General features: G+C 44.2%; 60 protein-coding genes (2 of these 60 running past the window's edge). 32 read left to right on the forward strand and 28 right to left on the reverse strand.

Translation table 11 applies throughout. The features are described 5' to 3' along the window. Both QGN29_RS01560 and QGN29_RS01565 read left to right on the forward strand, forming a co-directional pair. Positions 1-1,118 carry the 3' portion of an MmgE/PrpD family protein gene (locus QGN29_RS01560; protein ID WP_310798899.1) on the forward strand. It extends 283 nt beyond the left edge of the window, so 1,118 of the gene's 1,401 nt are visible here — the last part of the coding sequence; the start codon falls outside the window, past its left edge; it ends in the stop codon at positions 1,116-1,118. Positions 1,119-1,194: 76 nt separating this feature from the next. Continuing rightward, the gene (locus tag QGN29_RS01565; RefSeq protein ID WP_310798900.1) at positions 1,195-2,058 is read left to right on the forward strand and encodes a MipA/OmpV family protein; all 864 of its coding nucleotides are present in this window, start codon (positions 1,195-1,197) and stop codon (positions 2,056-2,058) included. Here QGN29_RS01565 and QGN29_RS01570 read toward each other — a convergent pair. Beyond that, entirely contained in the window at positions 2,055-2,735 is a 681-nt protein-coding gene (locus tag QGN29_RS01570; protein WP_310798901.1) for a nitroreductase family protein, read from the reverse strand. The genes QGN29_RS01565 and QGN29_RS01570 overlap by 4 nt on opposite strands. Positions 2,736-2,798: 63 nt before the next feature. On the opposite strand from QGN29_RS01570, the gene QGN29_RS01575 reads away from it, so the two are divergent. From QGN29_RS01575 to QGN29_RS01585, 3 genes are read left to right on the forward strand one after another with little or no spacing between them, the layout of a single operon-like run. Next, positions 2,799-4,583 carry a serine hydrolase gene (locus QGN29_RS01575; RefSeq protein WP_310798902.1) on the forward strand — a complete coding sequence of 595 codons (1,785 nt, stop codon included), beginning with the start codon at positions 2,799-2,801 and terminating at the stop codon, positions 4,581-4,583. Beyond that, positions 4,580-5,209 carry a DNA-3-methyladenine glycosylase family protein gene (locus QGN29_RS01580; RefSeq protein ID WP_310798903.1) on the forward strand — a complete coding sequence of 210 codons (630 nt, stop codon included), beginning with the start codon at positions 4,580-4,582 and terminating at the stop codon, positions 5,207-5,209. Before QGN29_RS01575 ends, QGN29_RS01580 begins: the two co-directional genes overlap by 4 nt. A 33-nt stretch (positions 5,210-5,242) precedes the next feature. Beyond that, a complete protein-coding gene (locus QGN29_RS01585; protein WP_310798904.1) occupies positions 5,243-5,677 on the forward strand; it encodes a protein tyrosine phosphatase family protein in 435 nt (144 codons plus the stop codon). A 22-nt stretch (positions 5,678-5,699) separates the two neighbouring features. Here QGN29_RS01585 and QGN29_RS01590 read toward each other — a convergent pair whose 3' ends face one another. The 3 genes from QGN29_RS01590 to QGN29_RS01600 are packed head-to-tail and all read right to left on the reverse strand — an operon-like array spanning position 5,700 to position 8,533. Continuing rightward, positions 5,700-5,882 (reverse strand): hypothetical protein, encoded by a 183-nt coding sequence (locus tag QGN29_RS01590; protein WP_310798905.1) that lies wholly within the window; start codon positions 5,880-5,882, stop codon positions 5,700-5,702. After that, a complete protein-coding gene (locus QGN29_RS01595) occupies positions 5,879-6,457 on the reverse strand; it encodes a GNAT family N-acetyltransferase (protein ID WP_310798906.1) in 579 nt (192 codons plus the stop codon). The genes QGN29_RS01590 and QGN29_RS01595 overlap by 4 nt, the downstream gene beginning before the upstream one ends. Further along, on the reverse strand, positions 6,458-8,533 hold the full coding sequence (locus QGN29_RS01600) for a S9 family peptidase (RefSeq protein WP_310798907.1): 2,076 nt from the start codon (positions 8,531-8,533) through the stop codon (positions 6,458-6,460). It lies immediately after the preceding gene. A 107-nt stretch (positions 8,534-8,640) separates the two neighbouring features. Between QGN29_RS01600 and QGN29_RS01605 the strand changes: the two genes are divergently transcribed. Continuing rightward, entirely contained in the window at positions 8,641-10,419 is a 1,779-nt protein-coding gene (locus QGN29_RS01605) for an aminopeptidase P family protein (protein ID WP_310798908.1), read from the forward strand. Between the two features lie 44 nt (positions 10,420-10,463). Here the strand turns inward: QGN29_RS01605 and QGN29_RS01610 are convergent, their stop codons facing one another. The 3 genes from QGN29_RS01610 to QGN29_RS01620 form a co-directional block, all read right to left on the reverse strand. Then, a complete protein-coding gene (locus QGN29_RS01610) occupies positions 10,464-11,186 on the reverse strand; it encodes a hypothetical protein (RefSeq protein ID WP_310798909.1) in 723 nt (240 codons plus the stop codon). Beyond that, entirely contained in the window at positions 11,183-11,599 is a 417-nt protein-coding gene (locus QGN29_RS01615) for an antitoxin Xre/MbcA/ParS toxin-binding domain-containing protein (RefSeq protein ID WP_310798910.1), read from the reverse strand. Before QGN29_RS01615 ends, QGN29_RS01610 begins: the two co-directional genes overlap by 4 nt. A gap of 88 nt (positions 11,600-11,687) precedes the next feature. Then, positions 11,688-12,095, reverse strand: a complete 408-nt coding sequence (locus QGN29_RS01620) for an OsmC family protein (protein ID WP_310798911.1) — start codon at positions 12,093-12,095, stop codon at positions 11,688-11,690. A 90-nt stretch (positions 12,096-12,185) separates the two neighbouring features. Between QGN29_RS01620 and QGN29_RS01625 the strand changes: the two genes are divergently transcribed. After that, positions 12,186-12,605 carry a BLUF domain-containing protein gene (locus QGN29_RS01625; protein WP_310798912.1) on the forward strand — a complete coding sequence of 140 codons (420 nt, stop codon included), beginning with the start codon at positions 12,186-12,188 and terminating at the stop codon, positions 12,603-12,605. Here the strand turns inward: QGN29_RS01625 and cls are convergent, their stop codons facing one another. Then, entirely contained in the window at positions 12,606-14,066 is a 1,461-nt protein-coding gene (cls, locus tag QGN29_RS01630) for a cardiolipin synthase (RefSeq protein ID WP_310798913.1), read from the reverse strand. It lies immediately after the preceding gene. A 108-nt stretch (positions 14,067-14,174) separates the two neighbouring features. On the opposite strand from cls, the gene ccmA reads away from it, so the two are divergent. The 13 genes from ccmA (at position 14,175) to QGN29_RS01695 (ending at position 23,178) form a co-directional block, all read left to right on the forward strand. Next, positions 14,175-14,858: a heme ABC exporter ATP-binding protein CcmA gene (gene ccmA, locus QGN29_RS01635; protein WP_310798914.1), complete on the forward strand. Its 684-nt coding sequence runs from the start codon at positions 14,175-14,177 to the stop codon at positions 14,856-14,858. Then, a complete protein-coding gene (gene ccmB, locus QGN29_RS01640) occupies positions 14,855-15,538 on the forward strand; it encodes a heme exporter protein CcmB (RefSeq protein ID WP_310798915.1) in 684 nt (227 codons plus the stop codon). Before ccmA ends, ccmB begins: the two co-directional genes overlap by 4 nt. A 15-nt stretch (positions 15,539-15,553) precedes the next feature. Further along, positions 15,554-16,282: a heme ABC transporter permease gene (locus QGN29_RS01645; protein ID WP_310798916.1), complete on the forward strand. Its 729-nt coding sequence runs from the start codon at positions 15,554-15,556 to the stop codon at positions 16,280-16,282. Between the two features lie 5 nt (positions 16,283-16,287). Further along, positions 16,288-16,473, forward strand: a complete 186-nt coding sequence (locus tag QGN29_RS01650) for a hypothetical protein (RefSeq protein WP_310798917.1) — start codon at positions 16,288-16,290, stop codon at positions 16,471-16,473. Further along, on the forward strand, positions 16,470-16,940 hold the full coding sequence (locus tag QGN29_RS01655) for a cytochrome c maturation protein CcmE (RefSeq protein ID WP_310798918.1): 471 nt from the start codon (positions 16,470-16,472) through the stop codon (positions 16,938-16,940). Before QGN29_RS01650 ends, QGN29_RS01655 begins: the two co-directional genes overlap by 4 nt. An 11-nt stretch (positions 16,941-16,951) precedes the next feature. Continuing rightward, a complete protein-coding gene (locus QGN29_RS01660) occupies positions 16,952-18,952 on the forward strand; it encodes a heme lyase CcmF/NrfE family subunit (RefSeq protein ID WP_310798919.1) in 2,001 nt (666 codons plus the stop codon). Next, the gene (locus QGN29_RS01665; RefSeq protein ID WP_310798920.1) at positions 18,949-19,497 is read left to right on the forward strand and encodes a DsbE family thiol:disulfide interchange protein; all 549 of its coding nucleotides are present in this window, start codon (positions 18,949-18,951) and stop codon (positions 19,495-19,497) included. The genes QGN29_RS01660 and QGN29_RS01665 overlap by 4 nt, the downstream gene beginning before the upstream one ends. After that, positions 19,494-19,979: a cytochrome c-type biogenesis protein gene (locus QGN29_RS01670; RefSeq protein ID WP_310798921.1), complete on the forward strand. Its 486-nt coding sequence runs from the start codon at positions 19,494-19,496 to the stop codon at positions 19,977-19,979. The genes QGN29_RS01665 and QGN29_RS01670 overlap by 4 nt, the downstream gene beginning before the upstream one ends. Continuing rightward, the gene (gene ccmI / locus QGN29_RS01675; protein WP_310798922.1) at positions 19,976-21,088 is read left to right on the forward strand and encodes a c-type cytochrome biogenesis protein CcmI; all 1,113 of its coding nucleotides are present in this window, start codon (positions 19,976-19,978) and stop codon (positions 21,086-21,088) included. The genes QGN29_RS01670 and ccmI overlap by 4 nt, the downstream gene beginning before the upstream one ends. Before the next feature lie 92 nt (positions 21,089-21,180). Next, on the forward strand, positions 21,181-21,525 hold the full coding sequence (locus QGN29_RS01680; RefSeq protein WP_310798923.1) for a hypothetical protein: 345 nt from the start codon (positions 21,181-21,183) through the stop codon (positions 21,523-21,525). Between the two features lie 17 nt (positions 21,526-21,542). Further along, the gene (locus QGN29_RS01685; RefSeq protein ID WP_310798924.1) at positions 21,543-22,085 is read left to right on the forward strand and encodes an NUDIX hydrolase; all 543 of its coding nucleotides are present in this window, start codon (positions 21,543-21,545) and stop codon (positions 22,083-22,085) included. Positions 22,086-22,226: 141 nt separating this feature from the next. After that, the gene (locus QGN29_RS01690) at positions 22,227-22,733 is read left to right on the forward strand and encodes a fasciclin domain-containing protein (protein ID WP_310798925.1); all 507 of its coding nucleotides are present in this window, start codon (positions 22,227-22,229) and stop codon (positions 22,731-22,733) included. 208 nt (positions 22,734-22,941) lie between these two features. Then, complete coding sequence (locus tag QGN29_RS01695; RefSeq protein WP_310798926.1) at positions 22,942-23,178, forward strand: hypothetical protein; 237 nt, start codon at positions 22,942-22,944, stop codon at positions 23,176-23,178. On the opposite strand, the gene QGN29_RS01700 is transcribed toward QGN29_RS01695, so the two are convergent. Further along, positions 23,175-23,831 carry an inner membrane-spanning protein YciB gene (locus tag QGN29_RS01700; RefSeq protein ID WP_310798927.1) on the reverse strand — a complete coding sequence of 219 codons (657 nt, stop codon included), beginning with the start codon at positions 23,829-23,831 and terminating at the stop codon, positions 23,175-23,177. The two genes, QGN29_RS01695 and QGN29_RS01700, sit on opposite strands and share 4 nt — an antisense overlap. A 171-nt stretch (positions 23,832-24,002) precedes the next feature. Between QGN29_RS01700 and QGN29_RS01705 the strand changes: the two genes are divergently transcribed. From QGN29_RS01705 to QGN29_RS01715, 3 genes are read left to right on the forward strand one after another with little or no spacing between them, the layout of a single operon-like run. After that, positions 24,003-25,271, forward strand: a complete 1,269-nt coding sequence (locus tag QGN29_RS01705; protein WP_310798928.1) for an MFS transporter — start codon at positions 24,003-24,005, stop codon at positions 25,269-25,271. Positions 25,272-25,307: 36 nt separating this feature from the next. Then, the gene (locus QGN29_RS01710) at positions 25,308-25,874 is read left to right on the forward strand and encodes an RNA methyltransferase (RefSeq protein WP_310798929.1); all 567 of its coding nucleotides are present in this window, start codon (positions 25,308-25,310) and stop codon (positions 25,872-25,874) included. Next, positions 25,874-26,401, forward strand: a complete 528-nt coding sequence (locus QGN29_RS01715) for an invasion associated locus B family protein (RefSeq protein WP_310798930.1) — start codon at positions 25,874-25,876, stop codon at positions 26,399-26,401. Before QGN29_RS01710 ends, QGN29_RS01715 begins: the two co-directional genes overlap by 1 nt. Before the next feature lie 26 nt (positions 26,402-26,427). On the opposite strand, the gene QGN29_RS01720 is transcribed toward QGN29_RS01715, so the two are convergent. Next, positions 26,428-27,600 (reverse strand): nucleotide sugar dehydrogenase, encoded by a 1,173-nt coding sequence (locus QGN29_RS01720; protein WP_310798931.1) that lies wholly within the window; start codon positions 27,598-27,600, stop codon positions 26,428-26,430. Positions 27,601-27,826: 226 nt separating this feature from the next. Between QGN29_RS01720 and QGN29_RS01725 the strand changes: the two genes are divergently transcribed. Continuing rightward, complete coding sequence (locus QGN29_RS01725; protein ID WP_310798932.1) at positions 27,827-28,675, forward strand: isopenicillin N synthase family dioxygenase; 849 nt, start codon at positions 27,827-27,829, stop codon at positions 28,673-28,675. A gap of 45 nt (positions 28,676-28,720) precedes the next feature. Here the strand turns inward: QGN29_RS01725 and QGN29_RS01730 are convergent, their stop codons facing one another. The 8 genes from QGN29_RS01730 to QGN29_RS01765 form a co-directional block, all read right to left on the reverse strand. Next, complete coding sequence (locus tag QGN29_RS01730; RefSeq protein ID WP_310798933.1) at positions 28,721-29,824, reverse strand: NADH:flavin oxidoreductase; 1,104 nt, start codon at positions 29,822-29,824, stop codon at positions 28,721-28,723. A 73-nt stretch (positions 29,825-29,897) separates the two neighbouring features. After that, positions 29,898-30,998: an amidohydrolase family protein gene (locus QGN29_RS01735; RefSeq protein WP_310798934.1), complete on the reverse strand. Its 1,101-nt coding sequence runs from the start codon at positions 30,996-30,998 to the stop codon at positions 29,898-29,900. Positions 30,999-31,105: 107 nt separating this feature from the next. Further along, complete coding sequence (locus QGN29_RS01740; protein ID WP_310798935.1) at positions 31,106-31,822, reverse strand: hypothetical protein; 717 nt, start codon at positions 31,820-31,822, stop codon at positions 31,106-31,108. A gap of 151 nt (positions 31,823-31,973) precedes the next feature. Then, positions 31,974-33,074 (reverse strand): redox-regulated ATPase YchF, encoded by a 1,101-nt coding sequence (gene ychF, locus QGN29_RS01745; protein ID WP_310798936.1) that lies wholly within the window; start codon positions 33,072-33,074, stop codon positions 31,974-31,976. Between the two features lie 17 nt (positions 33,075-33,091). Then, complete coding sequence (gene pth, locus QGN29_RS01750; RefSeq protein ID WP_310798937.1) at positions 33,092-33,799, reverse strand: aminoacyl-tRNA hydrolase; 708 nt, start codon at positions 33,797-33,799, stop codon at positions 33,092-33,094. 36 nt (positions 33,800-33,835) lie between these two features. Then, positions 33,836-34,486, reverse strand: a complete 651-nt coding sequence (locus tag QGN29_RS01755; RefSeq protein ID WP_310798938.1) for a 50S ribosomal protein L25/general stress protein Ctc — start codon at positions 34,484-34,486, stop codon at positions 33,836-33,838. Positions 34,487-34,744: 258 nt separating this feature from the next. Further along, positions 34,745-34,912, reverse strand: coding sequence for a YdcH family protein (locus tag QGN29_RS01760; RefSeq protein WP_310798939.1), 168 nt, complete (start codon positions 34,910-34,912; stop codon positions 34,745-34,747). Between the two features lie 175 nt (positions 34,913-35,087). Continuing rightward, a complete protein-coding gene (locus QGN29_RS01765) occupies positions 35,088-35,564 on the reverse strand; it encodes a DUF2390 domain-containing protein (RefSeq protein WP_310798940.1) in 477 nt (158 codons plus the stop codon). Between the two features lie 81 nt (positions 35,565-35,645). On the opposite strand from QGN29_RS01765, the gene QGN29_RS01770 reads away from it, so the two are divergent. Continuing rightward, positions 35,646-35,846 (forward strand): YdcH family protein, encoded by a 201-nt coding sequence (locus tag QGN29_RS01770; RefSeq protein ID WP_310798941.1) that lies wholly within the window; start codon positions 35,646-35,648, stop codon positions 35,844-35,846. A 12-nt stretch (positions 35,847-35,858) separates the two neighbouring features. On the opposite strand, the gene QGN29_RS01775 is transcribed toward QGN29_RS01770, so the two are convergent. Next, positions 35,859-36,617 carry a GGDEF domain-containing protein gene (locus QGN29_RS01775; RefSeq protein ID WP_310798942.1) on the reverse strand — a complete coding sequence of 253 codons (759 nt, stop codon included), beginning with the start codon at positions 36,615-36,617 and terminating at the stop codon, positions 35,859-35,861. Positions 36,618-36,938: 321 nt separating this feature from the next. Here QGN29_RS01775 and purE point away from each other — a divergent pair, with 321 nt between their 5' ends. Both purE and QGN29_RS01785 read left to right on the forward strand, forming a co-directional pair. Next, a complete protein-coding gene (purE, locus tag QGN29_RS01780; RefSeq protein ID WP_310798943.1) occupies positions 36,939-37,427 on the forward strand; it encodes a 5-(carboxyamino)imidazole ribonucleotide mutase in 489 nt (162 codons plus the stop codon). A 23-nt stretch (positions 37,428-37,450) separates the two neighbouring features. After that, positions 37,451-38,518, forward strand: a complete 1,068-nt coding sequence (locus QGN29_RS01785; RefSeq protein ID WP_310798944.1) for a 5-(carboxyamino)imidazole ribonucleotide synthase — start codon at positions 37,451-37,453, stop codon at positions 38,516-38,518. A gap of 28 nt (positions 38,519-38,546) precedes the next feature. Here the strand turns inward: QGN29_RS01785 and def are convergent, their stop codons facing one another. Beyond that, positions 38,547-39,098 (reverse strand): peptide deformylase, encoded by a 552-nt coding sequence (gene def / locus QGN29_RS01790; protein WP_310798945.1) that lies wholly within the window; start codon positions 39,096-39,098, stop codon positions 38,547-38,549. A gap of 1 nt (position 39,099) precedes the next feature. Continuing rightward, positions 39,100-39,903 carry a histidinol-phosphatase gene (hisN, locus tag QGN29_RS01795; RefSeq protein ID WP_310798946.1) on the reverse strand — a complete coding sequence of 268 codons (804 nt, stop codon included), beginning with the start codon at positions 39,901-39,903 and terminating at the stop codon, positions 39,100-39,102. 102 nt (positions 39,904-40,005) lie between these two features. Between hisN and QGN29_RS01800 the strand changes: the two genes are divergently transcribed. After that, on the forward strand, positions 40,006-41,127 hold the full coding sequence (locus QGN29_RS01800; RefSeq protein WP_310798947.1) for an NAD(P)/FAD-dependent oxidoreductase: 1,122 nt from the start codon (positions 40,006-40,008) through the stop codon (positions 41,125-41,127). Here the strand turns inward: QGN29_RS01800 and QGN29_RS01805 are convergent, their stop codons facing one another. After that, entirely contained in the window at positions 41,128-41,337 is a 210-nt protein-coding gene (locus QGN29_RS01805) for a YqaE/Pmp3 family membrane protein (protein ID WP_310798948.1), read from the reverse strand. Between the two features lie 205 nt (positions 41,338-41,542). Here QGN29_RS01805 and QGN29_RS01810 point away from each other — a divergent pair, with 205 nt between their 5' ends. Together QGN29_RS01810 and QGN29_RS01815 are read left to right on the forward strand one after the other, a co-directional pair. Further along, positions 41,543-42,292 carry a hypothetical protein gene (locus tag QGN29_RS01810; RefSeq protein ID WP_310798949.1) on the forward strand — a complete coding sequence of 250 codons (750 nt, stop codon included), beginning with the start codon at positions 41,543-41,545 and terminating at the stop codon, positions 42,290-42,292. A gap of 74 nt (positions 42,293-42,366) precedes the next feature. Then, the gene (locus QGN29_RS01815; protein WP_310798950.1) at positions 42,367-44,016 is read left to right on the forward strand and encodes an FAD-binding protein; all 1,650 of its coding nucleotides are present in this window, start codon (positions 42,367-42,369) and stop codon (positions 44,014-44,016) included. A 58-nt stretch (positions 44,017-44,074) separates the two neighbouring features. On the opposite strand, the gene QGN29_RS01820 is transcribed toward QGN29_RS01815, so the two are convergent. The 4 genes from QGN29_RS01820 to glk all read right to left on the reverse strand — a co-directional run bounded on the left by QGN29_RS01820 (position 44,075) and on the right by glk (position 51,415). Further along, a complete protein-coding gene (locus QGN29_RS01820) occupies positions 44,075-45,355 on the reverse strand; it encodes a metal-dependent hydrolase family protein (RefSeq protein ID WP_310798951.1) in 1,281 nt (426 codons plus the stop codon). A 348-nt stretch (positions 45,356-45,703) separates the two neighbouring features. Continuing rightward, positions 45,704-47,197 carry a tryptophan halogenase family protein gene (locus QGN29_RS01825; protein WP_310798952.1) on the reverse strand — a complete coding sequence of 498 codons (1,494 nt, stop codon included), beginning with the start codon at positions 47,195-47,197 and terminating at the stop codon, positions 45,704-45,706. 98 nt (positions 47,198-47,295) lie between these two features. After that, the gene (locus QGN29_RS01830) at positions 47,296-50,043 is read right to left on the reverse strand and encodes a TonB-dependent receptor (protein ID WP_310798953.1); all 2,748 of its coding nucleotides are present in this window, start codon (positions 50,041-50,043) and stop codon (positions 47,296-47,298) included. A gap of 412 nt (positions 50,044-50,455) precedes the next feature. After that, positions 50,456-51,415 carry a glucokinase gene (gene glk / locus QGN29_RS01835; protein ID WP_310798954.1) on the reverse strand — a complete coding sequence of 320 codons (960 nt, stop codon included), beginning with the start codon at positions 51,413-51,415 and terminating at the stop codon, positions 50,456-50,458. A 228-nt stretch (positions 51,416-51,643) separates the two neighbouring features. Between glk and QGN29_RS01840 the strand changes: the two genes are divergently transcribed. Then, positions 51,644-52,657, forward strand: a complete 1,014-nt coding sequence (locus tag QGN29_RS01840; RefSeq protein WP_310798955.1) for a LacI family DNA-binding transcriptional regulator — start codon at positions 51,644-51,646, stop codon at positions 52,655-52,657. A gap of 36 nt (positions 52,658-52,693) precedes the next feature. On the opposite strand, the gene QGN29_RS01845 is transcribed toward QGN29_RS01840, so the two are convergent. Continuing rightward, positions 52,694-54,160, reverse strand: coding sequence for an MFS transporter (locus QGN29_RS01845; protein ID WP_310798956.1), 1,467 nt, complete (start codon positions 54,158-54,160; stop codon positions 52,694-52,696). A gap of 523 nt (positions 54,161-54,683) precedes the next feature. On the opposite strand from QGN29_RS01845, the gene QGN29_RS01850 reads away from it, so the two are divergent. Beyond that, positions 54,684-55,862 (forward strand): acyl-CoA dehydrogenase, encoded by a 1,179-nt coding sequence (locus tag QGN29_RS01850; protein ID WP_310798957.1) that lies wholly within the window; start codon positions 54,684-54,686, stop codon positions 55,860-55,862. Between the two features lie 37 nt (positions 55,863-55,899). Here QGN29_RS01850 and QGN29_RS01855 read toward each other — a convergent pair whose 3' ends face one another. Continuing rightward, positions 55,900-56,163: the 3' portion of a glycine zipper domain-containing protein gene (locus tag QGN29_RS01855; protein ID WP_310798958.1), read on the reverse strand. Its footprint extends 231 nt past the window's final position; only the last 264 of its 495 coding nucleotides appear in the window; its start codon lies beyond the right edge, outside the window — the gene reads right to left on this strand; it ends in the stop codon at positions 55,900-55,902.

Consider the following 56,163-nt stretch of genomic DNA (forward strand, 5'->3'; position numbering starts at 1 on the left):
ACGATTTCGACCCTGGCAAATGCCACCCTTCTGCTGCGATCATTCCTGCTCTTCTCGCAAAAGCTGAAGAAATGGATAAAACCGGTTTAGATCTTCTTGACGCTTACATCGTTGCCCTTGAGGTCACAGGGCGTGTGGGCCAAGCACTGAATCCCTTCCATAGAAGGCGCGGATGGCATGCGACAGCGACTATAGGCACTATTGGCGCCACCGCCGGTCTGTGCCGCTTAATGGAACTCAATAGTGAAGCAACGCGACATGCACTTTCAGCATGTACAAGCATGGCCGCTGGCTTTATGAGCCAATTTGGATCCATGATCAAACCGATGCATGCAGGATTAGCTGCGATGCGGGCAGTCATGGCTGCTGAACTAGCAGAAGCTGGTATTACAGCAGGAGCTCATAGCTTTGATGGCCCTTATAGCCTGAGAACTCTGATGGTAGGTCTAGATGTTGACGAGTTAGCAGAAGAGATGAAGTCGAAGGACGAATACGGACAAAAGAGCATGTTCCTCCTAGACGACCTTGGCGCTCCGCTTATCATTGATGAGTTCGGCGTAAAGGTGAAAAGATTTCCAAATTGTGGCAGTGTGCACCGTGCTTTAGATAACCTCCTAGATCTTATGAAGGCCCATAATTTCTCTGCTCAATCGGTAGAAAACATTCATGTTAGAGCCCCTGTCGCCCATCTAAAAAACATCCCTTACGACACTCCCAAAACACCATTAGAGGCGAAATTTAGCCTTCCTTACGGACTGGCTGTCGGGTTAAATTCGGGTCACATTGGACTTGATGACTTTAAGGAAACTGCCCTTAACAGGCCCGAAATTTTGAAGCTATATTCTCTAATATCCTATGAAGGAGTGAATGAGCTTGAAAGTGATTTCCCGACAGAAACATCTGTTAAGCTTAAAGATGGTCGCGAACTGGTAAAGAGTCGCTATCATGCGGTTGGTAGCAAGGCTTATCCTTTGAAGACTGAGGAAATCTGGAAGAAATTTTATAGTAATACTAATTCATTTCGGATTCATAATGATATAACAACTTTCTTAAGCAAGATGACAACCGGACCTTCTTGCCGCCGTTTCATGCATGCATTAAAAAATATTTCTTCCTAATTCTTTCTTATTTCCATCAAAGTTTTGACTCTATTGCTGAATAGCTTTTAAGCTAAGGGTAGGAGAATCGAAAACCATGAAAAATCACTTTTGTATTTTTGTCTTTTTACTATCTGGGATGGCTTTCCCTCTAAAAGCTCAGGACTTTGATATTGTTGAACAGTTCAATAATACAATTGCCATTGTTCAAGGCGGTATTGACGACCTCATGGATACAAAGCTGATGAAGGGGACGCGCATGAAAGTCGGGTTTGCGATCGGCACAACCCCTGATTATCAAGGATCAAACAATTACAGCTTTCGCTTCCTCCCAATGATCAACATTCAATATAAAGATAAATGGGCCATGGAAAATGGCCATTTCCATTATAATTTATGGCGACAAGGTCATTGGACTGCTGGTCCCCTTGCTTCTCTCAACTTTGGGAGAGAGGAAAGGCAAAATAAAGTTCTAGCTGGAATCGGCAATGTGGGTGACACCCTCGACTTAGGACTTTTTCTAAAATATAGCCGCCGAGAGACTGGCTCTGTCGCAGAAGTAAAAGTTAGGCACGGTCTCTCTAATGGGCAAGGGATGCGGGCTGAACTCACCGTTGGTCAAGCCTTTTATAAAAAAGGCAATTTACTTCTCATCGGCGGCCTTCGTGCCAAATATATGGCCAAGAAAACCATGCAAACTAATTTTGGCATTTCCCCAGAGCAAGCCAGCACCTCTATCTACGGCCTAGAGGCCTTTGAAGCTAAAGGGGGGCTAAGTCAAATTATGTCTGCGATTATAGCCGTGAGAGAATTTCCAAAAAAGAGATTTCGTATTATGGGCGTTCTCAGTTACGGCCATATGTTAAGCAGCGCAGCGAATAGCCCCCTCGTCTCTGGAGGTAAATCAGTAGGTGACAGCAGTCAGTTTGTTTTTGGAACAGCTATCACCTATAATTTCTAGCTAATGAAGGTCGAGATTTGATCTAACGGCTTCTTGTTAATGACCGGCACCTCTGCGTCCTTAGTTGGATGTCCTGCAACCACAAGCATAATCGGCTTTTCATGTTTAGGCCGCCCACAAATCATATTCAAAAAGCCCATTGGCGAAGGTGTGTGAGTCAGAGTAGCAAGCCCTGAGTTATGTAGGGATGTTATGAGCATGCCCGCAGCTAACCCTACACTTTCATGCACATAATAATGTGTTTCTTTCTCACCTGTGTCTTCATCAAGACCATAGGACTGGCGGAAAACCGCAATCAACCACGGAGCTGTCTCAAGGAAAGGTTTATGCTCGTCAGTGCCAAAAGGCACCAAATCATCCAACCACTCTTCACTGGCACGACCACCATAAAATTCACGTTCTTCTTCTTCGGCCGCTTCGCGCAGTTTTGCCTTAATATCCGCTTTAGAGATTGCAACAAAATGCCAAGGCTGCTTGTTGGCCCCACTCGGTGCTCGTCCTGCAGCCAATATTGCATTTTCGATGATCTCTTTCGGCACTGGCTGGTCCGTAAAGTCCCTGACTGTCCGGCGTGAGGCCATCAACTGAAAAAACTCTTTTGAGCGTTCAATCCTTTCTTCATCTGTATAAGATGGCAGAGGAGATAAGGGGGCAAATGGTGCATCTTTTCTTTGCATATTTTTGATCCGATTTACAAAAGTTACAGACTATGATTAAACTGGACCATAACGGGAGGTCCTATGATAAGTCTAGTCCGAAATCTAATCATTATTATCAGTGTCTTAATGATCATTGGCGCGCCTGCCTATTCACAGGTTATCTCTCTTAGTCAGGACCGCATGACACAGCTCATAGAAACCGCTCATAAAAATGGCCTTAGCCTCACGTTTAGTAATGGATTTTTTGTAACAGACAAAACTGGCCGCCATCCTATCAAAGACGCCAGCACTTGGGTTCAAAGTCGTGAGATCACTCATTATGTCTACGGCCTCCTAGCTTTCAGACTGGCTGATAAAGGAAAAGTCAGCCTTGACGCTCCTCTTTATGAAGTTTTCCCTGATTATGATCTTGGAGAGTTTTTTTCAGTGCCAGTTACCATCCGTCACTTAATGGCTCAAACAGCTGGATTTTCAACGCCGCCTTTTTATGCTTACCCTTCAGGTCAACAGCCTATGAGTCTCGACTTGGGATCATATATTAAATCCATCCGTCCCGCAGGGCAAAAAACCCATGATGACATCGTTTCTACCCTCCTTCTGATCAAAGCACTTGAGACGATAACCGGCGAAGAACTGAGCTTACTTATCGAACAAGAACTATTGAAGCCCCATGGCCTGTCCAGTATAGATATGAGGCAATCCACAGATCAAAACCGTCTCTATCCTGAGATTTTCGCCCCTGCTTTTGAATTATCACTTACGAAAAGAGCTTTGTTCTCTCTATCCCCCTACCTCAATCGAAATCGAGGCATGGATCCAGCATTTTTAAGTGAGAGCAGCTTCAGAGATATAACCACTATCGTGACCTATGCTCACCATCCCCTTGATCACACGAGAACAACCTTGCAAAGTCAATTTGCAGTCGGCAAACATATGATGCGGACTACAGCCCTTTACTGCCATCCTTCAATTCGAGATCAAGCGTCAGTTTTTGTCCTGAACGATAGTCGCCTGTCAGTTCTATTAGAAAGAAAGAGCAATGGGGCATGCCTTTTCTCTTCCGCACGAAATATTGCAGCAGACATTATCGAAAAGGATGTTCCGAGCAATCTCATCTATAGTGAAATCAGACAACGTCGTGACATCTTTGAGAAAATGGGAGACCCGGATGACCCCATCCAAGGATTGTTCATGGAAGACAATACGCCGTCTCACTGGCTCACTGATCGCCTTAACCGAATTATGCATAGAACCTTACAAATTGATCCTGTCGCTGGCACAAAAAACCTCTTACTAAAGCGAGAAAAGGACCCTCAATCAATGGAGTTTATCTATGAGGGCCCCTATCTCTATAAAAGCCGTGATGGACGGCAGCTCTCCTTTTCTCAGCGAATGAGGGGTGGATATGCGAATTTAGACGGCGAGACCTATAGATTTACGGGCCCTATTGGTAGTAAAGGGCTGCTAATCGATCCATATTATCTGATAATCCTTCTGAATCTGACAGTCTTAATTTATCTCAAGAAAGCTCCCTCTCCGGCTTGGCGAACCATGGCAAAGGTTGTTGGGATCTCTACACTCATCTTTGCTATAAGCATAGAGCTCGAAAAACATTACGGCGTTTACTTCACCCATTATAAAGGATTGGCCTACCTTGTGATTTTGTGGCGTATCTTTTTGAACATAGCCATGATGGGCTTATTCACCATGCCATTCTTTGCAATGACCTTTTCAAAACAGCATATGATCCCTAAAGGTGTGCCTATGATTTTGACCAGTGTGCACCTTACAGTTTTAACTGCATCATCCTTAGCAATATTTTTGTGGGCAATGACTGTAAACATTTCAGGAAACTTCATCCCATGACATCGTCTTATGCTCTAACGACTGAAGCTGTAAAATCCATGCTGGATCACTTGGCAACAACATGTCCACATATTAAATCTGCCCTTGAATTAGTGGATTACCCGAAAGAACGACGTGCGGATGTGGGTTACCCCTATTTAATGAGAATAATTTCAGGGCAGCAGCTTTCTGTGAAGGCTGCTGCCAGCATCTGGCAGAGGGTAGAGCTTCTCCTAGACGGTGATGTGACGCCAGAAAATTATCTAAGCAAGAGTGATGAAAGTCTGAGAGCAGCTGGGTTTTCTTTTCAAAAAATAAAATATGGTCGCTCCCTTTCAGAAGCTGTCAGAAGAGGTGACCTGGACCCCCATGGCATGGATAGTATGAGAGACGATGAAATATTAAAATCTATCACTGCGGTAAAAGGCTTTGGCCGATGGTCTGCCGAAATGTATATGATGTTTTCGCTTGGCAGAGAAAATGTATGGCCCGTGGGCGATCTTGCCGTACGGAAAGGGGTGGGACGTATTTTAGGCATTGATGAACCAACTGAAAAAGAAATGGATAAATTAGGAGAGCGATGGCAGCCCTATAGAAGCGCAGTAGCCTTGCTCTGTTGGCACTATTACTCAAATGCCCCTTTTTAAGAGTTTTACGATAATCAATACGGAGTATACCAGATGAGCTTTAACAAAATAGAAGAAACGACCTTTGCTAGCCCGCAGATCACGACTGCGGATATTGATAGGGCGATTGCTCAAGGGGTCAAAGTTATTATTAACAATCGGCCTGATTATGAAGAAGGCGGCCAACCCTTGAATGCTGATTTACAGTCTTATGCAGAAGAAAAAGGACTAACTTGGCATCATATTCCTCTAGTGGGAGGTAATTTAAGTGAAGAACATATCACACTGTCTGTTGCCGCTTTTAAAGAAAGCGCGCCCACGCTAGCTTTCTGCCGGTCAGGAACACGGTCCACAATGCTTTGGGGCCTAGCGATGGCAGCCACTCATGCGCTATCCACAGATGAAATCTTAGAAAAAGCTTCGGGAGCTGGCTATGACTTTGCCATGCAACGGGGCCTATTTGAACAAGTCAGAAATTTGCACCCTTAATACTCAAAGGGGTTTATGGCATCTAACCGTCGTCGACCCCTTTAACATTTTCTCTGACTTTCTGAACACATGCGTCAGGCATCTTGCCAGATTCGACCATGGCCTGCGTAGCCTCTTTCCCTTTTTCCTCATAAAAACCGGCACAGGTTGGATACCCGTCAGGCACCTGTTGGCCACACCAGTCACAGGCTGTCGCTTTTTTCATCGAGTAGTCTCCTCTTTCCAATTTAGCCACCAAACATCGACGCTTTTTCCGTTCGGCACATCCATCGAGCTTGACCTCGTCACTTCAAGCCCCACTTTTTCTAACACGCGGCGACTGGCTCCATTACCTGCCATGACATGGGCAGAAATGTCTATAAGAGGAAAATCCATTGCCTCCGCACAAGCCTGACAGACTGCACTCGCTGCTTCTGTTGCATAGCCCTTCCCCCAATAGGGGGGCATGAGCCAATACCCTACTTCCATGGTGTCACCCTCAGGCATCGGCCTCATAATTACTAAGCCTATCATGGTCTGGTCTTCTTCTTTTGGAAAAATGGAATAGAAGAATTTAAAGTCCTGATTAGTGTTTTTCTTCTGAGCCTCAGTTCGACATTCAGCTAATGTTTTCACAGGGGGCATGCCAATAAATTGCATCACTTGAGGATCCATTCGCATTTTCACAAAGGCATCCATATCGCGCTCAAAAAGCATCTTCCTTAAAATCAAACGGTCAGTTCTTATGGCTAACGGCTTTAAGGACATTGCCTCTCTGCTATATGTATCATGTGCTGCCATTTACACTCTCCCAAAGGACATCAGCAGAAATGTATATTCTTCGGCTACTTCCTTAAGGCGTTCGAACCGTCCAGATTTTCCTGCATGGCCCGCCCCCATGTTCATTTTCATCATCACTAAATTCTTATCCGTTTTCATCGCTCGCATTTTAGCTGTCCACTTTGCAGGCTCCCAGTATGTCACTCGCGGGTCATTGAGCCCCCCTGTCACCAATTGAGGGGGATAGTCTTTGGCCCCGATATTTGAATAAGGACAGTAAGAGGCAATGGTCTCATAATCTTCTGCGCTTTTGATAGGGTTGCCCCACTCTGGCCATTCAATTGGCGTCAAAGGAAGACTATCATCAAGCATGGTGTTCAAAACATCCACAAAAGGAACATGCAGTACTGCTGCTTTAAACAAGTCAGGTGCCTGGTTTAAGACAGCGCCCATCAATTCGCCGCCCGCAGATCCACCGGAGATAGAGATTGAGCCCTTTGTTGTAAGCCCCCTGTCTATCAGAGACTGAGCACAGTCTACGAAATCATTAAAACTATTTGTGCGGGACTTTAATTTTCCAGCCGTATACCAATCATATCCCATTTCATCCCCCCCGCGAATATGGGCAATGGCATAAGCAAAACCGCGATCCAACAACGAGAGTCGTGCACTTGAAAAACTAGGGCTCATCCCAAGACCATAAGCTCCATAACCGTAGAGGTGAACAGGCGCGTCAGCCCCCTTTTTCCAGTCTTTTCTGTGAACAATGGAGATAGGGATATGTTCACCGTCCCTTGCTTCAATTAACACGCGCGATGTGGTATAATCATCTTTTGAATACCCGCTGGGGATTGCTTGTTCTTTCATCAAGGTTAGAGATTGCTGAGTCACGTGGTAGTCATATACACTCAGAGGTGAAATCATGCTTGTATAAGCAACCCTAATGACCTCAGTCTCATACCTATAATTTGATCCTAAGCTACATTCACAAACATCCTCTGGAAATTGCACTGCATGCTCTTCTCCGCCTCTTAGAATAATCGTTATTTTATCAAGGCCATTTAGCCGTTCTTGTACGACAATGAACTCTTTAAAGAGCTGATGCCCTCTAATATATCGAGTCTTATCGCCCGAGAGAAACAATGTCCACTCCGTCGGCGTCGAGGTTTCTTCTGCAGAACATAGATACAAGTCAAAATTACTTTGCCGTCGATTGCTTCTAATGACAAATTGATTGTCCCACCCATGATCCACCGTATAATCGTGTCCGGCAGATCGCGGTGCAAGGCAAATAGGATCCGCTAGAGGAGTCGCAAGTGGAACCATGTGATTCTCTGCCGTGACATGGTCTGCACTTCTTATCTCAAGCCATTGTTTGCTGCTGGTACTTGATATGTGGACGAAGAAACTGGTCTCTTTTTCTTCGTATATAACAGAGTCCTCTGCCTTTCCAAGGGCGTGATATTGAACCAAATAAGGGCGCCATTCCTGGCTAACAATCACATAGCAGAACCCTAGGCTATCAGATGACCAGACCACTTCTCCAGAGGTGTTTTCAATTGCGTCAGAAAGAGTCTCTCCGGTCATCAAGTCTTTAACGTTGATGGTAAACCGTTCACTGCCATTTGTGTCAGTAGACCATGCTAGATAGCGACCGTCAGGACTGACGGCTAGATCATGCAGTTTAAAAAAGTCTAATCCTTCGGCTTCTTTAACTTCATCAAAGTAAAGATCCCATGAGGCTTGTGTCCCAGACTTTCTTCTATACCAACTTCTATATTGAGCCCCCTTTTCGAAGACCCAACGATATTCATAAGCGCCGTCAACGAAGGGGACACCTTCATCATCCTCTTTGATCCGACCTTTAAGCTCTGAAAAAATTTCATCTGTTATCGCCTTATGGTCTCCCATAATATTTTCAAAATAGCTATTTTCCTGCTTCAAATATGAAAGGACAGACTCGTCCGTCACTTCAGGATAGCCTTGATCTTTCAACCAGAAATAATCATCTTTCAAAATCTTTCCATGGAACGACCGCTCAGTCGGCTGAATAGAGGCTCGCGGCGGATTGCTCGTTGTTGGAGCTGTTAGGCGCATTTTTATCTCTCACATTTCTTATTTTATTTGCAGACAAGACTTGCATTAGACGACTGAAACTGTCAAAGACTTTGAAAAGAAATATGAATGATTGAGGGATATTCAATATGTCTGTAGCTACTAATTTAGAGGCCCTACGCGGCGAACTCAAAGCCCAAGGCTTAAGCGCTTTTTTAATTCCAATCACGGATGAACATATGAGTGAATATGTGGGTGACTATGCCCAACGCATCACCTGGGCAACTGGCTTTGCCGGCTCTGCTGGCAATGCAGCAATCGGGCTTGATGCTGCCGCTGTGTTCATTGATGGTCGGTATACAATTCAAGTAAAACAAGAAGTAGACGGCACTTTGTTTGGTCGCCACCATTTTCAAGAATATCCAATGCTCAAGTGGCTTCAAGACCATGTGACGTCTGGTGAAAAAGTTGGATACGATCCTGAACTTGCAACAATTGAATTTGTCGAAAGCCTTCAGCTCGCCCTTGATAAAGTTGGGGCGGTTGCTGTAGCCGTTGATCAAAATCCTGTTGATATAGTCTGGGAGAGCCAGCCTGCTGAACCTCTTTCTCCTGTTGTAATGCACGACGCAAAATATGCGGGTAAAACAGCCGCAGAAAAGCGGACTGATATCGCAGCAGAACTTGAGAAAAAAGGTGCTGATAGTGCTGTCATCACGATGCTCGACAGCGTAGCTTGGGCGTTCAATATTCGGGGTAAAGATGTATTGAACACCCCTGTTGTCCATGCTTTTGCTTTGATGCATAAAGATGAAACTGCTGATCTGTTTGTAGAGCAAAGTAAAGTATCAGACGATGTTCGCACCGCCCTTGGCAATGCCGTTCGCATTAGACCGCGCGAAGAATTCTATTCTGCGCTTCAGGATTTGGGCCGTCAGAACAGCACAGTCCTCGTCGATGCAACCACGAATAACAGCAAGGTTTTCAAAAGCCTTGAAAAGGCTGGTGCCACTCTCGTTAAGGGACAAGACCCTTGCATTCTGCCAAAAGCAGTGAAAAACCCTGTTGAACAACAAGGGACACGAGATGCGCATATTCGCGATGGTGCAGCAATTTCAAAGATGCTTCACTGGCTTTCTATCGAGGCTCCTAAAGGGGAAATTGATGAATTGGATTGTGTGGATAAACTCTGGTCTTTTAGAAAAGAACTTTCCATGATCAATGACCGTAGTTTTGATACCATTTCAGGCGCAGGGCCTAACGGGGCGTTATGCCACTACCGCGTATCTGAAGAGACAAATAGAAAACTTGATCAGAATAGCCTGTATCTATTTGACAGCGGCGGACAGTTTAACGACGGAACAACAGACATCACACGTACGATAGCCGTTGGAACCCCCACTGCTGAAATGATTGAAAATTACACCAGAGTCCTCAAGGGCCACATTCAGCTGACTTTGATGAAATTCCCCCAAGGCACATCAGGGGCTGCTCTAGATACCATTGCCCGCAAACCATTATGGGATGTTGGTTTAGACTATGACCACGGGACTGGTCACGGCGTTGGAAGTTATCTGGCTGTGCATGAAGGTCCCCAACGTATTGCAAAAGGGAATAATGAAATTCCTCTTCAAGCTGGAATGATTTTATCAAACGAACCCGGCTATTATAAAGCAGAAGAATATGGAATTCGTATTGAAAACCTTGTTCTTGTTAAAGAATTGGAAGGGACTTATGAACGTCCAATGCTTGGCTTTGAAAATCTCACTTGGGCACCGCTTGACCCGACACTTATAGACCGTGCTCTTCTAACTGAGGAAGAAAAGCAATGGGTAAATGACTATCATGCCACGGTTCTTGAAATGATCTCCCCTCAAATTGACGGCGAGGCAGCAGACTGGCTTAAGAAGGTTTGCGCACCTATCTAAAAAAAGAGTGACGGAAAATGAGGGCCAATAGGTCCTCATTATTTTTATAGGTCTTTCCAGTAGAGATCTCGGTAATCAAAGAGGGTGACAAACCGTGTGCCATCCCATTTCATCGCGACAGCACGTTCCGCCTGTACAGAATGAAGAACAGTAGGATTAAAGATCACAGCATCATTTTGCTGTCCTTGACCAAAGATAAAACCTGAACTGTTTGCCAACAGCAAATTCCGCGCTGTTGCTTGCCCGCCTTGCCATTCCTCTGCCTGATATAGCGCTCCAAAAGAGTCAATATCGGTCAAATCATGTAAGTCCGCTTTGATGGTCATTCGGTCAATAATGAATTGCATCGTCGTGGGTCCTATCGAAGCATCTTTCAAAAAGCCACCATAGACTGATTGCGCATGAGATAATGCATGCTGTAGAGTTCTTGAAACCACAAAGCCTGGATGTTGGCCGTCATTAAAAAGCCACTCAACAGGCTGGTAGAAAATAGCGGAATAGAGCGAGGATTTATCAACGTCAGGTCCAACACAAACATGCCCAACCTCTTGATCGACGACCCGACGACGCATATCGGTCAAATCTGCAAGTTTATTTAACGCGTCAAAAGCTTCGGTCGTATCAGCAAGGCGCTGAAGGCTGTCTCTTGATGGTAACCTAACCGCACGAAGGCGCATGGCGGTAGGCCAATGGAAACTTCCCATTGGGATGGCCCGTGGATCCACCCCGTTCGCATCAAATGTTCGATTATCAATCAGAGACGTCATGCGGATTGTACCATACCATCTAGATAGCCACGGATAATGGCAATATCCGCCAAGTCACCTGCAAGGAGCCTATCAAGAGGTGTTTGACCGCCCAATTGAGCATTTGCACTCATCACCCACTCTTTGGACTTTTCTGCATCAGGAAAAAGCATCCCCAAAGCACGGTGAATAGCCATAATATGAGACAGGCGAGACAAGGTGTCGTGGGGTACACCAGCAATTTTCTCCGCCTTCCAATTATAGAAAGTGCTGCGCGAGGGGTGTCCCAGAATTGTCATTTGTTCTGAAACACTCAAATTCCATTCTTCAGCCAGCTTGAAAAAGGCTAGTAATGCAAAAGGAGCAAGCTGCTTATTTTGGGCTTTTTCTTCTCTAATTTTCCGAAGACGCTCTTCACCGCTTAACCGTTGCATCCATCTCTCCTTGCACAAGAATCACAAGAAGAGTAGCGCGTCCATATTTGGACATCAAGGGGGAAGCGAAGAAAACTTTTGCTATTCCTCAGAGATCAGCCTCAAGAATTTCGTAACTCGTTGTAATCTCTGCAAGTGCAGCCACCTGAGCGGAAGCGGAACAATATTTCTCCATTGCTAAGTCAATAGCCCGTTTCACATGTTGCTCTTTAACTTGAACGCCTTTAACGAAAAACTTCATCTCAACTCGTGTATAATATTGAGGCATCTCTTCACGGCGCTCACCGTCAAGTTCAACCCAGCAATCAACAACTTTTTGGCGTGCTTTCTCAAGAATCATCACTAAATCAATGCAAGCGCAGGTTCCCACTGACAACAACATTGTTTCCATCGGTGACATTGCTTTTGCCTTATCACCATCAAGAACAATACTATGGCCAGATTCTGACTGTCCTACAAACTCTAATCCACCCGCCCATTTTACGACATGTGCCATGATTTTTCCTCTTATACCTTGTTAAATTCTACGAAAGATATATAGATTTTAAGGCAGAGGTAAAGAAAAACAGTTTTAATGGGGAATCCGATGTATTCAATTTTATACTTGAGTACGAAGCACGCCGATGTCACTACACAAGACATCCGGAATATTTATACTCAGTCCATACGCAATAATTCTGGGCAAGATTTAACTGGTATGCTCGCTTTTAGTAAAGATATTTTCCTGCAAGTTCTTGAAGGTGACAAGGATGATATTTTAGCAACATTCGCTAAAATTAAGAAGGACTGGCGCCACGAAAACATTGTTGTTCTATCAGAGGGTAGCATTGAAAAAAGAACTTTCGCTAAATGGGCCATGGCTTATAAAACACTGTCCGATGAAGAAACCAAAGATTTTGGGTTTCTTCTAAAATGGGAGTGGTCAAAAGCCAATATTAAATCACTTAAGCAGCAGAATGATGTAGCCGAACTTTTCATTACAATGCACAAGGCCTTGCTGGACTAATTACAGATAGGGGCTAAGAAGCCAGAGAAGCCGACCTGTAACACGATTCCAAAGAGGTCGTTTCTCATGTTCTTCTGACCTGAGAAGGGTTGCTTCAGAAAATTTATGATGGATATGCTCCGATAGGCCTTTAATGGCCTGAGAGCCATATAATTCCATATTAAATTCGAAATTCAACCGCAGGGACCGGGCATCCCAATTGCTTGAACCGACCAAACCATAATGGTCATCAATCACGAGAAGTTTGCTATGATCGAATGTCGGTTCTGATTGATAAACTTTTACATCCGCTCGAAGTAATCTTGAAAACCCTGAACTTGTAGCTAGCGAAAACAAGGGAATATTTGATTTCTTTGGGACTAGAATTTGTACATCAACGCCTCTCAATGCCGCTTGTTGAAGTGCATGAATTAGGCTGACATCGGGTATAAAATAAGGGGTCACGATACGCACTGACTGTCGCGCTGCATACAGGGCACTCTCTAAAATATTGAGAGTAACTGGTCGCTCTTCATCAGGACCATCGCTAAAACCTCGAAGAATGTGCCCCTCCTTTTGCTGCTTTTGTTGCTCCCTATACCAAGGTCTCCCTTCAAGTTCTTCCCCGGTTACAAAAGACCAGTCATCTGAGAAAACATCCATCATTTGATCAACAATAGGCCCTTGAAAAGAAAAATGCGTATCTTTTACTAGGGGTAGCCCATTCTTTTTTGGCAAATAATGGCGATGAATATTCACGCCGCCTGCAAAGCCTTTCTGACCATCCACCACGAGAATTTTACGGTGTGTTCTCAAATTAAAAAAGGCCAAGCGCCAAGTCAGGGATGGCGGATTAAAAGAGGCGACTGGAATTTTATGGCGCCTCAATAACCCCAGGACAGGCCGAAACCCATACCAATTACCTACAGCGTCTACCAGCACTCTAATCGCAACCCCTCTCTCTTGTGCCTTTACAAGAGCGGAAACAAAGCGTCGCCCCGCTTGATCCACTTGGAAGATATAAGACGTTAGAGCTACCGAATGTTCTGCTTCATTAATTGCTAACAGCATGGCATCCAATGCCTGTTTTCCGCCGGGAATAACCTCTACAGAATTGCCTGCCGTTAGAGAATTCCTTGAGAGGCGTGCTGATAACCTAGCATGAGCTCGCCATCGTCGTGGCGCATCTTCCCAGGCATCAACCAAGCCTTTTTTCTTTGGATCATCCCCAATGATTTCTTTGGGGGACAATCCTTGGCGCTGACGAACTGCCCTCGCTCGCCTTCGAATGCGATTAATTCCGAGCAACATATAAAGGACGACGCCCAGCACAGGGACAAACCAGACAAAGCTCATCCAGGCAATTGCACTACCAACGTCTTCTCTTGAGCGCAGAATATGGATACTCGCTAAGATCGGAAGCGATAGAGCAAACGCAAGAACCATTATCCAGTCAATAATTTCAATGAGCCCTGCAATCATTTATTCTTTGCCCCTTGTTTCAGTTGATTAAAGTCATTTTCAATCACTAAAATATGGATTTATAAGCCAAACATCTATAAGAAAGAAGAAATAACCCAAAGGATAAGAATGAGCAAGCCAGCAGATTGTTTCGTGGACATGAAGGATGTTACTGTCTATCGCAGTGGCCGTATTCTTCTATCGGAATTATCACTCACGCTAAAACAAGGGCAGATGATTGTTTTAAAAGGAGCAAATGGCTGCGGGAAGTCCAGTCTCCTTCGATCCATGATGGGTTATCTCCCGTTCAAAACGGGCTACCTTTTGATCAATCAAGAAGACTGTACAGACGACCGTGAACTCTTTCATGATGAGGCTGTCTATCTTGGCCATCATAATGGATTAAAACCAAGCCTAACGCTGCGGGAAAATTTACACCTCATCTATGCCATGACAAAAGGAGAAGCGCTTTCCGATGCGTGCCTTCATCATGCGACTGATCAATTTACAATGACAGCGCTCTTAGATGACCCAGTGAAATATTTCTCAAGCGGTCAATTACGGCGTGCAGCTCTCTGCCGTTTTCCCCTCTTAGAAAAACCACTTTGGTTAATGGATGAGCCCACCGTTGGTCTAGACATGGATAATAAAAACTCCTTGGCGGCCTTGATGAAAAACCATCTCGAGAGTCAAGGCAGTATACTTTTAGCGACCCATGAAGATGTTGATGTTGAGGGTCAAATCATAGACCTCCATCAGTTCAAAGCAAATCTTCACGCAGGAGATAAAAGTTTGGAGGACTGGATCTCATGACCTCCCCTTCTCTGAGCTATATATTTTCTATGATTTTTAAAAGAGACACGAAGCTGGCATGGTCTCAAGGCGGCAGTGGTACTTTAGGGTTAAGTTTCTTTTTGATTGCAAGCAGTCTCTTTCCTTTTGGAATTGGTGCGGATCCTAACCTCTTACAGGATGTCTCCGTCTCCATTATTTGGATTATGGCTCTGCTTGCAGGATTGCTCTCGCTTGACAGATTATATCAGGTTGATTTTGAAGATGGCACACTAGAAGAGATGATGATAAGCCCCATAGGAGTCACGGGTGTGATCATTGCTAAGTCTCTCGCCCACTGGGTCAATAGCATTGTTCCTCTCATTCTTTTTGCCCCGCTACTAGGTGTTTTATATTTTTTACCTGACCAAGCTTTTGGTGCTCTTATTCTGAGCTTACTAGTCGGCTCTCCTGCTCTAAGCTTCATTGGATCGATCGGAGCCTCTCTCACTCTCGCAGTAAAACGAGGAGGCGTACTTCTGGCCCTCATCATTTTACCGCTCTATATCCCCACCTTGATATTTGGAGCCTCTGTTGTAAAAAATGCCATTTCAGGCCTTGACTATTACCCTGAGCTTTCAATATTAGGAGCAGTCACATTAGTGTCTATGGTGATTGCACCCATTGCATCAAAAGCCGCACTGAAATTGGCGCTGGAATAAAGGCAGGTAAACAGAATGCATAAATATGCGAACCCCGCACAGTTCAATCGCTTAGCAGATCGACTTTTACCCTGGATAAAAGGGCTGTTGATCCTAACCTTAAGCTATGGACTTTATAGTAGTATTTTTATTGCTCCTGAAGATTATCAACAAAGTGCCACTTCTCGAATTATGTTTATTCATGTACCAAGCGCGTGGATGAGTATGCTTGTTTATATGGTAATGGCGACAGCAAGTTTCACCGCACTGGTTTGGAAACATCCTTTAGCCTATCTGGGGGCTAAATCTGCGGCCCCTATTGGTGCACTGTTTACAGCGGCAGCCCTCCTTACCGGCGCCTTATGGGGGAAACCCACATGGGGCACATATTGGATGTGGGATGGTCGCATGACCAGTGTCCTCGTCTTGTTTTTTCTTTATTTGGGCTATATGGCAATCTGGTCAACTATGGACGATGAAGAAAAAGCAGGTAAGGCCAGCAGCATCTTGGCACTGGTCGGCGTCATCAACATTCCAATCATTAAATTCTCGGTCGATTGGTGGAACGGGCTCCATCAAGGCGCTAGTATCATGAAAGCAAAAGGTCCGAGCATGCCATCTGAAATGTGGGTGACGTTATTTATCATGTTCTTTGCTTTTCAATTCTATTTCGCCTTAATGTTTTTATGGCGCATGAAGACAGAAATTAATGCTAAAAAAATTGCAGCCTATAGACAGGCTAGAATCGCGGAAGAAAGCAGGTAGCTCCTATGAATGAACCCTCAGGAATTGTTGATAATGCAGCTGCCATGCCCTACATATATGGGGCCTACGCAGTGGTTGCTTTTTTACTCATTGGCATGGGCGTGTATATCTATAGTCGATTTAAGCGCAGTGAGAAAGAAGCAGACAGCCTCAATCCTAGGAACCGAAAGAAGGATGCAAGCAAGTCATGAGCCGGATGGTCCATAAAAAACGTCGTCGATTAATATTTGGGCTCCTCTCAGTGACGGCTCTTATTCTCGCTGGCTTTATGCTTTTAGTGAGCGTTGATGCTGATCTTTATGTTCAGCCTAGTGATATTAAAAATAAAAATATACAAATTGGCGAAGACTTCCGATTAGGCGGCATGGTAGAAGCCGGCAGCCACAGCAAAGCAGCTGATGGTCTCACTCACCTCTTTCGTGTTACAGATTGTGCGGAAAATATTTCTGTCAGCTTCAAGGGTATGATGCCAAGTCTTTTTCGCGAGGGCCAAGGCGTAATAGCTGAAGGTAAGCTCGACGAGAATAAAGTCTTCATCGCCAGTCGCGTTCTCGCCAAGCACGATGAAAATTACGAAGCAAAAGGAACAAAGCCCAAAGGGGATGCGTTTAAAGATGGTACCTGCAAACACCCATCTGACACAGCATATTCATACTAAAGGGGGTTATTTTGATCGCAGAAATTGGACATTTTTCTTTAATCCTTGCCTTAGTGCTTTCTTTCATTGGTGCTATTGCACCGCATGTGGGCATTTCCAGACAACATCTTGATATGATGGCACTCGCTCCGAATACGGCGATCTCAGCTTTTCTGCTATCACTGGTTTCTTTTGCTTGCTTGACATATGCCTATATCACCTCTGATTTTTCTGTCATTAACGTGGCAACAAATAGCCACCTTGATAAACCTCTCATGTATAAAATAAGCGGTGTTTGGGGCAATCATGAAGGCAGCCTTCTTTTACAGATTGTCATAATGACAGCTTATAATGCAGCTGTTGCCGTCTTTGGTACTAAGCTGCCTGCTTCTTTTAGAGCCAGAGTGATTGCAGTTCAGCATCTAGTCACCCTTGGTTTCCTACTTTTTGTTATATTTACCAGCAATCCATTTCTAAGATTAGACCCGGCACCGCTGAATGGTAACGGGCTCAACCCGCTGTTGCAGGATCCGGGATTAATCATTCACCCTCCTATGCTGTATCTAGGATATATTGGCCTCTCTATTCCCTTCTCCTTTGCTATTGCGGCGCTGATTGATGGCCATGTAACCCCCTTGTGGGCACGGTGGGTGAGACCTTGGGCCTTGTGGGCATGGATATTTCTGACAGCTGGCATCACTCTTGGAAGTTGGTGGGCCTATTATGAACTGGGCTGGGGTGGCTGGTGGTTTTGGGACCCTACAGAGAATGCGAGTTTCATGCCCTGGCTTGCGGCGGCTGCTCTGCTTCATTCCGCCATCGTCGTAGAGAAACGTGGCGCTTTGAAGAATTGGACGGTCCTATTGGCTATCATCGCTTTCAGTTTTAGTTTGTTGGGGATGTTTATCGTTAGGTCTGGTATTGTTGTAAGTGTTCATTCTTTTGCTTCCGATCCAGAGCGCGGTGTCTTCATTCTCGGGTTCCTCGCTGTCATCATCGGCTCCACATTAACCCTATATGCATGGCGGGCACCAAGTTTAAAAGGCGGCGGATTATTCACAATGCTGAGCCGGGAAAGTGCTTTGGTCCTCAACAATATATTACTGTCAATCTATGCGGCAGTAGTGTTAATTGGCACGCTCTATCCCATGATTCTCGAAGCCTGGAATGGGAGCCAAATTTCGGTAGGCCCGCCTTTCTTTGACTTTGCGACTGCTGTCATTATGGCTCCCTTAATCTTAGCCTTAGGTGCAGGTCCAATGCTGGCTTGGAAACGCGGAAAAATAGACCGATTAAAAGCGCTGTTAATCCCGGCTTTTATTTTTGCAACCTTGCTCAGTCTTGCGATCACTTGGCATTTTGTAGGGAACGGTCTTATGACAGTTCTTGGCCTGTCCCTTGCTGTCTATTTAATTGTGAGTAGTCTGGGTGAAATGACAGACCGCATCAAACTGTTCAGCGCTCCTTCTAAAGCCCTCAAACGCCTTTGGTCTCTTCCGAGAGCAACAAAGGGGATGACCTTAGCTCATACTGGCCTTGGTATTATGGTTCTATCAATGACAGTCTCTGAGGCTTGGCAGCAAGAAAAACTCTTGGTGATGCAAGCAGGGGACACGACCACTCTTAGTGGCTATGAATTTAAACTAACAGCGGTCCAAGCCATTGCAGGTCCAAATTATACTGCTATCCAAGGACAATTTGATGTCACAAAAGACGGCAGCAAAATCGCAGAGCTGAAACCAGAAGATCGCCTCTACACCAGCCCCTTTATGAATACGACTGAGGCCGCCATTCACTCTCTTGTGAGCGGTGACCTTTATGCGGTTATTGGAGAAAGTTCAGGATTTGATGAAACAAAGGGTCGTTCTAAATTTGCCATGCGACTATACTTTAAGCCATTCATCTCGGGCATTTGGTTTGGCGCCTTCCTTATGGTCGTTGGAGGTTTCTTTAGCTTATTCGACCGTCGTCTCAGGCTCGGCACTACGGAAAGCATGCCCAACCAACAGAAAGCGCAAGGAGGACAATCATGAGAGATCAAATGACACGTTTCTTACCACTTTTTCTCTTTGCAGCCATGGCGCTTTTATTTGCAGTCATGCTTACGGATGAAGAGAGAAATCCTAAGCAAATTAAAAGCGCCTTAATTGGAAAAGCCGCTCCTTCTGTAAGCCTCAAGCCCTTATATGAGGGACAAAAAGGCATTGACACTGAAGACTTTCAAATCAGCAAGCCCATTGTCGTTAACTTTTTTGCCAGTTGGTGTATCCCCTGTCGTGCTGAGCATGACAATCTGATGAAACTTGCCGCAATGAACAAAATCACACTCTATGGTATTGCCCATAAAGACAAGCCGCAAGATTCGAGAAAATTTTTAGACCAACTTGGTAACCCCTATGATCGTATTGGCGTTGACTTAGATGGATTTCAGGCCAGTATAGATTTTGGTATTTCAGGTGTGCCCGAGACTTTTATTATTAACGGCAAGGGAATAATCACATATCGTCACTGGGGACCTATCATTGGCGATCAACTGACCACAGAGGTTCTTCCTGCGATTGAGGAGGCTTTCAAATGATACGCCTTTTATTTCTTGTCCTATTCATTCTGACCGCCCCTGTTTTTGCTCAGGCCTCAAATCCTGAAGCTCTACCTGATCCTGTTCAAGAGCAATTAGCCCGGGAGATCATGAAAGAAATCCGCTGCCTTCAATGCCAAAACCAAAGCATTGTGGACAGTAACGCTGATCTTGCGAAGGATTTAAGAAAGCTCATCCGAATAAAAGTCTCTGAAGGTCTGGATCGGCAGGCTATTAAAGACTATTTGGTCGCACGATATGGGGACTGGATTCTTCTCAAACCGCCGGTTAAATCATCCACATATTTATTATGGGGCTCTCCCCTTATCTTGTTACTCGGTATGAGCTTCTTTCTCATCAGAAGACGTATCACGCCCTCTCGCCCTGAAGACCATCCTCTGACAGAGGCTGAAGAGTTAAGGCTTCAATCCCTGCTAGAAGATACGGAAAGGCAACTTGCCGAAGAGGAGACTAAATCATGACTCTGTGGATTGTCCTGGCTGTATTGATGGTTTTCTGTCTCTTGCTTTTGATTAGACGAGCGCCTTCTTCTGATACCATTAATCTGAAACAAGTTGCACGGATGCATTATGACGAACAATTATCCTTGCTCGAGCATGACCTTCAAAATGGTAAAATTGATAAAGACTCGTACAGGATCAATAAAGCTGAAATCACCAGAACCTTCATGAGAGAGGCGGACGCTTCCTCAGAAAATGCAGAATCCAATGCCCTTTCGACGTTCCTTCTCATTTCACTGGTGGTCTTCACAACCGGACTATCGCTCATCATCTATATGAATAAGGGCCGCCCAGATCTTGAAAGTGTCAGTCACGCCAGTGCTACATCGATGCTTGAGCAAAAGATTGGTAAGAGTGAAACTACCCTCGGCGAGGCCCTTGAGCGTTTAGAAGCGGATTTACGAAGAAAACCAGACGATCCTTATCTTTTGGGACTTTATGCCAACACCCAATTTCAACTGAAAAACTATCATATAGCTTTGAATGGTTTCAGTAAACTTGAGGACCTCCAACCCGAAGATAGACGGTGGCCAATATCCAAGGTCGAGGCGCTCATGGCCATCGCAGAAGGACAAGTAACACCAGCGTCGCTTATGATCATTGATCAAATTCTCTTCAAGGACCCTAAGAATCCTTCTGCCCACTATATTAAAGGCCTTTTCCATCAACAACGCGGTGAGAATGATAAAGCGCTGGCAATATGGGAAGCTTTTACGAGCCAGTCTGCACCCGACGCCCCGTGGATGAAAACACTCATGCCACAAATTAGAGCGCTCAAATACCCAATGCCTACAATTGATCCACAAACAATTCAACAGATCACATCCCTTCCGGAGTCAGAACAACTGGCTTTCTTTAAGGCTATGGCAGATCGATTAGAAACACGCCTTCATGATATACCTGATTTTCCAGAAGCCTATATGCGCTTGGCACGTACACGCTTGATGACAGGGAATAAACAAGCTGCAATAAAGGCGCTTCAGCTTGGCATAAAAGGAAGTTCTGATCCTGCCCAAGCAACACCGTTAAGGCAAATGCTTGACAATTTGAGAGAATCAGACGAAAATTAGCTCATGATCATTGGGACCTCAAAACGCGGTCTTATCTTGCCAGAATAGCGTAATCTATAGAGTACACCCTGTAAGGTGTTGGTGAAAACTGCATGGTTATGAATATCAAGCCAGACCCAAACACACTAAATATCTTATCTCAGCAACAGTCTAATACTGTGTCTACAAAGACTGTTGATCTGAATAGAAAACCTATCGAGGAAAACCGAGACCGGCCGAATACGCCTCAAGGACAGCTCATCAAGCGTAAGTCTGCCAGCGATAGTCGTGTTTCTGGCGGCCTTTCTTCGCCCGAAGAATTAGAAGCTGCAAAGAAAAAGGCCATCGAATTTTCTAGTACAAACAGAGAAGCTCCTTTTGGTCGCCTGTCTTCAAGCGTTGATGCTAATGGCAACAGAGACATTCCTCTCGGTCAAATTATTGACATCCGCGTATAAGACGATAGGTTTGTGGTATGACCATTATACAACCACAGCTCAACGATACCTTTTCAAAAAAAGTTCCTAAAGGGGATGATCATGAACGCTTAGTTTGTGATACGTGTGATTTTATCCATTACGAAAACCCAAAACTCATTGTGGGGTGTGTGGCAACCTATCAAGATAAAATTCTCCTGTGCAAGCGCGCAATCCAGCCTCAAAAGGGGCTATGGACACTGCCTGCAGGATTCATGGAACTTGGTGAAAATCCAGAAGAAGGCGCTGCGAGAGAAGCTTGGGAAGAGGCTCAAGCTAAAGTCACTATCAAAGATCTTCTTGCTGTATACACAGTGAAGCGTATCTCTCAAGTCCACCTCTTTTATAGGGCTGAGCTTTCGGAACCGGTATTTTCTGCTGGGATAGAAAGCATGGATGTCCAGCTCTTCAGATGGACCGAAATTCCATGGAAATTTCTTGCATTTCCAAGTGTAACCTGGGCCTTAAAAGATTACGAAAAAGTCATGGGATCCAAACATTTTGCCCCCTTCAGCAATCCTGAACCTTACAAAGATATATAACAGTTTCGTGATCTCTAAAAATATAATAATCCAATTTCTCCCCTATTGTGTAGCAAGATATACCAAGTTCTGAACTCTCAGATACTTGGCTTCTGGTAGAGCCGCTATGGTGTAGGCTCATCAGTTTCGGAGAAAAATGAAATGTTTAAATTTTCTAAAAAAATTGCTGTGATTGCAGCAGTGACAGCGAGCGTTTTCGCTCTTCAACCTACAGCCCATGCAGGATCTAACTCTAAAGCAGATATTGTGGATACAGCAGTAGGCGCCGGCAGTTTCAATACCCTAGTCGCAGCAGTGAAAGCCGCAGGCCTTGTCGATGTGCTGAAAGGGGATGGACCGTTTACGGTTTTCGCACCAACTGACGCAGCCTTTGCAAAACTGCCAGATGGGACAGTTGAAAGCCTTCTTAAACCTGAAAACAAAGATAAACTTATTGCCATTCTTACCTACCATGTCGTCCCAGGTAAAGTGTATAAGAAAAGTTTAATCGGTAAAAAAATTACGGCTTCAACAGTTCAAGGTTCCAAAATACAAATGAAAGGGACTAATGGCCGTGTAACTGTCGATAACGCTCGTATTTTAAAAGCCGATATCAAGACTTCGAATGGTATCATTCATGTGATTGACAGAGTAATCCTTCCTGAGTAAAGTTTGATTTCGGATTTCACCTGTGCACTGGGATTATCCCACAGGAATTCACCTGACAGGAAGCATCCAAATTCAACCCCCGCTAGGCAATACGATCTGGCGGGGTTTTCTTTTTACAGTACTTGATAGTGGATGCATAGAAAACAGAGTAATACTTTTAGTTGAACGTAACACTAAAAAGTATATATTTCCCTTTAAGGGGAAAAGAATGCCAGTTTATCTAAAGTCTGAAATAGAAAAGCTCCTATTAACCTATCTGCTCTACGTGCTGACTGGGACAATAACTGTCTATTTAAATGTTGTCATGATGAACTCACTCTATAACAGTGACTCGAGTGCGATAAGTCTCTTTTTGCGGTTCACTCTTGTAGAAATTCTCGTGGGCTTTATGATCTTTGGGGCCCTTTACATCAAAGTCAAATATATCGATAAATATCTTGATTAAAGATTTTCACTTTTGTCTTCACGCCGAGTTTGATCAGCTTTTTTTTGCTCAAGAGCATCAGTATCTATATATTTCATCAGCAACATCATCTGAACAAAAATAAAGACCATCATCATTGGTAAGACTCCAAAAGATTTAAAGCCAGCCCAAAACTCGTCAGACTGCGTCCGCCAAACGGCTTCATTCAGACCCGCGACCAAAAGGCTGAAGAGAGCATAATTCCGGGTAAAAATTCGCCACCCAATATCATTCATAGAGATGGCCTCACCCAGAAGAGACTTGATAAAGAGTTTCCCTCTCATCATGCCAACCAGCAGAATAGCTGCAATGAGGCAGTTAATGACTGTGAGCTTCATTTTCACAAAAACTGGATTATCAAAAATAAGGGTTAACGCCCCCAGACCGACGATAAGTCCAGTAGAAAGCTTCAGCATTTTGGGAATATGGCGCTCTACAAACCAGTGAATGCCCATTGATATGACTGAGAGAACCATAAACATAGCGGTGGCGAACATAATTCCTTTGAACTTAATGGCAAAGAAAAAGAGCACAAGAGGAAGGAAATCCAACATAAATTTAAGGCCGCTGGGTATTTTCCCATGTTTCTCTGCCTTAAGACTAGTGTCACTCTGTGGCTTTTCTGCTTCAGTCATGGTCTTTACGCTCCCCGACGTTTATTTATCACACATATTCTTATGGAATTTATAGCGGGATCCCCATAGGGTTCAAGCTAATTGGTAAATTAACCGCTTTGGCTTTGGTCACAAAAAAAGCCGCACTCTATTTTACCCCATTGTATAGGTTATACTTTAAAGGAGTATTTGATGTTTGCTCTGTTAAAAGAGAAAACTTTTGGCCTCTTTTGGTGGTCCAACTTGGTGAATGTGATCGGTGATCATATTACCCTGTTAGCCTTCCCGTGGATTGCTTTGCAAATGACGGGTGATGTGGGTATTACAGCAACAGTGTTGGCCATTCAAGGATTGCCCCGAGCTGTTCTGATGCTCGTAGGGGGCGGCATTCTTGATCGCACAAACCCTGTTATTATTATACAGGTGACGAATATTACCCGGGGCATACTCGTTGCTGGACTTGCTGCACTCACCTATTATGACATGGCTACGCTGACCCATGTCTTTCTGGTTGCAATACTCTTTGGAATTTCAGATGCTTTTTATTATCCTGCAAGCATTTCAATGGTCCCCGCTATTCTCCAAGACGAAAAACGCCAGGCCGGTAATGCACTCATACAGGTAACCAATCAACTGGCTGTTTTTGTTGGTCCTATGGTTGCAGGGCTTATCATTGCCGGACAGATTGACACGACCCATGTTGATGCTTCCACAACGCTGAGTAACTATCAAGATGATCGACTTGGGCTATCCCGTGCTTTCTTATTTGATGCGATGACATTCGCCTGCGCTAGCCTGCTACTCTTCTTTGTAAAAACCAAACCCAAAAGCCATGAAGACGAAACCAAGAGTCTTATGCAACAAATTATTGATGGCATAAAATTTGTTTGGTCAATTCCGTCGATGAGACTTTGTTTTCTTGGCATTGGGGCCATTGAATTTTGCTATCATGCTCCCATATTTGTTGGCCTTCCTGCCCTAACAAAAGGGCGATTTACAGAAGGAGCACTAATTTTCGGATGGATGGTTTCTGCCTATGGTATTGGAGGCTTGCTTGGCGGTATTACAGCTGGGATGACACGCTCACCAAAAGCCGAAAACATCGCTCGTTATCTATTTCTCTGCTTTGCACTTTCCAGCGGATCGATCGCCGTGATCGCTGTTGTAGAAAGCTATGTCGTTGCCATGATTCTCTTTTTCTTAGGAGGATTTTTGGATAATTATATGTGGATTCATTTCATGACATGGATCCAAAAGGTCACCCCAGAGCGTATGATGGGCCGCGTGATGAGTTTATTGATGTTCATCGCGATTGGTATGCTCCCAATTGCTTATATTATCATGGGGGTTTTATTTAAGATTGATTTGATCGGAACCATGTTCATTGCAGGGTCTACTATGCTTATTCTCTGCATAATTGCGGCTTTTCATCCTGACGGTAAACGTGTAGAGATGACATAAGAGCAGGCATTCTTATAAAAGTGAAGTGAGACGACTATGCGTGGGTATTTTGGCATTGGCATTGACGGGGCGACAAAGACCGGCAACATGGGTAATTTGATCCGCACTGCATATTCTTTTGGTGCAGCCTATGCCTTTATAACCAAGCCCCAAGGCGGTGAGACAAAAAACAATCTGGCCATCACTAAAGATTTCGCAGACACAAGTAAGACATGGAAACAAATCCCTTTTTACATGTATCAAGGACCCGATGAGATTCAAATGCCTAAAGGGTGCCGAATGGTGGGCGTTGAATTAACGGATGAAAGTATTGACCTTCCAAGCTTTCGTCATCCGCATCAAGCGGTCTATGTTTTAGGCGCTGAAATATACGGGCTTTCTAAACCCATGCTTGATCGCTGTGATGATGTCATCAAAATACCGACACAATTTTCATTAAATGTTGCAACAGCTGGCGCAATTGTTATGTATGATAGAATGAGAATGCTGGGTGGCTTTCCGGATCGTCCCATTATGACCGGACAGCCCATAGAAGAGAAGACACATATTCAAGGGGGCCCAAAAATGAGAGCCTTGAAAAACAAGAACAAACAGGAAGAGTAATGTCACAGATTAAATTATTTACTTTAAGTCTTTTAGCCTTAGTCGTTGCAGGCATTGCTCCCCTTGTAGAAGCGCAAGATAAGCGCGATACACTCGGTAGTTTCCGCAAATGGGATGCGATGAAGATGCGCGATAGCGGGGCAGATATGTGTTATATGATCAGCACACCAACCCGCTGGTCAGCCAGTAGGAAAGGTGTCCGCCGAGGCGATATATATTTTACTGTCACCTCTCGTCCGCGCTTCAAAATTAAAAACCAAATTAATACAGTTGTTGGCTATACGCTCAAAGCAGGGAGTGAAGTGACAATTTCTATTGATGGCAGAAAAAACTTTAAACTCTTCACTGAAGGGGGCGGGGCTTGGGCCTATGATCCACGCGATGATCAACGCTTAGTAACAGCGATGAAAGCCGGAAATTCTATGGTGGTTACGGCCACTTCAAGTCGTGGTACACGAACAACGGATGTATATAGTCTATCCGGCTTTACGGCGGCAAATAACGCCATCAATAGGCGCTGCAAATAAGAGAGGGCCCCTGTGACTGGGGCTTTTTAATCACTCCCGAAGAGGTCGCGCGTATAAACCTTTTCCTTCACAGAGATTAGATCATCTACAAATCTATTGGCGACAATGATATCTGACTGCTGTTTAAAACTCTCTAGGTTATGAAGCACAGGACTGTTAAAAAAGGTATCCTCTTTCAGCTCAGGCTCGTAAACAATTACGCGAATACCTTTGGCCTTAATTCGTTTCATAATCCCTTGAATAGAGGAAGATCTAAAATTGTCTGATCCAGCCTTCATAACAAGGCGGTATATTCCTACAGTCATAGGATTTTTTTCAATAATTTGATCCGCAATAAAGTCTTTCCGCGTAGTATTTGCATTCACGATGGCTTCAATCATATTGTTTGGAACATCACTATAATTTGCCAATAGTTGCTTGGTATCTTTCGGCAGACAATACCCACCGTAACCAAAAGAAGGATTATTATAGTGATTTCCAATGCGGGGGTCCAAGCAGACACCGTCAATAATATGACGACTGTTCAAGCCTTGTTTCTCAGCGAAACTATCCAATTCGTTAAAATAGGCGACGCGCATCGCAAGATACGTATTTGCAAAAAGCTTCACAGCTTCGGCCTCTGTATTTCCAACTAAGAGAATAGGAGCATCGGGTTTACGACTACAGTCCCTTAACATCTCTGCAAAAATTTGTGCTCTCTCGGATTGCTCTCCAACGATAATCCGAGAAGGGTATAAATTATCGTAAAGGGCTTTTCCTTCCCTCAAAAATTCGGGTGAAAAGACAATATTCTCGTGTCCTGTTTCATTTGTTAAATTATTTGTATATCCGACGGGTATCGTTGATTTTATAACGACCATTGCAGCCGGGTTGAAAGTAATGATGTCACTGATCACAGCCTCAATGCTGCTTGTATTAAAATAATTAGTTGCTGCATCATAATCTGTAGGCGTGGCGATGATGATCACATCGGCCCCTTTATAAGCTTCTTCTTTATCTAGTGTAGCTCGGAAATTCAAATTCTTATTGGTCAAGAAGTCTTCAATCTCGACATCAACGATTGGGGCAACCTTATTATTCAGCCCTTCAACGCGTTCTGCATCAATATCTAAGGAAACAACTTCATATTTTTGCGCTAAAAGTAGAGCATTTGACAGACCAACATAGCCTGTTCCTACAACAGCAATTTTCTTTGACATAACTTCAACCTTTTTACTGGATTCCATGGGAATACTACCTGATTATAGCATTTATTAAACTGAAATCTGTTGCTTATCACGGAAAATCAGCTTTTATCGTCATGCTGATAAAATAGAGAGTCCTTTCCCAACTCTCTCTAAAAACTGTTCGCGACTTGATGGTTATCAAGTGACTTATCTCGCAGAATGGGATACACAGACTATCAAGAATTAGGGAGAGTATTTCATGACAGAATTAGTTGCTGTAGATTTTGAAGCCGAAAAAGCCGCTGAGTTATTTACAAAGTCTTTGCATGAGACTGGCTTTGGTGTCCTCAAAAATCATCCTATCCAAAAACAACTGGTAGAAACCATCTATCAAGAGTGGGAAGAATGGTTCAAAGGCGACGAAAACGACAAGGAAGCATATTTATATAATAAAGAAACCCAAGATGGATTCTTTCCCAGTCGTGTGTCTGAAACTGCTAAAGGACACAAGCATAAGGATATTAAGGAATATTATCATGTCTATCCTAATGGTCGTTGCCCAGAAAGCTTAGAGAAGCATATTCGCGCCTATTATAAGGAAGCAGGCTTACTCGCACAAACTCTTCTTTCATGGGTCGAAGCCTATTCGCCCCCAGACATTGCTGCAGCTTATAGCAGTCCTTTGCCTGAAATGATCAAAGAGAGTCACAAAACGTTACTGCGTATTCTTCATTATCCACCGATGACCGGAGATGAAGAACCTGGAGCGATCCGAGCTGCTGCCCATGGTGACATTAATTTACTCACCGTTCTTCCTGCCGCAAACGAACCTGGTCTACAGGTACAACGTAAGGATGGGAGTTGGATGGATGCACCCAGTGATTTTGGCCTAATCATTGTGAACATAGGGGATATGCTTCAAGAAGCTTCTCAGGGCTATTATCCCTCAACAATTCACAGAGTAATAAACCCCTCAGGCAAAGCCAGTGATAAGTCTCGAATTTCACTCCCTCTGTTCTTGCATCCTCGACCAGATGTGGTCCTCTCGGAACGTCACACTGCTGATACTTACTTAGAAGAACGATTAAGAGAATTAGGTGTAAAATAAAAAAAGGAGGCCCATACCTCCTTTTTCTTAACTATCTTAGCATCCCTAGACAAGCTGGGTTAACATTTCCCGATCAAAGGTCTTGAGATCCTCTTCGAGGCCATCTCGAACCATATTTGCCCATTCAGGATTTGCAATAAGGGCTCTTCCAACAGCGACCAAATCAAATTCTGTATTATCCATTCGTTGAACAAGAGTGGAAATATCCTGTGGAGGTGCGGATCCATCCGCCTTCGGGTTGAAGGCTGTCAAAAAGTCACTATCAAGACCAACGCTGCCGACTGTTATTGTCGGAATTCCTGTCAACTTTTGCGTCCAGCCGGCCAAGTTTAAATCGCTCCCTTCAAATTCAGGCTCCCAGAAACGGCGTGTAGAGGCATGGAAGATATCCACACCTGCATCGACAAGCGGTTCCAAGAATTGCGCTAATTCTTCTGGGTTTTTTGCTAGCTTTGCATCATAACTATGTTGCTTCCACTGAGAAAAACGGAAAATAATAGGAAATTCTGGACCGCATTTCTCTCGAATTCCTTTTATAATTTCGACTGCGAAACGACTTCTATTTTCCATAGATCCGCCCCATTCATCTGTGCGAATATTGAGCTCTTCGCTAAAGAACTGATCTACTAAATACCCATGAGCACCGTGAATTTCAACGCCGTCAAAGCCTAAGGTCTTTGCCTGTATACCGCCTTCAACAAATGCGTCGATACACTCTTGAATATCTTCAACTGACATTTCATGACATCTTTTCTTTCCAGGAGCGACAAGTCCTGAGGGGCCATATCCTGGCACTTCAGGATCGGGTTCACTACCAACCTTACGGATTGCGCCTACATGCCAAAGTTGAGGGGCAATTTTACCGCCTTCCGCATGAACGGCCTCGACAACTTTTTTCCAGCCTGCCAATGCTTCTTTTCCATAAAAGAATGGAACATTTGGATACCCGCTTGCAGCAGGATGCCCAACGCAGGTACCTTCCGTGATAATCAGACCAACACCACCTGCCGCACGCTTGCGGTAATATTCTACATTAAGATCATTAGGCACATTTCCTGGTGAATAACTACGTGTCATCGGTGCCATTACTATGCGGTTGGCAAGCGTAAGCGTGCCCAGATCAAATGGGGTGAATAGGCTGTTTGTCATATATCCCTCCAAGACAAGTTGAAGTCACTATATGGGCGCTAAAATAGAATCTTCAACAGGCAATGATAATTTATTACACAATCGACCAGGTCATTGGTGTGTCCATACCCAAAGGCAGGGGAATGATTGTCTCTCCTGCCATCGCTAAAGGCTTTATATTTTCTGCAGTTTTTTCGATGGTAAACGTGCCTTGAGCTTTAGGAAGGTCGTAATAAGTCTGACCAATCTCGCAAAGGAATTTTCTAAAAACTTCCTGCCCCTGAGCTATGCTAAGGTCCACACCGGCCATTTCAAAAGCTTGCGCATACAACTGCGGCGCAATGCCCCCTGTATAACACCCAGCAGCACAGCCACACGGAGTTACTTTTTTAACATGAGGGGCGCTATCAGTGCCGGCGAAAAATTTCGTATTCTCCGGATCAGTTACAGCCTGTCGTAGAGCAAGACGGTCTTCATCAAACTTAAGCAATGGCAAGCAGTACAGATGATATTTTAATCCCTGCAAGAGAGTTCCGATGGTATACATGAGGTGCTGCGGAGTTACTGTAGCCTTCACATGCTCAGGAGCACTTTTGACGAAATCAACCGCGACTTTCGTGGTCAAATGTTCTGCAACAACACGAAGTTTAGGAAACCTTCTTATCAGGAGCGGCATCTTATTCGCATAAAAAAGTTCCTCAGCATTTTCACCGCGATCAAAATATTTTTCTGCAGATAGCCCGTGCTCTTCTCCATGAATACAGAGAGTAACACCACTTTCCTCCATCGCGGCAAAGACGCCATTCTCCATAAACATATCAAAAGGCGCACCAAAATCAGCACCTGTTGTTCCGTGAGGCGGGTAATATTTACAGGCTTTGAGAACACCCTTCTTTGCCCCTGCTGTGATCATCTCAGGTTTTATATCTCGCGTTATATAAAGGGGAACAATAACTTCCTGGAAAACACCACCAGAAGCAGTCATAATTTCTTGTCGATAGGCTTCTACACTCTTGTAATCTTTGACGTCATCTTTTTCAAAAACCTTGCCTACAGGGGGTTTTGTGTTTGGCATGGCAAGAGCCCCAATACAGCCCATTTTCACATGGTCTGCAACTGTTGCTCTCACAGTCTCATCTTGGCGAAAATGTGTGTGAAGATCATACCAATGGGGCAATGTAATTTGAAGTGTCATAGGTTTACCTATTCATTAAAAGGGCTACACAGGATCTCTGTATAGCCTTTTTCTATAAAATGTCTAGTCACTCACAGCGAGGGGGGAGACAGTATAAATAAGCCCAATTATTTTGATATGGCTTTCAATGTATAATTATACGGCAAATAAAGCGTCAGCATATCTAGACCACGGCGTTTCCACTTTAGGGCATTTGAAAGGCCGTGCACACTGAGCTCGTAGTGCTCTGAAAATTGACGGGCTGTCTCACTTGTATGAGCTGCGATTTTTCCAATAAGTTCCATCCGGTATCGCTCTGGATTTATAACCGTTAAGCTGATGCGATCTTGTTCAACGATGTCACTACGCCCAACGCCTCTCGCCGCTCGAATAAAGTCTTTCATGCTTTGAGCTAAAGCATTCGCGCTCACACTTCCTGCTAAAGGTGCTTTGACCAATAGTCTCACCTGAGACATATCATCTTTGTTGGGCACAGGAAGAAGATCCAACTTAAAATTTTCTGTAGTGAGTGGCTGGAAGATTCGTTCCCCAGTCCCTAACGAAAAATGATCACTCTTTTGAGCACGCTCCATCATATGTTCTATGGTGCTATAGATTTCATCTTCGCGTCTTTCCTTTTGTCGTGAATCGTTAATTATCGTCACCCCTAACACCATAAAATCTGCGCGTTTTTGTAGGTTGATAGCGGGTATATAAACATGCCGCCGCGATGAAAGTTTAGTACTCCCCTCAACCATAGCATCGCTAATGATGGTTTCTTCAGCAGCCGTTAGAGTTGGTGAAATAAGAGACAAACCCAGCAAGAGAGATAAAAATACTTTCATGAGACAAACCTTTCCGTCTTTCAACTGACCCCCCTACATAAGGCTGCACAAATGTGGTGGAGATAAGGTTTAAATGTGATGAAGCATGTCAAAAATAAGGATAAAAAAAAGCCTGCACAAGGCAGGCCCATTTCACCAAATCGTCAGAAGACTAGACGTTGAACTTAAAGAGAAGAACGTCTCCATCTAATACGACATATTCTTTACCTTCGTCCCGTTGCTTCCCAGCATCCTTAGCGCCTTGTTCACCGCCAAGAGAAACATAATCCTCATAGGCGATGGTGGTTGCTCGAATGAATCCCCGCTCAAAGTCTGTATGAATAACTCCAGCGGCCCCAGGCGCTTTGGTCCCCTTTGCAATAGTCCAAGCTCGTGTTTCTTTCGGTCCACATGTGAAATATGTGATCAGCTCTAAAAGATCATACCCTGCCCGGATCACACGGGCGAGGCCTGTTTGACCGAGACCAAGAGTCTCAAGGAATTCAGTCTTATCCCCCTCTTCATCAAGCTGTGCAATTTCTTCTTCAACAGCTGCAGAGATCACAACACACCCTGCGCCTTGTTCAGCCGCCATGGCTTCAACTTGTGCAGAATATTCATTTCCTTCAGCCGCGCTATCTTCGTCCACATTACAAACATAAAGTATTTTCTTGCCGGTCAAAAGTTGCAGCATTTCAAATGTTTTTTCTTCCTCTTCGGTACGGTCCACTAAACGTGCAGCTTTCCCTTCTTTGAGAACCTCAATACACCGCTCAATCATATCCATGGAGGCTTTTGCCTCCTTATCACCGCCGCGTACTTTACGCGATAAACCATGAATTCTGCCTTCAAGACTATCAAGGTCAGCCAACATTAATTCAGTTTCAATGGTGTCTGCATCCTCAACAGGATTGACGCGTCCGTCGACGTGAGTAATATCATCATCCTCGAAGCAGCGCAGGACATGAATAATGGCATCAACTTCACGGATATTCGCAAGAAACTGATTGCCTAGACCTTCGCCTTTTGACGCACCGCGCACAAGGCCTGCAATGTCTACAAATGAAAGTTGAGTCGGAATAATCTCTTTAGAACCTGCGAGTTTAGCTAATTCGTAAATACGCTCATCAGGTACTGGGACTTGGCCTACATTGGGTTCAATCGTACAGAAAGGATAATTGGCCGCTGCAGCTGACGCTGTATTGGTCAATGCATTAAACAAGGTTGATTTCCCTACATTCGGCAGTCCAACAATACCACATTTAAAACCCATGATCAGGTCCTTTCACTTTAATCTTTTTTCAGTGCTTTCAGAGCGGCCGCCATGGGACCCTCTGCGCTTAACTTTTTATCTCGTTCTCGTAACCCCGATAGTTTTTGTGCCTGCGAGGCTTTCATCTTCTCTGGATCCGGTTTTGAATTTTTTCTGGGCGGGTTAAGTTTCATGGCTAAATCGCTTAAAAATTTAGCATCATCTCCCATACATAATGGTGCTATACCATCAGCAATCGCATCATTCAATCGTTCAACTGTGCTCAGTTGCTCACTGTTAAAATCACCAAGCACATGGCTATGGACTTTAGCTTTTGATCCTGGATGGTCAATGCCCATGCGAACCCTCTTAAAGTCAGCGCCTATATGATTAATCAAAGACCGTATGCCGTTATGCCCTGCATGACCGCCACCAACTTTTACTTTTACTTTTGCAAACGAAAGATCAAGTTCATCATAAAAAACGACAACGTCTGCGGAAGTCAGCTTATAGAACCGCATGGCTTCCCCTACAGCGCGACCGCTTTCATTCATATATGTTTGAGGCTTGATTATCAGTACTTTATCGCCCCCGAGCCGGCCTTCATGAAGTATGGACTGGAACTTTTTCTGTGCCTCAGAAAAGTTATGGCGGCGGACAATCGCGTCCACCGCCATAAAACCTATATTATGTCGGTTCCTTTCATATTTGCTGCCTGGATTACCAAGACCTACGATCAACAGCATGAAAAGACCCTTTCCCAAGTGGTGGGAACAGCGATATTACTCTTCGCCGCCTTCAGCTGCAGCATCGTCTGCGCCACCTTCTTCACCCTCTTCAGAAGATCCTTCAGAAGATTTAAGGCTAGACGGAGCTGTAATAGCTGCAATAACAAAGTCACGATCTGTAATTGTCGGTGTCACGCCCTTAGGAAGCTTAACATCAGAAATTTTAACAGAGCCACCAAGTTCAATACCTGCAAGTGAAACAACAATCGCTTCTGGGATTGCGTCAACTGGAACGTTCAATTCGATGTCGTGACGGTTCACTGTTACAGTACCACCTTGTTTCACGCCTGGAGCATCTTCATCATCAGTGATTTGAACTGGAACGTTCATCACAACTGTAGAGCCCTCAGCAAGACGCAAGAAATCAATATGCATCGGCATATCAGTTACTGGGTGCAATTGAAGGTCGCGAGGAAGAACTGTAGCTGACACTTTACCATCTGTTTCGATCTGGTATGTGTGAGACATGAAACCACCACGGTTCAAAAGACGCACGACTTCATTGATTTTGATTTGGATTGAACGGGGTTCACGGTTATCACCGTAAATTACTGCTGGTACCATACCAGCACGACGTGCTGCACGTGAGGCTCCCTTACCTACACGGTCACGATTCTCGGCTTGAATTTTTAATACTTTAGCCATGAGAATTCTCCTAATTCTATAAGGCTAGCAGAGCACTATTGCCATGCCAGACCAGCGGTTCCTCCAAGGATGTAACAACTGGATTTGTCGCTTTACGAGCGAATGGCGCGGTTTAACGCGATTCGCAGCAGAATTCAAGGGCTATTTACACTCTTCAGGCCAAAAGGCGTCATTCTCTTGGCTATCGACCATAAATTGATAAAAAAAGAGGCGAACCTCATGGTTCCCCTCTTTACTATGACCAGAAATAGAGTTTCTTTAATGACTTTTGAAACTTCGTATTTCCTCTTTAATCCTCAGTTTTTCGCGCTTGAGCTCCATAAGTCGCATCGTATCTGGTACCGGGCGGTGTTGCTCAGCTGTAATATTTCTTTCAATTTCAGAGTGCTTGGTATTCAGATTTTCCACATGCGATTCAACGTTCATTTCACATTCTCCTTCATTTTTGAAATATTACCAAAGATAAGTCTGACACTTTTGTAATAGTCTTGTCACATTAAAAATATAAAATTCAAAAAAATGTGTCAAAATCAAAGAGATATTCCTCCCCTCTTTCGGCCTGAAAACCAAGAAAGTATAGATTTCCATAAGAGACTCGGGATTATCTGTCCCAGATTTCTGAAGCCAATTCCACTGCCGTAGAGGCAGGAGCCAAAATAGAGAGATAAGCTAGATAGTCAGACAATTGTTCAACGAAAGTGAATTTATCAGCACGGCCTTTTTCAAAAAGTGCAATGCGACAATAGTCGTCTTGAGCAAATTTTTCAGCGGCAAGTTCCAATTCTTTTGCTTGATTATACAGAGACGTCTCTGCAAATCCTTTTCGTGCTTGTCGCAAAGGCCTAAGGCGAGAACGCTGATGAGCACTTGAGCATTCATATAAAGCATCACAGTTATCTATAATTAATCCTTGCTGTGCTGCATACAGAAAGAGCAGAACCAGATTGCAATCCACCCGGTACAACTCTTGAGCGGCGATCAAAGCATTCGCCAATTCTTCCCGCTGCCACTTGGCATTAGAAAATGACCAAAACTCGTCTTTATTGAGTGTCATCTGTTCTTTTGTTGGCATTTTCATCAGCCCTCTATTCATCAATCAAACATGATGGTATAATAGATTAATAGCAATCTCAAATGCGGAAATGGTACAGGGGAAAATATGGACCAGGAGGATCTTCGTCATAAACTACTTTCGTTAGTAGAAGAACACCATGATTTACATACAGCCATTGAAGCCTTTTCAGAGGACGCCAATGGATTTGACCAGCTTAAAATTCAAAGACTAAAAAAAAGAAAGCTTGGCTTAAAAGATCAAATTTCACGTCTCAAAGCCATGATGGTGCCTGACATAATTGCTTAACTGTCAGCCAAATTACCGAACGTTGCCTTCACCCTTCATTGACCGCTTGTTATGATACATGCGCTCATCCGCCTTGGCGAGGGCCTCAACTGGATTATCGTCCCCATTGAATGTATAATGGCCATGAGCAAGGTTGAGATGAACACCCTTTCCTTCAAGAACCTCAAAAGGTGTCTCATGAATAGCTTTTGCGAGATATTCTGCTTTTTCAGCTCCCCGCACATCATCTGCCTGAGCCAGAAGAACACCAAATTCATCGCCACCAATCCGTGCAACCACATCGGTGCCACGTATGTTAGCCAAAAGAAGCTGAGAGACATGTTGTAAAGCTCGGTCTCCAGCTTCGTGGCCGAATTCATCATTAATAACTTTCATGTCATTCAAATCAAAAAAGACCAATGTTGAAGGCGTGCCGTATCTTTCTGCAAAAGAGATCATCCTATTGAGTTCACGAACAAAAGCGCGACGATTGAGCACGGGTAAAAGTGCATCATTATCAGCGACTTCCTCAAGCTCTTTCATTTTTTTACGGGTTTGCTTCAGTTCTTGACGAAGCTTCTCAACCTCTTCCATTAACGCCATAAAGGCTGCTTGTACACGAGGTGTCATTTCTTCCGCTGGAATGGCATCAATATTAACAACATCGTTAACGCCGGTTGATCCTGGAATTGTGGCCCGACCAACGCTGTCCGCATTTTTGACAGATCCGGTCTTTTTAACTGCACGCGATGATGCAGAACGAATCATTCCCGGTGAATTTGTTATTTTCATAGCTTACTAAACCCTGACCCCATGTGTCTGTTCATAACAAGGGTAAAAACTCTCGCTCTTCATTGTTATACCGTATAAAAATGACTTTGTGAATCCCCAATAACCACGAAATCATTAATACTATAACCCACTTTCAAGAAATAGTTACAACACATTCTAGTTACTAACTTGTTAATGAGCCCAATAACTTATTAATCTTATGAAAGCTTTTATTGCATTTTGCGTATGAAACCATATATAATGATCCCTATCTGCTGGTAAGCGTGTTGGAACTCTCCCACTCTACCAGCTTTTTATTTTTTGAGAACAAGGGATGATGCAATGAGTAATGCACCTGTTGTTGGAATTATTATGGGCAGTCAATCTGACTGGCCAACCATGAAATTGGCCGCTGATGTTTTAGACGATCTTGGGGTCCCCTATGAAGCCAAGATTGTTTCTGCTCACCGCACACCTGATCGACTTTATGACTATGCAACTTCTGCAAAAGAGCGCGGTTTAAATGTCATTATTGCAGGGGCTGGCGGTGCTGCTCATCTACCTGGCATGGCCGCAGCCATGACACCATTACCTGTCTTCGGCGTTCCTATTAAGTCTCGCGCCCTCAGTGGCAAGGACAGCCTCCTCTCTATAGTGCAAATGCCTGGAGGTATCCCTGTCGGAACACTTGCCATCGGCGATGCAGGCGCAAAGAACGCAGGCATCCTTGCTGCTTCTGTTATTGCATTGCATGACAACCTTGTGGCTGACAAATTAGATCACTTCCGCGCTGCTCAAACAGCTAGTATTGCAGAAGATCCCGTTGATTAATCCTATCAAATGAGGTGAAGGTTATGATAGCCCCCGGAAAGACGATTGGTATATTAGGCGGAGGCCAGCTTGGTAGAATGCTTGCTATGGCAGCCGCACGGTTGGGCTATAAATCCCATATATATTGCCCTGAAGAAAACAGTCCCGCCTTTCATGTATCTGCGGACTATACGGTGGCAGCTTACGAAGATGAAGACGCCTTAAAGGCTTTTGCCAAATCCGTTGATGTTGTGACCTATGAGTTTGAAAATGTCCCCGCAGAAACAGCTCGCATTGTATCCAACCATGCCCCCCTCGCCCCTGGATCTCTTGCCTTAAAAGTTGCTCAAGATAGACTTGTTGAAAAAGACTTCCTCAATGAAAGCGGCGTGAAGACAGCACCTTATAAATCCTTTGACACAAAAGAAGAGCTTGAAACCGCTCTCGCAACCATCGGCAGACCTGCTGTGGCCAAGACAAGACGTTTCGGATACGATGGCAAAGGCCAACATGTGGTCAAATCAAAAGCTGATTTAGACGACGCCTATGAAGCTATGAACGGCCAACCGGCAATCCTTGAAGGCTTCATCAAATTTGACCGTGAAATCTCAGTGATTGTTGCCCGATTAGAGAGTGGCGATGTGGCTGCCTTTCCTGTCAGCGAGAATGTCCATACACATCACATCCTAGACGAAACTCAAGTACCTGCTGCAATCAAAGAAATCGTCGAGGCCAAAGCAAAAGTGATGGCAACGCGTATTGCTAATGCATTAGAATATGTAGGGGTACTTACTGTTGAGATGTTTGTAACTGATGAAACCGGAGATATAATCGTGAATGAGATTGCGCCCCGTGTTCACAACAGTGGACACTGGACAATTGAAGGTGCAACCACAAGTCAATTTGAACAGCATATTCGTGCCATCTGCAGCTTACCCCTTGGGCCTGAGCATGCGGTGGGTAAAATTCGCATGAAAAACTTGCTTGGTGAAGATATTTTAGACGCAGAAAAATATTTATCTGACCCAACGGCCTATTTTCATCACTACGGAAAGAAAGAGCCTCGAGCAGGTCGCAAAATGGGTCATGTGACCTTTGTAGAAAAAGAATAATCAGAAAAAGCCCTCTTGAGGGCTTTTTTTAATGCTGGACCGAGCAGCCTGGTCCACAATTTGAAGAGTGGACATGCTTATTGTCCTCAGCTTTTTTGTACTTTTCCATCTTCTTCATCAACCGATCCCGTTTCATCTTTGATAGATAATCTAGATAAATTTTGCCATCAAGATAATCGATTTCATGCTGGATAACTTGAGCAAACCATCCTGCAGCCTGCAGGGTTTGTTCATGCCCAGTTTCATCAAGATAGGTTACTGAAATTTCTAGGGGACGTGTGACTTCAGCAGAAATACCCGGAAAGCAAAGGCTGGCTTCCTCATTAGATTGCATCTCTTCTGAGTGCCATGTTATGACCGGATTTATCATGGTAACTTTTGGATGATCGCCATCTTGTAAATCAACAATAACAATTCGCTCTAATAGACCTACCATATTAGCCCCTAGACCAATCCCACGGGCCGCATATAAAAGATCATACATTTGGCGAATGATACCCCGAAGCTCATCAGTAACATGCGTCACTTTTTTAGCCGTTTTCCTTAAGATCGGATCAGGGGCTATACGGAGAGAAATCATGTCAGTACCCTTTCGTTAGGGTGAGCAATTCAGTCTTCAAGGCAGGGTCTCCATATGCAAGTAAACGTCCATTTTCTTGCTCAGAATTGCAGTTTTCTCCCGCTTCAGACCCTGACCAATTCGTGGCTACACCCCCTGCGCCTCTGATGACAGGGATAAGGGCAGCCATATCATAGATCTGCAAGCCTGTTTCCATCACCACATCAATATGCCCAGCGGACAAAATCGCGTAAGCATAGCAGTCAAGACCATAGCGAGTCAGTTGAGTTTTCTCTTGAAGAGACTCCCATAATTCTCGCTCAGAACCTACAAATAATTCTGGTGCAGTGGTTGAAATGGTCGCGTGAGACAAGTTGGAGCATTTTCTTGTTGTGATCGGAACCCCATTTAATGTTGATCCTAAAGAAGATCCTACAAAACGTTCTTTAATATAAGGTTGATCAATGACCCCTAAGATAGGAACACCTTTATAAGACAGGGCAATCAATGTACCCCAAGTGGGTAGGCCTGAGATAAAAGCCCGCGTGCCATCAATGGGGTCCAATGTCCAAACCAAATCAGCTTGATCATTTTTACGGCCAAATTCTTCACCAATAATGCCGTGATGAGGCAGGTCTGAATCTAGAATAGCGCGAATCGCTTTTTCAGCACCCTTATCGCCTTCGGTGACAGGGTCGAAGCCTTGATCTAGCTTGTTCGTCACATCTCCAGACTGCCGGAAATAGGTTAAAGTCACTTTTGCAGCTGCATCCGCCAAGCGATTGGCAACAGCTGTCATTTCTCGAAGGAAATCGTCCGTGATCATGAAAAACCCTTTTCTAAAAATATTTTTCAAAGAGATACTTGCTTATTGTTCAACTTTCCACCATTTTCCAACTCTTATTAGAAGAAAATCAAGAGTAGCAGTGTGAAGACAGACTTTTTAATCATTGGCGGCGGCATAGCAGGGGCGTCCATTGGCTATCATTTAGCTGAGACTCATTCGGTTATAATTCTCGAGATGGAAGATCAGCCAGGATATCACACCACAGGAAGAAGCGCTGCCTTTTATGCTGAAAGTTATGGGGGCCCTTCTATCCGCCCACTCACTTCAGCTTCAAAAGATTTTTTTAAATCACCCCCAAAGGACTTTTCAACTCGCCCCTTCATTGCCCCACGCGGCGCCCTGCACCTTTTCAAAGCAGAAGAGCGAGACCGAGCAGAAAAGGAGGCATTTCACGCGCAACAGCTTAATATACCCTTAAAGGTCGTCTCAAAAGAGACAGCTCAGAAAATGCATCCCCTTTTGAAGAATGCTACTTTCGATGGGGCGCTCTATGATAAAGACTGCGGCGATTTAGATGTGGCTGGCCTACATCAAGCTTATTTGCGTGGTCTTTCACAACGCGGTGGCAAAGTGATGACGCAGTGCGAACTTTTACATGCTGTGCGTGAAGACAAGGTTTGGGCAGCAGAAACCTCAATAGAGGCCATAAAAGCGGGGGTGATTGTCAATGCAGCTGGGGCTTGGGCGGACGTGATCGCAGAAAGATGTGGACTTTCACCGCTACAAATGGCCCCAAAACGAAGAACCGTCATCACTGCGAGTGTCCAAACAAGCGAGCATGAAGACTCGGCCCCTCTGGCGCTTGCGTTCAATGAAACTCTCTATTTCAAACCTGAAAGCGGAAAATATATCCTATCGCCTGAGGATGAAACACTATCAGATCCTTGTGATGCACAACCTGATCTTGAAGATATTGCCTTGGCAATCTACCGTTTTGAAGAGCTGACAGTACACAAGTTAGATCGACCCAATCATACCTGGGCTGGACTTAGAACATTTGCGCCTGATTGTGCCCCTGTCATAGGATATGATGAAACACAATCAGGCTTTTTCTGGAATGTCGGCCAAGGTGGATACGGCATTCAAACTTGTCCTGCTTGGTCAACAATCGCGGCTTCTATCGCGAAAGGCCAAGATATTCCAGAGAGCTTTAAAAACTTTGGATGTCGTGTAGATGACTATACGCCCGCGCGTCTGAGATAATTAGTATCTGTACCGATCACTGCGGCTGTAGTGTAGGTCCCGAGCCAACTCTTCATTCCGATATTGAGATAAAGAATAGACAGCCCAAATTGCCGCGATTGGCCAGCCGATGATCGTGAGCCACAAGATGGCACACATCAACCCTTGAAAGGGTCTATTGATGGTAAAAAATACCAAAGGGGGAAATATTAATGCAATTAGTAAACGCATGGCGCGCCTCCGTTCGTTCCTCTGTGTCTGTCGTAAACGGTTCATAACCGTCTCATTTTATAGGTTCTTCTGACCTTTATAAATTTTATATGGGTATCTGAGAGGCATAATTCAAGGACATACCCCGTAATCGTTTAAAATATGTGTCTTCTCAAAATAACTTATGGTAGTTTTTGAAGAATTTAAGATAAGGCAAAGGCAATCTATGTTTCAGGTACTTTCAAAATTCATGATTTTGATAACACTATTCTTGATGAGTGCGTCCCCTCTAAGGGCGGATGACCAAGAAAGCCCTCTTTTCTATATTCGTCTCGCCTCAACTGTCGCCTATATAAATTATCATCAAGACACAATCGAAGAATACCTAAGGGCACATAATGTAAAGTTTGAAACGAAAAACTACAAAAGTTTTCGCCGACTATTTCAAGACTTTGGCATCCTACGCAGCAGGACCTCTATCAAAGCTTGCTCTTCAATAATTCATGATATTAATTTACCAAAAAAGATGAATAAAATCATTGACCTGCAAACAATGCCTGTTTCTATTTTCCGAAATAAGACTTTACCTAAGGAAGTGCCCATAACAGCTTATAATACACATGTTGCTTTTGGGTATACGGCCTATAGTCATGCAAAAGACAAGAAAATCCCTCTAGTCGAACTCAGTTCCTCTGAGCAAATTATCAATCTTGTCATAACCAGAGATATCTATCAGCTTGCCATGGGAAAAGCTCTCTTTAGACAGATTCAAAATCAAACGGATAAAAAATCCCCAATTCATAATTTGATCCACCATAGTGATATCGGAAATATCAATTTCGCTTTTATCTGCAACGACAATGTATCCCAAAAAACACTTTCATCTCTCAAAAATGTCTTATCAACACAGCAGGCTCAAGCTTATATTGCCGATCGAATAGTTGTATTAAAACGAATGGAACAGGCTGAAGAGTAAGCTTTGTCTTATAGAGATATATTCCTATTGCATCCGCTGTTGCTTTGATTAATCTGGACTTCAGGGAGATCTGCATGACAAAAGCATTCTACAAATCAGATGTATGTATTATTGGGGGCGGCCTTGCTGGAATTGTTTCGGCCCTTGAAATTCTTGACGCCAAACCACATCAGAATGTCATCATATTCGATCAAGACGCAGAAAACCGTTTTGGCGGCCTCGCACTTTGGGCATTTGGAGGGATGGCTTTAGTGGATACTCCAGCCCAAGCCCGTCTGAAAATTGATGATAGTATCGAACGCGCAAAAAAAGATTGGTATAGTTTTGCTGATTTTGAAGCCACTGATCACTGGCCTCGCGCATGGGCTGATTATTATATTGAAAATTCCAATGAAAAAGTATTTCACTGGCTCAAGGAACGCGGCATCGGGTTTTTACCGGCAGTTCAATGGGTTGAGCGGGGTTTACATGACAGAGGAAATAGCGTCGCGCGGTATCATGTACTCTGGGGGACCAGTCAGTTTATGACCAAAACTCTCATACTGAGGTTAAAACCATACATAGATACTGGCCGCCTTTCCCTCTTTCACCGTCATAAGGTCGAGGGCTTCACCACGCAAAATGGTAAGATTACGGGGTGCCATGGTGGAGACCTTGCTTCAAATAAAGAATTTGAATGCGATGCTGGCGCAACAATCGTAGCAACGGGAGGGATTGGCGGAAATATCGATCAGGTTCGACGACACTGGCCCCCAGAGTGGACAGAGAAAGGGTCCCCTGCCCCGGACGTAATTTTAAATGGATGCCATCCATTCGGCGACGGCCATTTACATGATCAGACGGCTTCTCTTGGAGGGCGGGTGACCCATCTAGATAAAATGTGGAATTATGCAGCAGGTATCCCTCATCCGCAGGCCGACTTTGAAGGTCATGGCCTCTCGCTTATTCCAACGCGCACCAGCATGTGGTGCAATCATGAAGGCAAACGGATCAACGCAGGATCAATGGACCCTTCTAAGCCACCTTTAATTACTGGCTTTGACACCAATTACCTTTGTCAGCAAGTCGCCGCTCAAGAAAAACCATGGACATGGCATATTATGAATTGGGACATAGCGCGTAAGGAACTGGCAATATCAGGTGCAGAGCATAATCCCTATATTCGGGATAAAAAATTCATTACTTTTGTCTATTCAATGCTGACAGCAAGACCATGGCTTATCAAGCGCATGGCAAAAGAGAGTGATCATGTAATCACAGCGATGACTTTAGAGGAGCTCGTTCAAAAAATGAATGCGCTCACAGACCAACCTCATATTGAAGTCGAAACGCTGAAAGCAGAACTTGATCAATATGATGCCCTTCTCTCTAAAGCGCCTGGAGAAATTGAAGATCCCCAGATCCGCCTTATCAAAACCCTCAGAGAATGGTCTGGTGACAAACTGCGAACAAGCAATTTCAAAACGATACAATCATCACAATCGCTGCCTTATGTCGCAATCAAGACTTATCTGATTGCCCGCAAAACTCTGGGAGGAATCCAAACAAATCTAAAAGGGCAAGTGCTTGATTCAGCGGGCAAGCCAATGGAAGGCCTCTATGCTGTAGGGGAAGCTGCCGGCTTTGGAGGCGGCGGGGCGTCCGGAAAACGTTCTTTAGAAGGTACTTTCCTCCCTGGATGTATCTTGACTGGCCAGTCGGCTGCACGGGCTCTTTATACCTAGGCGAGAAAATAAAAAAAGCCAGCATTTAGCTGGCTTTTTCTTGGGCTGAGAAACAGCATTACTTTTTATAAATTTTGCCTGTCTTCATCACAAAATCTACATCCATCAATTCTTTAATATCATTGAGAGGACTGCCATCTGTTGCAATAATATCCGCTTGCTTACCTACTTCAATGGTCCCTAAGCTTTTTGACATGCTTATCAAATCCGCTGCATTAATTGTTGCAGTGACTAAAATGTCCATCGGAGTCATTCCCGCCTCATTCATCAAGACTGCTTCGTAAGCATTCGTACCATGTGCAGAGACGCCGCTATCTGTCCCATAAGCAACTTTAACCCCTGCTTTATAAGCTTTCGCAAAATTGCCCTTCATGTCAGTGCCCACGCGAATGGCTTTTGCTTTAATAGCAGGTGACATGAAATTCGATTTCTCGGCCATATTTTTCACCGTGTCTCCGGCAATAAGTGTCGGCACAAGATAAGCGCCGGTTTTCTTAAACCATTTGTATGCCTCTGGTCCAGCATAAGTCCCATGCTCTATGGAATGAACACCCGCCTTCAAAGCCGCGACGATACCGTCTTCCTGGTGGGCATGTGATGCAACTTTTCGGCCCATTCGTTTCGCAGCCAGAACTACTTCATCCAGCTCGTCCATTTCCATTTGTTGCCCAGTACCTGTGGCACGGTCTGTCAAAACTCCGCCCGTGGATGTAATTTTTACAAGATCTGCACCATATTTAATGGCATGCCGTGTTGCCCGACGGCAATCATAAGGCCCGTCGCAGATACGTTTTGTCGTCAGCATGTCCATCAATTCATGCTTGACGCCGCTCACATCGGCATGGCCCCCTGTAATCCCAACACCGCCAGCTGCGATGATGCGCGGACCGTCAACCCATCCATAATTTATTGCATCGCGCAGAGCGTACATATGCTGAGGGTTATTGCCAACATCTCTCACCGTGGTGAAACCCGCCATTAATGTTTTCATGCCATGGTGGATTGATTTCATGCTGGATAACTCGTCGGACATTTTCAAGGCTTCACTATCATTCTTTGGACCTAGTTCACCCTGCAAATGCACGTGCATATCCATCAACCCTGGCATTACAAAACTATCTTTTAAATCAATGATTTTAGCACCGTCCTCTGTATGATAGCCTGCCTTGACCGCACTAATTTTTCCGTCCTTTATGACGACAGACTGTTTTTCAAGAGCTGGCTTACCAGGCACTGCTAATAATTTTCCTGCATGAATGATTTTCGTCTCTGCCAAAGCCGTCATTGATACGCTTGCAGAAAGCGCCGCAATGGCTGCTATTTTAAATAATGATCTCATGTCTTTTCTCCCTCAAGTTGCACTTAGTTTGACTGAGGTAAGTGTACGGGTCAAGAAATAGATAGTTTGACCGTTCTTAAAAAGGCTCTTAGTTGAAAATTTTTCGCGAGCGCACAAAAAATAAGACGCCAAAAGCTTCTTATGCTTTTGACGTCTCTTGTATGGGGCGCCCTTGCCTTTTTTTGAGGGAAGAATTCGAGCTCTGTTCTGTTTTTCTTCCAGAGCTTTAGCAGCTAAATTCCTGATTTTGATCTCAGGAGCACTGCCTTTAATTTTTGCAGTCATTTTCTCATCTCCTTTTGAGGAGCAGAGCTATACCAGATTAAGATGCAAAACGATAGCCTCAGATTAAAGGCTATTTAAGAATTGCTTATGGGTTGGTAATTGTTGTGCTGCCCGTTCCATAATTACATTGAGGTTTTGTAGATATTCAGCACTTTCTTCCACAGTGACTTGGTCTGCAATCGGATTGTGATAGTTAGGTATAATGCCCTGACCTACCATCACTTGAAGCCAGCCTTCACCCGTGAATAATTCATTATCTTCTCTGTAGACAAAACCGTTATGCTTAAAACTCTCAATGCGCTGCTGTAGGGAGTGTGGCACGTCCATCGTTCTTACATAGTTCCAAAACTCGCTATCGTCTCGCTCAGTCACATGATAATGAAGGATAATAAAATCTCGAATTCTTTCATATTCGAAATCCATTCGATTATTATAGTCTCTCGCATTGAGACTGCAATCTTGCGACGAGGGGAAATGCATCACTAAATTTGTAATCCCCATTTGGACCAAATGAATACTGGTACTTTCTAAAGGTTCAATAAACCCACTGGCTAAACCAATAGATATGACATTTTTATCCCAAATTTTTGACCGCTTACCGGCCGTAAATTTAAGCTGCATTGGATCCTTGAGTGCTTCACCTTCAAGATTGTTCATTAAAATTTCTGCCGCTGTCTCATCCGTCATGAAAGCACTGGCATAAACATGACCATTGCCTGTGCGATGCTGCAAAGGGATGCGCCACTGCCACCCGGCGCTATGAGCAATAGACTGCGTATAAGGCCTATAAGGCGAATTATCGTTACTACACGGAACTGCATAAGCCCGATCACATGGCAGCCATTTCGACCAATCTTCATACCCAGAATTGAGTGCCCCATTAATCAACAGCGCTCGAAACCCTGAGCAATCAATAAAAAGATCAGCCTCAATTTTCGTCCCATTTTCAAGCTCTACACTTGTCACACAGCCAGATTCGCTATCTTGATGGACGGCGACAATTTTACCTTCTGTGCGAACAACTCCCTTATCCTCAGAATAGTGACGTAGGAATTTTGCATACAATCCAGCATCAAAATGAAAAGCCCATGAGAGCCCATCCAAAGGTGTATTCTTGATTTTGGTTACAGGAGCAAATTTATTGGCTTGAGCCGCAATGTTATTAAACGAATAGGACGACAAATCTTTAGCTTTGCCCTCTTTCAGGCATTTTTGCCAATAAACATGAAAGGGGGTAATCCCAATTTTGCGCCCCACATAACCAAACCCATGAAGATAACTATCCCCTTTTTGTCCCCAGTTCTGGAATTCAATTGCGAGCTTAATACTGCCTTTTGTTGCCTTTAAAAAGTCCATCTCATCAATGCCAAGATACCCATTAAAGGATCGAATTGGAGGGATTGTCGCTTCACCAACCCCGACAGTGGAAATCGCATCGGATTCGATCAATTCAATCTCCATCGTTTTCTCAAAAGATTTAGCGAGCATTGCTGCTGACATCCATCCAGATGTACCGCCCCCGACAACAACAATTTTTTTAATTGGCTTAGCCTTCATGATTCCTCATCCCTCACTCTCATCATCCCTCAAAGAAAAACCCTGCCAGCACTATACTGACAGGGACTTGATTATAGCAAGATGTAACCATCTCATGATTACATTTTATAGGTAAAACCTAACATGAAGTTACGACCATATGTGTGGAAGTTCTTCGGTAGATTATCGTTACCATTAATGATCTGCTTGAATGGCTCGTTGGTTAGGTTAGATCCCTGAAGATAAAGGGTTACGCCTTCAAAACCTTGAGTAGACAAGTCATAGGAAACCTGCGCATCAACGATCATTTCTCCAACAGCCTCTATCTCTTCACGGCTCAGGCCAATTGCAAAAGCCTCTGCAAGGAAACTCGAACGATAGCGAGCACTCAGGCGCGCTGAGAAACCTGTGTCATTCTCATAATAAACAGTGCCGTTCACAACTTTTTCAGACAAGCCCGGCAAACGTGTTTCAACAGAATCAGGTGTTTCCTTCACATTTGATTTGGTCAGAGAAGCACTGCCTATGAAACCAAAGTCTTTCAGGTTTTCACTAAAGGTAGAGAATGGCAATGACAGAGAGGCCTCAAGACCATAAATCTTACCGCTTCCCCCATTTTCAGGCTGAGAGATCAACCCAAGATTAGTCCACGGGGCACCATCAAGTGTTGTATCGATTTGATCTAGGAAGGGACTGAAGTCATACTCAGTACTTTGATTATAGTGAAAGTTATCTAGCTTTTTATAGAAACCGGCCAAGGCAACATAACCACCTTCATCAAAGTAATGCTCATAGCCAAGGTCGAACTGCCAGCTCATCCATGGACGAAGATATGGGTTACCCCCACCGCCGCTCCAAGGAGAATTTCTAAGATCACCCGTATTATTATCAGCGTTACCACCAAAATAGTTAATACTGCGTGTCGCATTCATCTGATCCATGCGAGCACGAGCCATTACTCGTGCCACACCAAGGCGCACTTTTCCTGCTTCACTCACTTCAAAAGACAAGTTCATGCTTGGAAGAACTTTCCAGTATTTATCGCCTTCTGTGATTAAATTTGGACCTGTTGGCTCAACTTGAGTACCTGTAGAAGATTGATCTGTATGAACAACATGTAACCCAACATTACCAGTCACAGGCGTATCGCCTAAAGTGGCATCAACATTTGCCATCACATAAGCATTGAACACTTTTTCATTCACAGACCAATCGTTGGTCAATGCGTTAATTTCATTCTCAGGAGAGAAGAAGTAAACACCACTGTCTACCAACGCACGTGCATCATAGCTAAAGCTATCCCCTAAACCCATGAAGCCTAGAGATGTTGGTTCTAAAAGATACTCTGAAGGCACAGAAACGACATTTGGATAATCATTCAATGTAAGGAAAAAGCCATCACGTGTGTGCTCTTTGCTGCGATCACTGTAGCGAATTCCATATTCAATAGAATTAATCGGACCATCAAGCTGTTGAACTGCTGCCAATTTAATCGCAGCCATATCATCTTTCGATGTTTCCTGGTTTCTGAAGCCATCTTGACTATCACACTGCCAGCCTAGTGCCTCTGTACAAAGAGGACCACCCCAACCAAGATTATCACCTAGACCCCATACATTAGGATCTGCAAAATCAAGGTTAGAAGAGAATACTGCACCATTTTCGCCAGTCATGGCATATCCAACGTCACTGCCAGGTCCAGACTGACCTCGGCCATTTGAAGCATAAGTCTCATAAGCGGCGAAATTCCGTTTTGCCTCAGAATAACTCACATCTAATTCGAAACTCAAATCATCGGATGCATCATATTCGACGTTAAAGCCTGCAGCGAACGTTTCAACTTTACGATCAGAAAAGTCATTACGGGCCATTGTATGCAGGCCTTGCATGATGCCTTCAGTCACAACACCGTCTTCTACTGAAATAATGTCGATGCTATCTTTTGTATAGCCAGCAATTTCTTGACCACGAAGTGTTTGCTCGTCGTCAAACTTTGAGTACATCACGTCTAAGCGGAACCGCACATCGTCTGTGGCTTTAACTTCTACAACACCCAGAAGTCCATCACGGGTAAGTTCGTTAGACTTTACATAAGGCTTGGCACCATCAAGGAACAATCCAGAATCACCATCGGCATCTGTTTGCTCTGAATATCCCCAGTAGTGAATATATTGTTCTTGAATAGGCTGAACCATGCGTGAATAGCCAAGAGCATATCCGACTGTTCCGTCTTCATTCTGACCAATATAAGCGATATTGCCTCTATACCCTTTGCTTGACGTCCCAGAATTTAAGGCGCCTTTATCACTCAGTTCACCGCGAAGACCCACGACAAATTGTGGCTCATCATAAGCCAGTGGACGAACAGTCTGCATATCGACTGTACCGCCAATAGCCTGAGATGTCAGGGTAGCATCAGGTGTTTTATAAACAGTCGCGCCAGTTATCAATTCAGAAGGGAATTGATCATACTCAACACCACGGTTATTATCCGAAGACACAAGCTCACGTCCATTCAACGTTGTTGTTGTAAAGTCTGGAGCAAGGCCGCGAATAGAAATTTTATTGGCACGTCCATCAAAACGCTGAGCCGCCAGACCAGGCAACCGAGCAAGAGATTCACCGATAGACGCATCTGGCAATTTACCAATATCTTCTGCTGAAATAGCTTCGACAATTGAGGAGCTATTTCTTTTCTTCGCTACAGAATTGCGAATAGACGCCCGAATACCTGTAACTGTAATTTCTTCTAGATTTTCTTCATCTGTATCCTGCGCCACAGTCGTCGCAGGTGATACAAGAAGTGCGAGTGTTGTTGCAGCACTTGTCAACAATCTTGCACGATACCGATTCAATTCAAGATCCATTTGGTTTCCCTCCCTTATGGATTATGATAAAAACAAAGGGAGAAAGCCCTTTTTTCAATCAAAAAGGCACCCTCCCACTCTTAACGCTCTTCGAATATTGCAATTTTATGTAAACTTGTCAAATACATCTTACAATATCACCGTAGAACTGTCACATATAAGTCACAATAAATTAGTCATAAATGTTGATATACAGGGCTTTGTTGAATAAATTCTATGCAAGGAAATCGCGTACCTAGCCCGAACATTCTTTGAAATTATTTATGCAAATGTTTGCAAATTTGCATTTTATGGAATATTTAACATCAAATTAGCGAATCAAAAGTGGTCGAACAATGGGTCAAAATAAACCCCGCCACAAAAAAAGCCGGGCAGAGGCCCAGCTTGATGAAATCCAAAAAGAGAAAATGTGTTATGCGACGGCCGCCCCGATCAAGGCTGCATTTGGGGAAACAATTAAATTTACAGGCACATCCTCCAGATATCCTCGCATAGGTCCCTTTGAGACAAACCGGCTGGCCAAGTCACTCTTATCTAATAAAGCGACAATCTTTGGCAAAATACCACCCCCAAAAAACACACCGCCCCGCCCGCCATGGGCAAGCACCATATCCCCAGCGATACTTCCTAAAATTGAGAGAAAGACCTGAACCGCCCTTTGACAAGAAGGCTCCGAACCATCGATAGCTGCCGCACTAATTTCTGCAGGGCGTAATTCAGCATTGCCGCTACCGGCATAATCAACAAGAAAGCGATGAATACGCTGAAGCCCCGCACCACTCATTAACGTTTCTACAGAGACATGCTCGTCTTCTCTGCGTAAATATTGGCAAAGGTCCTCTTCCAACTTCGTCACAGGAGCATATGAAACATGCCCTCCTTCAGTAGAAATAACGTGGAACTTTCCATCTACCTTCAATAGCTGCGCTACTCCAAAGCCTGTCCCTGGACCCATGACGCTGATGGGCGCCCCTTCAACAGGTGTCCCGCCTTTTATAGACATGGTGTGAGGCTCTGTTAGGTAACCGGCTGCGTAGGCCAATGCACCAAAGTCATTCAAAAAACCCATCTCCGACAAAGAGAGAGTTGATTTGATTTGAGAGGCATCCTCATGCCAATCCAGATTTGTTAGATGCCCCGTTTGGCCGCAAGTTGGTCCTGCAATCGCGATTTTTGCTGACAAGCCTTTTGGCAAACCTGCCTCTTCGATGAAAGCCCCAATCATTGGCGACAGCCCCGCAAAGTCAGCACTAAGATACGTATGCATCTCACCGATAACAGGCATGGGCGAACCCTGATTAAAAGTTGCCAAAGCCAAGCGACCATTGGTGCCGCCGATATCCCCTACGATTACTGATTTTTGACTAGTCACGGTTAAAGCCTTTAAATTCGCGCGTAAACTCTTTAACTTTGATTGACTGATTCAGGGGCCAATCTAGAAGTCTGCACTATATTTAACACAGAAGTGCCCTTCTTCTATATATAATTGACAGCGCTGTCAATTATATTGACGACCGCCCCTCTTATCCTCTAAAGTGGTCCATAAGAATGAGGCAAGCTTCGCCGAAAAAACAAAATAAGATCAAAGGCCCATGTTTATATGACAAAAGCTATCATTGATGATGTTGCTAACTTAGCTGGGGTTTCCATCAAAACAGTCTCACGGGTGATGAATAAAGAACCGAACGTGCGCGCAACAACACGCGAGAAAGTCCTTAAGGCTGCTGATGAATTAAACTACAAGCCAAACCAATCCGCAAGAGGCTTGGCCGGCAACAAAACCTATCTTATTGCGTTGCTGTATGACAACCCTGGCCCAAGCTATATGGCAAACATCCAAACTGGTATTCTAGAAACTTGTGAAGCACAGGGTTATGGCATGGTTTTAAAACCTGTCACATGTGAAGGGGAAGTGCCTTTGCTTGAACAAGTCTTAGACTTTATGGCTCACTCGCGAGTAGATGGTCTCATCTTAACTCCTCCGGTCTGTGATGATGTTATTTTCAAAAGCCTCCTTACAGAGAAAAACATTCCTTATGTTTCTGTGGCACCGCCAGATCGCGGTGACAAATTAGCTGTCCTTATTGATGATCGCCGTGCTGCAGCTGAAATGACTGATCACCTCATCGATCTTGGCCATAAGAAAATTGCCTTCATCAAAGGTGACCCTGCTCATGGCGCTGGCAAACTAAGATATAATGGTTTTGTCGATGCAATGAAAAAATCGAACCTTCCCATAGAGTCAGATCTTATTGAAGAAGGCATGTTCACCTTTGACTCTGGGATCAGAGCAGCCGAGAATTATCTAAACTTAGATCCAATGCCAACCGCTATTTTCTCTGCCAATGACGAGATGGCTTCAGGCGTCATGCAAAAATTATCAGAAAAAGGCTATCACATCCCCAAAGACATCTCAGTGGTTGGATTTGATGACACACCAATATCGCGGCAAATCTGGCCCCCGATGACCACTGTTCATCAACCCGTCCGCTCCATGGGGCGCCTAGCCTGCGAAATCCTTCTTCATGCTGTCAATAACCGTGAAGGGGAACGAACACTAGAAATCCCATTCAATATGGAATTTAGAAAAAGCAGTGGCACTTTGCCCGCGTAAGCCACCAACTCTTTTCTCATCAAGTAACGGGGCTCTTTACTGGGTTTTGCCTGAAGGGGCCGTCGACGAACCAAGAGGCTTTACCTGCGTCCACGCGATGGTAGACAAACCTAGCGAAAGTGTTGCGATGGCAAAAATAATGTTTTTATCAGCAACACTAGAGATCAACACACCGATTGCTAAAGAAGATAGCAACTGCGGCAAGACTACTGCAAGGTTAAATAATCCCATAAAGGTACCCATTAAAGTTCCGTCAACACGCTGAGACATAATAGCGAAAGGCAAACTAATAATTGCTGCCCAACCAACCCCACAGATGGCCATAAAGAAGTAAATGGCATAGACAGAATCTGCCAAACCCCATATGCCAGCATATCCAAGTGTCATGACAAAGAGACAAGCTGTATGTACACGTACGCGGCCAAATTTCTGAGAAAGAGGCTCAAGCAGAATGGCCGGTAATAAAGCAGAGACTGCACTTAGGACCAAAAAGGCAATATCAATCACCTGCCCGACACTGTCATCAGAAAGCGTTGGAAATTTAAAATCTAAATAGGCAAACATATAAACAAACATGGTTTGCACGCCAATCCAACTAAAGGAATGTGCTGCAAGAACCTTCTTAAAACCTAAAAGAGATGGTTTATCAACTTGGTCTACAGGCTCTTTTTTAAGCAATGTATCTGCCATTAAATAGACTGTTGCCAGACCAAAGATTATTTCCGGCCAATAGTGATTTGGCGCCTCAGATACATGAATGCCATTGATCAATTTATCACCAAGTATATAGACATTATATGCAAGCAAGGACCACAGCGGTCTAATGGCAAGCATAATCTGCGTAACAGAGAAGGTCTGTTTCAGATTGTTTTCTTCCTCCTCAAGACTAATCACCTCAGGTTCTTGGATAAAGAAAGGCGGAAGGAGAGAACAGACGAGAACAAGAACAACTCCAAAATAAATGAGAAACTCTTTCCCGAAATAAGCCCCTATTGCATAGGCCATCACCCCAAAGGTGCCCGAGACAGTCTGCATCCAAGTATATCCTCGCGTTCGCTCTGGCCCGTCTGGAGTCACATCTGCAATAATCGACCGAGTGGGATTGAAACTAACATTAATCGATAAATCCAAAAATAATGTAGTCACGATGGCAACCCCCAAGATACCTTCGATACCTAATTTATCAGTGATGACATCGAGATTAGGCAGAGCGAAAAGCATTAATGTTGCTAGAACGCCGCCGATGAGCATGAAGGGTCTACGACGACCACCCCAAAACCAGACTTTATCACTAATAACGCCGATAATAACCTGCCCTAAGATACCCGCAATAGGCCCTCCAGCCCATACGAGGCCGACTTCATGCACCTCAAGGCCATATTTAGCACTCATAATCCAGCTCAATGCTGCTATCTGAACAGACAAGGCAAAACCCATTGCTGTCGCAGGCAAACTCAGCAGCATATAGAATGGTGTCTTAAGGTTTTTTTGAATTTTCAGCATTTTTCCTACACTCCCATACAGATGAACAAGCATCCTCTTCTCTTACCACAAGTCATAGCAGAGAAAATTAAACCGTCAACATTTGCTCAGAACAGGTAAGCAATGCAGCGATTAGGGAAAAAAGGGGAAATGAAATATAATTTCAATTTCCTTATGTGTTCGGTATTAAAGCTGTCTTAAAAACGGGGGTCCCATCCCATTAATAAGAATCTGGCAGGAGGTATATGCGCCAGCATGATACAGCTCAATACCGAACCAAAGGAAGAGAGAACAGAAATAACCCTGTTCATCTAAGGATAAAGATACCACAAATGACAGCGCTGTCAATAATTAAATTCATAATTTTATTTGTATTTTTTTGCACTCCTTTTTACCCGAAGAATTCTTACCTCTTCTGAGCCACCGAACTGAACCGCAGAGAGCGCTATACTAACTTTATGAGAAAAGCTCTTTTATTCTGCCGTAAAATAAGTACATTGAGCCCAAGGGTGAGTTTCAGGCAGATGCCTTACGGGAGAGAGAAATGACTTCAGATACGGGTTTCCATTGGGATGATCCTTTCTTATTACATGAGCAATTAACTGAAGAAGAACGATTAATTGCCAAAAGTGCCGCTGATTATTCACAAGATAAATTAATGCCCCGCATTCTCATGGCGAATCGTCATGAAGAATTCGATAAGTCCGTTATGACAGAGATGGGTGCACAAGGGTTCCTTGGATGCACTATTCCAGAAGAATATGGCTGTGCCGGCGTCAATCATGTTGCTTATGGCCTTATCGCCCGCGAAGTAGAAAGAGTGGACAGTGGGTATCGCTCCATGATGAGTGTTCAGAGCTCTCTTGTGATGCATCCAATTTTTGCCTTTGGTAGCGAAGAACAACGGCAAAAATATTTGCCTAAACTTGCAACAGCTGAGCTGATTGGATGTTTTGGATTAACTGAGCCTGATTATGGTTCAGATCCTGGATCAATGATTACGCGGGCCGAAAAAGTTGAGGGCGGATACCGCGTTACAGGAGCAAAGATGTGGATCACTAATTCTCCTGTGGCAGATATCGCAGTGGTCTGGGCTAAGCTGGACGATGTGATCCGAGGGTTCATTCTTGAACGCGGTATGGAAGGGTTTTCTACTCCCAAAATTGAAGGTAAAATGTCGCTTCGTGCCTCTATTACTGGAGAATTGGTCATGGATAATGTTTTTGTACCAGAGGAAAATATGCTCCCAAATGCACGAGGCTTATCTGGACCCTTTGGGTGCCTCAATAAAGCGCGCTATGGCATCGCATGGGGCGCCATGGGTGCAGCAGAATTTTGCTGGCATGCAGGCCGAAGTTATACACTCGAGCGGAAACAGTTTGGCCGCCCATTAGCACAAACTCAACTGGTGCAAAAAAAACTAGCCGATATGCAGACTGAAATCGCCTTAGGCCTACAAGGGGCACTTAGGGCCGGGAGAATGATGGATGACGGAAAGTGTGAACCTCCTATCATTTCGCTTATGAAACGAAATAATTGTGGCAAGGCCTTGGATATAGCAAGAGTAAGTAGAGACATGCACGGTGGAAATGGCATAGCTGATGAATTTCATGTGATCCGCCATCTCATGAACTTAGAAACTGTCAACACCTATGAGGGCACACATGACATTCATGCGCTCATCTTGGGACGCGCTCAAACTGGCCTTCAGGCCTTTTTCTAGTCGCTAAACATAAAGTGAACCAGGCAGGATTAGATCTCTAATCCTGCTTTTTCTTTTTCTGATACTCAAGCACCCATTGATCTACTTTGGCTTGAGGTAGGAGATTTGCGCGCTCCATTGAAAAAGAGCGAGAGGGCTGAGCTTTCAAAAGAAGAATACTAGAATGATCATCGACTTGATCTACCAGAAGATATCCCGTCATTCCACCTGCTATGCCGCCAATGACAGCTCCCTTAACGTCATCTCCGTCACCTGCGACAATCATACCTGCAGCTGCACCTAATAATGTTCCCCAAACCTT

Source organism: Temperatibacter marinus, from assembly GCF_031598375.1.
Lineage (GTDB): Bacteria > Pseudomonadota > Alphaproteobacteria > Sphingomonadales > Kordiimonadaceae > Temperatibacter > Temperatibacter marinus.

What these genes read in the sequence shown, in the direction of transcription:
- QGN29_RS01755 (WP_310798938.1), bottom strand. Translation starts at nt 34,486, where the DNA reads ATGGCTAAAGTATTAAAAATTCAAGCCGAGAATCGTGACCGTGTAGGT.
- QGN29_RS01620 (WP_310798911.1), bottom strand. Translation starts at nt 12,095, where the DNA reads ATGGCACATGTCGTAAAATGGGCGGGTGGATTAGAGTTTGTAGGACAG.
- QGN29_RS01700 (WP_310798927.1), bottom strand. Translation starts at nt 23,831, where the DNA reads ATGACTGAAGCAGAAAAGCCACAGAGTGACACTAGTCTTAAGGCAGAG.
- QGN29_RS01810 (WP_310798949.1), top strand. Translation starts at nt 41,543, where the DNA reads ATGTTTCAGGTACTTTCAAAATTCATGATTTTGATAACACTATTCTTG.
- purE (WP_310798943.1), top strand. Translation starts at nt 36,939, where the DNA reads ATGAGTAATGCACCTGTTGTTGGAATTATTATGGGCAGTCAATCTGAC.
- QGN29_RS01680 (WP_310798923.1), top strand. Translation starts at nt 21,181, where the DNA reads ATGGTTATGAATATCAAGCCAGACCCAAACACACTAAATATCTTATCT.
- hisN (WP_310798946.1), bottom strand. Translation starts at nt 39,903, where the DNA reads ATGATCACGGACGATTTCCTTCGAGAAATGACAGCTGTTGCCAATCGC.
- ccmB (WP_310798915.1), top strand. Translation starts at nt 14,855, where the DNA reads ATGACCTCCCCTTCTCTGAGCTATATATTTTCTATGATTTTTAAAAGA.
- QGN29_RS01770 (WP_310798941.1), top strand. Translation starts at nt 35,646, where the DNA reads ATGGACCAGGAGGATCTTCGTCATAAACTACTTTCGTTAGTAGAAGAA.
- QGN29_RS01850 (WP_310798957.1), top strand. Translation starts at nt 54,684, where the DNA reads ATGACTTCAGATACGGGTTTCCATTGGGATGATCCTTTCTTATTACAT.
- QGN29_RS01815 (WP_310798950.1), top strand. Translation starts at nt 42,367, where the DNA reads ATGACAAAAGCATTCTACAAATCAGATGTATGTATTATTGGGGGCGGC.
- QGN29_RS01590 (WP_310798905.1), bottom strand. Translation starts at nt 5,882, where the DNA reads ATGAAAAAAGCGACAGCCTGTGACTGGTGTGGCCAACAGGTGCCTGAC.
- QGN29_RS01735 (WP_310798934.1), bottom strand. Translation starts at nt 30,998, where the DNA reads ATGACACTTCAAATTACATTGCCCCATTGGTATGATCTTCACACACAT.
- QGN29_RS01670 (WP_310798921.1), top strand. Translation starts at nt 19,494, where the DNA reads ATGATACGCCTTTTATTTCTTGTCCTATTCATTCTGACCGCCCCTGTT.
- QGN29_RS01570 (WP_310798901.1), bottom strand. Translation starts at nt 2,735, where the DNA reads ATGCAAAGAAAAGATGCACCATTTGCCCCCTTATCTCCTCTGCCATCT.
- QGN29_RS01725 (WP_310798932.1), top strand. Translation starts at nt 27,827, where the DNA reads ATGACAGAATTAGTTGCTGTAGATTTTGAAGCCGAAAAAGCCGCTGAG.
- QGN29_RS01575 (WP_310798902.1), top strand. Translation starts at nt 2,799, where the DNA reads ATGATAAGTCTAGTCCGAAATCTAATCATTATTATCAGTGTCTTAATG.
- QGN29_RS01690 (WP_310798925.1), top strand. Translation starts at nt 22,227, where the DNA reads ATGTTTAAATTTTCTAAAAAAATTGCTGTGATTGCAGCAGTGACAGCG.
- QGN29_RS01585 (WP_310798904.1), top strand. Translation starts at nt 5,243, where the DNA reads ATGAGCTTTAACAAAATAGAAGAAACGACCTTTGCTAGCCCGCAGATC.
- QGN29_RS01715 (WP_310798930.1), top strand. Translation starts at nt 25,874, where the DNA reads ATGTCACAGATTAAATTATTTACTTTAAGTCTTTTAGCCTTAGTCGTT.
- cls (WP_310798913.1), bottom strand. Translation starts at nt 14,066, where the DNA reads ATGATTGCAGGGCTCATTGAAATTATTGACTGGATAATGGTTCTTGCG.
- ychF (WP_310798936.1), bottom strand. Translation starts at nt 33,074, where the DNA reads ATGGGTTTTAAATGTGGTATTGTTGGACTGCCGAATGTAGGGAAATCA.
- QGN29_RS01615 (WP_310798910.1), bottom strand. Translation starts at nt 11,599, where the DNA reads ATGCAACGGTTAAGCGGTGAAGAGCGTCTTCGGAAAATTAGAGAAGAA.
- QGN29_RS01565 (WP_310798900.1), top strand. Translation starts at nt 1,195, where the DNA reads ATGAAAAATCACTTTTGTATTTTTGTCTTTTTACTATCTGGGATGGCT.
- QGN29_RS01645 (WP_310798916.1), top strand. Translation starts at nt 15,554, where the DNA reads ATGCATAAATATGCGAACCCCGCACAGTTCAATCGCTTAGCAGATCGA.
- QGN29_RS01600 (WP_310798907.1), bottom strand. Translation starts at nt 8,533, where the DNA reads ATGCGCCTAACAGCTCCAACAACGAGCAATCCGCCGCGAGCCTCTATT.
- ccmI (WP_310798922.1), top strand. Translation starts at nt 19,976, where the DNA reads ATGACTCTGTGGATTGTCCTGGCTGTATTGATGGTTTTCTGTCTCTTG.
- QGN29_RS01840 (WP_310798955.1), top strand. Translation starts at nt 51,644, where the DNA reads ATGACAAAAGCTATCATTGATGATGTTGCTAACTTAGCTGGGGTTTCC.
- ccmA (WP_310798914.1), top strand. Translation starts at nt 14,175, where the DNA reads ATGAGCAAGCCAGCAGATTGTTTCGTGGACATGAAGGATGTTACTGTC.
- QGN29_RS01705 (WP_310798928.1), top strand. Translation starts at nt 24,003, where the DNA reads ATGTTTGCTCTGTTAAAAGAGAAAACTTTTGGCCTCTTTTGGTGGTCC.
- QGN29_RS01785 (WP_310798944.1), top strand. Translation starts at nt 37,451, where the DNA reads ATGATAGCCCCCGGAAAGACGATTGGTATATTAGGCGGAGGCCAGCTT.
- QGN29_RS01695 (WP_310798926.1), top strand. Translation starts at nt 22,942, where the DNA reads ATGCCAGTTTATCTAAAGTCTGAAATAGAAAAGCTCCTATTAACCTAT.
- QGN29_RS01845 (WP_310798956.1), bottom strand. Translation starts at nt 54,160, where the DNA reads ATGCTGAAAATTCAAAAAAACCTTAAGACACCATTCTATATGCTGCTG.
- QGN29_RS01740 (WP_310798935.1), bottom strand. Translation starts at nt 31,822, where the DNA reads ATGAAAGTATTTTTATCTCTCTTGCTGGGTTTGTCTCTTATTTCACCA.
- QGN29_RS01760 (WP_310798939.1), bottom strand. Translation starts at nt 34,912, where the DNA reads ATGAACGTTGAATCGCATGTGGAAAATCTGAATACCAAGCACTCTGAA.
- QGN29_RS01610 (WP_310798909.1), bottom strand. Translation starts at nt 11,186, where the DNA reads ATGACGTCTCTGATTGATAATCGAACATTTGATGCGAACGGGGTGGAT.
- QGN29_RS01820 (WP_310798951.1), bottom strand. Translation starts at nt 45,355, where the DNA reads ATGAGATCATTATTTAAAATAGCAGCCATTGCGGCGCTTTCTGCAAGC.
- QGN29_RS01765 (WP_310798940.1), bottom strand. Translation starts at nt 35,564, where the DNA reads ATGAAAATGCCAACAAAAGAACAGATGACACTCAATAAAGACGAGTTT.
- QGN29_RS01650 (WP_310798917.1), top strand. Translation starts at nt 16,288, where the DNA reads ATGAATGAACCCTCAGGAATTGTTGATAATGCAGCTGCCATGCCCTAC.
- QGN29_RS01825 (WP_310798952.1), bottom strand. Translation starts at nt 47,197, where the DNA reads ATGAAGGCTAAGCCAATTAAAAAAATTGTTGTTGTCGGGGGCGGTACA.
- QGN29_RS01595 (WP_310798906.1), bottom strand. Translation starts at nt 6,457, where the DNA reads ATGGCAGCACATGATACATATAGCAGAGAGGCAATGTCCTTAAAGCCG.
- QGN29_RS01625 (WP_310798912.1), top strand. Translation starts at nt 12,186, where the DNA reads ATGTATTCAATTTTATACTTGAGTACGAAGCACGCCGATGTCACTACA.
- QGN29_RS01580 (WP_310798903.1), top strand. Translation starts at nt 4,580, where the DNA reads ATGACATCGTCTTATGCTCTAACGACTGAAGCTGTAAAATCCATGCTG.
- QGN29_RS01605 (WP_310798908.1), top strand. Translation starts at nt 8,641, where the DNA reads ATGTCTGTAGCTACTAATTTAGAGGCCCTACGCGGCGAACTCAAAGCC.
- QGN29_RS01710 (WP_310798929.1), top strand. Translation starts at nt 25,308, where the DNA reads ATGCGTGGGTATTTTGGCATTGGCATTGACGGGGCGACAAAGACCGGC.
- def (WP_310798945.1), bottom strand. Translation starts at nt 39,098, where the DNA reads ATGATTTCTCTCCGTATAGCCCCTGATCCGATCTTAAGGAAAACGGCT.
- QGN29_RS01775 (WP_310798942.1), bottom strand. Translation starts at nt 36,617, where the DNA reads ATGAAAATAACAAATTCACCGGGAATGATTCGTTCTGCATCATCGCGT.
- pth (WP_310798937.1), bottom strand. Translation starts at nt 33,799, where the DNA reads ATGCTGTTGATCGTAGGTCTTGGTAATCCAGGCAGCAAATATGAAAGG.
- QGN29_RS01730 (WP_310798933.1), bottom strand. Translation starts at nt 29,824, where the DNA reads ATGACAAACAGCCTATTCACCCCATTTGATCTGGGCACGCTTACGCTT.
- QGN29_RS01805 (WP_310798948.1), bottom strand. Translation starts at nt 41,337, where the DNA reads ATGCGTTTACTAATTGCATTAATATTTCCCCCTTTGGTATTTTTTACC.
- QGN29_RS01830 (WP_310798953.1), bottom strand. Translation starts at nt 50,043, where the DNA reads ATGGATCTTGAATTGAATCGGTATCGTGCAAGATTGTTGACAAGTGCT.
- QGN29_RS01665 (WP_310798920.1), top strand. Translation starts at nt 18,949, where the DNA reads ATGAGAGATCAAATGACACGTTTCTTACCACTTTTTCTCTTTGCAGCC.
- QGN29_RS01655 (WP_310798918.1), top strand. Translation starts at nt 16,470, where the DNA reads ATGAGCCGGATGGTCCATAAAAAACGTCGTCGATTAATATTTGGGCTC.
- QGN29_RS01720 (WP_310798931.1), bottom strand. Translation starts at nt 27,600, where the DNA reads ATGTCAAAGAAAATTGCTGTTGTAGGAACAGGCTATGTTGGTCTGTCA.
- QGN29_RS01685 (WP_310798924.1), top strand. Translation starts at nt 21,543, where the DNA reads ATGACCATTATACAACCACAGCTCAACGATACCTTTTCAAAAAAAGTT.